Source organism: Ochrobactrum sp. P6BSIII (assembly GCF_014138065.1).
Classification (GTDB): domain Bacteria; phylum Pseudomonadota; class Alphaproteobacteria; order Rhizobiales; family Rhizobiaceae; genus Brucella.
The window spans coordinates 57,672-98,491 of the sequence record NZ_JACGXB010000018.1 but is presented as its reverse complement, the minus strand read 5'-3'; the positions used below and the strand labels follow the sequence as shown (position 1 = coordinate 98,491).

The following is a 40,820-nucleotide window of genomic DNA, read 5'->3' as shown; positions in this document are numbered from 1 at the left end:
TAGCGGCGACGTGACATCAAAGACCTCCAAATCCGAGGCCTTTCAATAACTAATCCATTCAAATAGCTAGCCTATTTATGAGTGCACGGCCTAGCCGAAAGCAGGACAGCGATCATAATGATCGTCGCTACGCCGACAAGCCTGCTCCCAATCCTTGCAATAGCCCATCCTGATACCGGCAGCGAGATCAACAAGCCTATCGTCAATGCGAAGAGCACGCTTCCAAGCATACTATCCGACATCGAAAGCGCGTCTCTGACCGATGCAATACGAGAACTCCAGCTGCCAAAGCATAGTCCCAGCATGAAGAACATACTGGATATCGCAATGTTTCTTTCTTTCATCTGTGTTTCCGGTTTCGGGTTTCGCGTCGGGGTGACTGTTTTGGGCGGCTAGAATGAAATGCAGGCACACGTGCGCTATCGAAGCTTGTTTGGCTTCTGGTTCAGGGATAGGTCTGGTGCCGATCCATCGCGCCGCTCTACCACGTGCCGCAATGATCTTATGTTTAGGGTTCTTGTTTGTGTTCAGCGCGTAAGCTGACACAAACTGCGCTAGCCCTTTGCAAAAGCGTCAACACCTGTGTGCTCGGCTGAGACTCTCCAAAGACGTTTCGCCTCGTCCGTGTCGGTCGCATAGGCTTTCACGCCTACCAAAGGTGGCGTCGTATCATTGGCGCGAATGGCCACGTCACAATCTTCACAATAAAGGCCACCAAGACCGTCAAGTTGCGGTGTTGTTGCTGCCCAGACAGCCGTCGCGGCACCTTGTTCGGGTGACTTGAGTGGAATAAGTGGATTTCCATCGGCATCGATCCAGCCAGCTGCGAGCATTTCTTCCATCGTCAGATGTCGTTGCAGTGGGGTAACAATATTTCCGGGATGCAGCGAAAAGGCTCGAACGCCTTCTTCGCGTCCAAGATTATCTAGCTCCAAAGCAAAAAGTGCATTGGCCGTCTTGGACTGACCATACGCAATCCATTTATCATAACCATCTGTGAAATTAAGGTCATACCATCGGATCGGCGAGAAGTGATGCCCGGCTGAAGAGACCGAATGACGCGTGCACCGCCGGATAAGACCGGCCACAGGTGGTTTGCCAGCGCAAAATGGCCAAGGTGGTTGGTTGCGAACTGCATTTCCCAGTTCTGTCCAACCCGTGTCTCGGGCGCAGCCATGACGCCAGCATTGTTGATGAGAATATCGATATGCTCGCTGTCCTTGAGGACTTTTTCAGCAAAGGCCTGGACGCTCTGCAAGTCCGACAGATCGAGTTGTTCAACCGTGACTTTCGGAATGTTACTGGTCGCAGTGCGTGCTTCCTTGACGTTGCGGGATGCAACGGTCACAGCCGCGCCAGCTTTCGATAGGGCTATGGTTGTTTCGAGGCCAAGACCCGAGTGTCCTCCGGTCACGATTGCACGCTTGCCCGAGAGGTCAACGCCAGAAATGACATCCATTGTTGAACTGTCTGCGTTGAAGCCGGAATGAAGCGGTTTTTGGTGATCCGTCATGTTTGCTCTCCAATAGATGTTGCTTGCCCTGAATGGCTGGTACAAAAATAAGAGGTGCGGTATGAACAATCCATGTTAAGAAGTACTGGTTTGTTACTAGATCGTTCGGATTTCAGGTATGGACCCTCTCTCCAATGCGCTTTCTTTACTGAAGCCCAAAGGCACGCTGAGCGTGGGCCTTGAGGCGGGTGGAGACTGGGCAATCAGTTTTCCCGCCCATGAAGGCATAAAATTTAACGCGGCAATGAAAGGCTGCTGCTGGCTTACTGTCGAGGGTGAGGTGGAGCCACGTTGGATTGAGGCCGGAGATTGTGTGCTGCTTACACGCGGCTATCCCGTTGTTGCGACAAACAAGCTCGGACTGCCAGCGATTGAGGCGGCGTCGATTTATGACGGTGCTGAAAATGGGGTGGCCACATATAATGGTGGCGGTGATTTTTCTCTGATCGGCGGACGCTTCACTTTTGAGAAAGAGCGCTTTGATCAGCTATTTGCATCTTTGCCGGCGGTAATCCACATTCGCGGGTCGTCCAGACCGGCCGATGTACTTAGATGGTCACTTGAACAGCTCGTGTTGGAATTGGCCCAGAACTCGCCTGGCAGTGCGCTGATGACCGAGCACCTGGCCCATATCATGCTCTTGCAAGTATTGCGGCTCTGGCTGGATTCTTCAGATGAACATAACGGTTGGCTGGGAGCGCTCGCCGATAAACGGCTCTACCGTGCGATTGCTGCCATGCATGCCGAGCCTGCAAGCCGTTGGACGGTTGCAGAGCTTGCCGGGATTGCCAACATGTCCAGAACGACTTTTGCCGTACGCTTTCGCGAAGTGGTCGGTCAAACTCCGCTTGATTATCTTACGAGCTGGCGAATGCAGCTTGCTGCGGATTTACTCCAATCCACGGAGACCAATGTAAGAAACATTGGGTTCTCCGTCGGGTATTTGTCAGAGGCGGCTTTCTGTACAGTCTTCCGACGCGTGCTTGGTTGCACGCCCGCACAGTATAGACGTCGCATAGCCACCCGATTTGCCGATAGCTTGCTGGCACACTAAAACTTTGATGGACGATGGTGCTGAAACAAAATGATTGTTAGCAACCAGTGTGTTTGCTGAACAGTTGACACTGGGCATAGAGGTGGAATGCTTGCTCCCGGAACTGGGACGGATGCTGGTCTAATCTTCTCCGCCTTTATTGTCCGACATAGCGCGCGCGGGGCCTGATGAGTTTGTCGTCCAGCTTCTGTTCCAGGGCATGAGCTATCCAGCCAACAGTGCGAGCAATGGCAAAAATTGCCAATGCGGAGCCGCGAGGCAAATTGAGACTTCGCCGTAGGCTCACCAGTGCCACATCACAGGTGGGCAATTGCCCGGCGGTGTCATTCATTACTTGCAGAAGTTCGTCACGCCGTGCATTCGGCGGAAGATGGGGGAGCAGGCCTGTTGCGCGTGGATCACCATCCGGATAGAGCGGATGATGAAAGCCGGGAATGGTTTCACCCCGACGCAAACGTTCTTCGATTACCCGTTCTATGTCGCTATTCTGATCCAATTCATCGAATAGCAGCTCAACAAGGCTGGTCATACCACCATGCAAGGGACCACTCAGCGCAGAAAGCCCTGCATTCAGGCATGCCCCCAGAGAAGCGCCCGTTGAAGCAACAACCCGCACGGCAAATGCCGATGCATTAAGCTCGTGATCTGCTTGTAGAACCAGTGCGCGACGGATCAGATCAGCACCCAGAGCATCCGTTTGCCAGGCATTGGCGAGAAACAGGTGAGCCGGCTGGGTATTCGGCTGGCTTGAGGTGCAGGCTCCGGCGACAGCCCGCAATATGACCGCAGCGCCAGACCATAGACGCCGGTTGTCGCGCCGCCATGCGGTAAGGCGACCGGCTTCCACAAGGGGAAGAAGTGTCTGACATCGTTCTGTCAGCGGCAGATTTCTGGCGAGGTCTAAAACCGACTGTGGCCATGACGGAGGAGAAGCCTTCGGATCGGTAAATGGATCCGCTTCGCTGCAATTCCATAGCAAACACGCCACCTCTTCCAAGGTCGCTTTTTGGGACAGATCAAGAGCGCTATGACCGCGATAGCGCAAGGCGCCTTCCGCGATTTCGGTAATGGCCGACTCCAGAACAGGCAGTCCCCAATCAAGCGCGTTGGCAGCTACCCGTCCCGGACGCCGTCCAACGGCCTTCCTTTTCTTCAGCAGCTCAATGTCATGTGCGCTGTAGAGTTTGCGGCGAGGGTCATCCGAAGCACTGCTTGTGCGGATCAGCCCGCGGCTCACATAGGCATAAAGTGTTGCTCGGCTGATACCAAGCTCGGCTGAAGCACGATCAGCAGTCATGAACTTGTCGGGATACTGCATTCTGATCTCGTATTGATTATATGAATCAAGATTGACCATATATATACACGGCGGCATCCTCAACTGTATTCGCGTTGAAACGAGGAGAATGACATGTCCGCAACCCCTGCTATTGTTCGCCAGACTTCGGCTCCAGGCCTTGATGATGTTGTCGCGGCGGAAACCATGCTGAGCCATGTGGACGGACAGGCAGGCGAACTGGTCATCCGAGGCCATCACCTGGCGGAACTGGCTGACTGGTCCTTCGAGCAGGTGTTGGAATTGCTTTGGAAGGAGCAAACCTCGCCAATCGTCACTGCACGGGACATTCGCGACCAACTGGGAATAGCGCGGCAACGCGTCTTTGAACTGATGCAGCCTTTGCTTCCAGCTCTTTCGCACCTCTCTGCCGTGGAGGCACTTCGCCTTCTCCTATCGTCACTGCCGGATGATGAAAAAAGACCACATCACATTATTGCTGTTGCAGCCGTCCCGGTCTTTGCCACAGCAATCATTCGCAACAAACAGGGACTTGCGCCGATTGCGCCTGATGGCTCACTCGCCCATTCGGCAGATTTCCTGCGGATGCTCTCCGGTGTGCGGCCTTCGCCGGAGAAGGTACGGGCGCTCGATACTTACATGACTACGGTTGCCGATCACGGGCTCAATGCCTCCACTTTCACTGCCCGTGTGGTTGCCTCGACGGAAGCCGGGCTATTTTCGTCAGTTGTCGGTGCGCTCTGCGCTTTGAAGGGACCGCTCCATGGCGGAGCACCGGGCCCGGTGCTTGATATGCTGGATGCGATTGGAACCGATGCAAATATCGAGCCGTGGTTGCAGGATGCGCTGGCTCGCGGGGAGCGCCTGATGGGCTTCGGCCACCACATTTACCGGGTTCGTGACCCGCGAGCCGACGTCTTGAAGGGGGCTCTGTCTATCCTGAACGATGGCTCCGCGCGCATTTCTTTCGCGAGCAAAGTGGAGGAGGCCGCATTGGCTCTTCTGAAGGAGAAAAAGCCGCTTCGTCCTTTGCAAACCAATGTGGAGTTTTATACTGCACTGGTGCTCGAAACGGTTGGTTTCCCGCGCGACAGTTTTACCAATGTGTTCGCTGCCGGTCGTATGGCGGGATGGACTGCGCATGTACTGGAGCAGGAACGCACAGGAAGGCTTATCAGACCGCAATCCCGCTATACGGGTCCGCGGCCAAGCTGAAATTTGCCCGATGACTGAATATCAGTTCAGCGTGGGCGCTGAATCACGAAGAATTGAGGCCGTATATCGTCCTTGTCGGGGGCGGGGGCGCTCCTGTTTTTGCATTCAGTTCGCAAGATAGCCTGGGTAAAGTGCGTCGAATACCTTCGCCGCTTTTCGATCAATAATCTCTACAAGCTGGTCGTAACCGGAACGTGGAATCTCCGACGGGGGCCGAACAGTTGTACCTGCTTGTTCCATGACTTGCTGAAACGCTTGGACGCATCGCTTCGACTTGGCGTTAAAGGAACCGATTTCCTCCAGCAAGTCCTCCTCAACCGATGTCAAAAGGGCGCTGTCGGTCGTCTGGTGTCGGCTATATTGGTCTGGAAGCATTCTGAATAGGTCGAACAACAAAAAGAGACCGTTGTGCAGCCGATCATATTTCAGCATGTCGGCCAAGTTACTTTCTGCTTCCGTCGACGTCGAGCCGGAAGATTGCCAGTATCTAAAAGCGGATACAATAAATGCTTCGTCACTGGTCAGATCAGAAAAGCCAAGTGGGGTGAATTCTTCGGTTTCCATGAATCCAGTCCAATAGAGAACGTCTGATCTCGTTTTAGTCGATAAAACTTGACTAATAAACACTAGTTTTATTGAAATTCAGTATCTTGTCATGCGGCCCGTGTTGGCGTACTCAAACCCCGGTCGATTAGAAATATCGTTCAGTAGCGGTGCATTTCGGCACCTCAAGCCTCATGATGTTGGAATTGCGATGAATCTTTATCTGGATTACTTGGCTGAAATCGAAAGCAGAAAAAATCAAGGGCTTGCTCCCAAGCCGATTGACGATGGCAGGCTAACCAGTGAAATCATCGCGCTGATTGAGGACGCTGGCAGCGAATATCGGAAAGATGCCCTGCATTTCTTCATCTACAACACGCTGCCGGGCACGACGAGCGCTGCTGGCGCCAAGGCTGCGTTTCTGAAGAAAATCGTGCTCGGTGAAACCGCCGTTCCTGAAATCACACCCGAATTTGCCCTCGAGCTTCTGTCGCACATGAAGGGCGGGCCTTCGGTCGAAGTGCTGCTCGACATCACGCTTGGCGACAATGCCGCGATTGCCGTGAAGGCCGGCGAGATTTTGAAGACCCAGGTCTTCCTGTACGATGCTGACATGTTCCGCCTGCGCGATGCCTATAAGGCTGGCAATGCCGTCGCCAAGGACGTTCTCGAAAGCTATGCCAAGGCAGAGTTTTTCACGAAGCTTCCGGACGTTGAAGACGAAATCAAGGTCGTGACTTTCATCGCCGCAGAAGGCGATATCTCGACCGACCTTCTTTCTCCGGGCAACCAGGCACATTCGCGCTCCGACCGTCAGCTTCATGGTCAGTGCATGATCACGCCTGAAGCGCAGCAGGAAATTGTAGCGCTTCAGAAGCAGCATCCTGACAAGCGTGTGATGATGATCGCCGAAAAAGGCACGATGGGCGTCGGCTCGTCGCGCATGTCCGGTGTGAACAACGTGGCACTGTGGACCGGCAAACAGGCCAGCCCCTATGTGCCTTTCGTCAACTTCGCTCCTGTTGTCGCGGGCACCAACGGCATTTCGCCGATCTTCGCGACCACCGTCGACGTCACCGGCGGCATCGGCATCAATCTTAAGAACTGGGTCAAGAAGCTCGACGAAAACGGCAAGCCGATCCTCAATAATGACGGCAACCCGATCCTGGAACAGAAGTTCTCGGTTGAAACCGGTACCGTTCTGAAGATCGACGCCAAGAACAAGAAGCTGCGCGACGAAGCTGGAAACGAGCTGGTCGATGTCGCTTCCTCGTTCACGCCGCAGAAGATGGAATTCATGAAGGCGGGCAGCTCCTATGCTATCGTCTTCGGCAAGAAGCTGCAGACATTTGCGGCCCAGACGCTTGGTGTCGAGGCAACGCCGGTTTTTGCTCCGAACAAGGAACTCTCGGTTGAAGGTCAGGGACTGACGGCTGTCGAGAAGATCTTCAATCGCAACGCCGTTGGCGTAACGCCTGGCAAGGTATTGCACGCCGGTTCCGACGTGCGCGTGACGGTCAACATCGTTGGTTCGCAAGACACGACCGGTCTGATGACCGCGCAAGAGCTTGAGGCGATGGCGGCTACGACCATCTCGCCACTTGTGGACGGCGCTTATCAGTCGGGCTGTCATACGGCGTCTGTCTGGGACAAGAAGGCTCAGGTCAACATCCCTAAGCTGATGTCTTTCATGAACAATTTCGGCGTTATCACCGCGCGTGACCCGAAGGGCGTCTATCATTCGATGACGGACGTCATCCACAAGGTGCTGAATGACATCACCGTGGATGACTGGGCGATTATTATCGGCGGTGACAGCCATACCCGCATGTCGAAGGGCGTCGCCTTTGGCGCAGACTCGGGCACCGTAGCGCTGGCGCTTGCCACCGGCGAAGCGACCATGCCGATTCCTCAGTCGGTCAAGGTCACCTTCAAGGGCACGATGCAGCCCTATATGGATTTCCGCGATGTGGTTCATGCCACGCAGGCGCAGATGCTCAAGCAGCATGGAGACAACGTCTTCCAGGGCCGCATTATCGAAGTGCATATCGGCACACTGCTTGCCGATCAGGCCTTCACCTTCACCGACTGGACGGCCGAAATGAAGGCCAAGGCGTCGATCTGTATCTCCGAGGATGAGACGTTGATCGAGTCGTTGGAAATCGCCAAGTCGCGTATCCAGATCATGATCGACAAGGGTATGGATAATGCTGCCCGCACATTGCAGGGCCTGATCGATAAGGCGGATACCCGCATTGCGGAAATCCGTTCGGGCGAAAAGCCAGCCTTGAAGCCTGACGATAATGCGAAGTATTTTGCAGAGGTCGTCGTCGATCTGGACCTGATTAATGAACCGATGATCGCTGACCCGGACGTCAATAATGCCGACGTTTCGCGCCGCTATACCCACGATACGATCCGTCCGGTTTCCTACTACGGCGGCACCAAGAAGGTGGACCTCGGCTTCGTTGGTTCGTGCATGGTCCATAAGGGCGACATCAAGATCGTTGCCCAGATGCTCAAGAATCTCGAAAAGGAACAGGGCAAGGTCGAATTCAAGGCACCGCTTGTTGTTGCTGCTCCGACCTACAACATCATCGACGAGCTGAAGGCCGAAGGTGATTGGGAAATCCTGCAGAAGTATTCGGGCTTTGAATTCGATGATCTGAAGCCGAAAACGGCAAACCGCACCGAATACGAGAACATTCTCTATCTCGAGCGTCCGGGCTGCAACCTCTGCATGGGCAACCAGGAAAAGGCCGAAAAGGGCGATACGGTTCTCGCGACCTCTACGCGCCTCTTCCAGGGCCGCGTCGTTGAAGATACGGCTGAAAAGAAGGGTGAATCGCTTCTCGCTTCCACCCCTCTGGTAGTGTTGTCGGCGATCCTTGGCCGTACGCCTAGCGTGGAAGAATATCGTTCCGCCGTTGAGGGAATAAATCTGACAAAGTTCGCCCCACCCAAGGCTACACTGATCGACTCACTGTCGGTCCATTACTAAGGGCTAACTCCAGACTGGACATACATACAAGCAAATGCGAGCGAGTATGGAGTCCAAGCTGGAGTGTCCGCATTCGTACAGCAACGATTGTAGCGAATGCGCTCGGAACGAAGACATGGCTGGTTTGAACTCAAACGCAGCCATGTCTCTGAACAAACGCAAGGGTGGGGTTGCGACCGTTTAATCGTCACCCCGATATGCTGCGAGCGATTTGACGCCTCAAGGCAGACGGGCTGACGCCGTAAAAATTGCGAAACACTCTGCTGAAATAGGCTGGGTCGTCAAATCCTGAACCATATGCAATCTTCGCTATGGCGGATACATCCCCATGCAGTATCGCAGACCGTGCCATATCAAGCCTGCGCTCAAGCAGATAACGCGAGAATGTCGTGTTCTCTCTTTTAAATAGCTTTTGGATAGCACGGGGAGTTATCCCCTCGGACTGGGCTAGCTCCATTATCGAGAAGCCAGCATCTACGACCCGGGCGTCAATCCGGTCTTTTATAGCTCCCATTCGTCCGGTCAGGGTCTGCTTTGTATTCCGTGCCTGCAAATTTGCTACCAATATGGGTAGCAATTCATAAAAGTGATTGACCATAATCTCGGCATCACTTTCCGTCTGATAGTCTTGCTGCAAAAGATAACCTGCATAGGTTACCAGCAATTGAAAAGGTAAATAGGTGATAGGAAGTGGTTGCCAAAACAAATTTGAAACTTCTGCTTTCATCTTGGAGATCGCTGCCGATGGCAGATAAGCGCAGTCCAGACGCCCACCATCGGGAAGGATTAGCGAGAGCGGCACATCCGATGGCATGAAAATGGCTTCGCCTTTTGCGAGATCGAGCCGGGTCTGTCCTTGCTCCACGTGTACCGGGCCACTCATTGCGCGCAAAATTACGATGCCCGCATCCCGAGAACCGGGTGCCGACAGACGTGTGCGGACCAGCGGAAAATAAATCGTGGTCAGCACCAGTAACGCATGGTTCCAAAATAGTCCGCGTACCTGTGACAGATCACCCCGCGCCGGCAATACAGATGGCATGCCCATCATGTCTCGCAATATCTTGAGGCACGGCTTTAGCCCATCTGTCGCCCTTGAAGCCGTGCTGCCAAATTTTACCGGTTTAACGCTTCCCATCGTATTCAATGCAAAAGCCCTTCAAGGTTCGCTTCAATCCATTTCCGGTTCGCTCATCTCCAAGCTATCTGTCTTTTAATAAATTAAACATGACGAGAATAGTCCTGTTTATAAAATACTGGATAGTTGGCGGAAATCGTGTCGCTTATGTCCTTGGAGAAATTCATGCATAACAAATATCTCGGGATTTCGGTTGCCGCTCTGGTTGCGACCGGCAGCGTTGCCGCACAGGCATTGGCGCAGACCGCGACCGAAGTAGATGCCGAGACCAATAAAGGAACGGTACTGAACGCCATCACGATTACGGGTAGTCGCGGTGGGCAACAGATTTCAGAGACGGCTCGCACTGTCTATGTCGTTGACGCGCAGCAGATCCAGATGCGCGCACGTTCCGGCGAAACCATTCAGCAGATTCTGGCGCAGGAAATACCGAGTTTTGATCCGGCCAGCCAAGGGGCTCGTACTTCGTATGGGCAAAACCTGCGCGGACGCACCGCTTTGGTGCTCATCGACGGAATATCGATGAACTCCGCCCGTGGACTGAGCCGTCAGTTTGATTCTATCGACCCATTCAACATTGAGCGGATTGAAGTTCTTTCTGGTGCGACTTCACTCTATGGCGGCAATGCCACCGGCGGTATCATCAATATTATCACCAAGAAAGGTAAGAACGCGCCGGACGGTTTGCATGGCGAAGTTACGGCTGGCATAGAAAGCGGGTTCCGCGCTGGCAATGACTTGGATCGCAACGGCGCTGCTGCTGTCACGTATAATAGCGAGGCATGGGACGCCCGCTTGTCGCTCGCGGGCAATCGCAGCGGCGCGTTTTACGACGCTGACGGCACAATGGTCGTGCCAGATATTACCCAAACCTCGACCGCTTTTAACCGGCGCATCGATCTTATGGGCAGTGCGGGCTTCCAGTTTGACCCGGATAGACGGCTGGAGGTGAGCGGACAATATTTTAATTCGGAACAGAAATCCGATTATAGCGTCTACTTTGGGCAATTTCTCGCTGGGCTGCGCAATCCAAGCCTCATCGAAACACGGGACGGCTACAATTCGGATTTCAATCCACGCACGCGCCGATCCATGTTTAATGCGACTTATACGGACAATGACTTTTTCGGCCAGCAGTTGCTCTTGCAAGGCTTCTATCGCAGCGAAAAGATCAATTTCCATCCGTTCCCAAGCTCGACCTACTTTTATGGCAGCGCGCAGGATACGGATTATTACGGCATGAAGGCCGCACTCATCTCGGAGCCGCTTGACGGGTTGCGCATTACCTATGGTGTTGATGCTGACAGGGATTCGCTTTCTTCAAACCAACACATCTTCGATATGAGCAAGGCCTTGCAGAGCGGTGCGATGGATTTCCAGACTGCAGGCGTCACGGGCCTTTATCCCAAGATTGACGTTACCACCTTCGCTGGCTTCGCAGAGGCCTCCTATGAAGCAACGGATCGTCTTACCTTCAATGGCGGCGTGCGCTATCAGTACACCAAAACGGAAGTTGGCGACTTTGTTGGCGCGGCGCAACAGATCGCTATTCTTAATGGGACAGCGACTTCGGCCGATTCAATTCCCGGCGGCTCGGTCGATTACGACGCTTTCTTGTTCAATGCTGGCGCTACTTACAGTCTGACAGACACACAGCAGGTCTATGCGAATTTCAGCCAGGGCTTTGAGCTTCCCGATCCGGCAAAATATTACGGTTATGGTGCTTACTCGCTCTCAGGTGGCCATTACGCGTTGATGAGCGGCGTAAATGTTGCAAATTCCGCTCTTGAAGCGATCAAAACCGATTCATTCGAGATCGGCTACCGTCTTGATGACGGCACCTATAATCTGGAGGCCGCAGGCTTCTACTCCACCTCCGATCGTTCCATCGTGCTTAATCGCACGACGCTTGCAGTCGAGCTTGAGGATAATGAACGTCGGGTTTATGGCATCGAAGGTAAGGCGGGTATGAAACTCGATCATGGCTTCGATGTGGGCATTCTTGGCCAGTGGGTAAGCACTGAAGTCGATCAAGACGGTGACTGGGTCAAGGATACCATCGGCTCGGCCAGTGTTTCCAAGCTTGGCGGTCATGTAGGCTGGGGCAATGAAACACTCAATCTGCGCCTGCAGGGTCAGCATATCTTCGATCTGGAAGACAACTCCGGCTACAAGATCGAAGGTTACACGCTGTTTGACCTCATTGGCTCCTATCACGTTAAAAAGGCCGACATGACGGTGAATTTCGGCGTGCACAACCTGTTTAACGAGGAATACAACACCGTGTGGGGATCGCGGGCCAAGGCGCTTTATGGTGCCCTCGCGCCTGACGAAATCTTCGACTACAAGGGCCGTGGCAGGACTTTCGCCCTCGCTTTGAGCAAAACCTTCTGATGATTGCGCAACAAGACGAATTATCGACACAGAAGATAGGCGCCAATGCACGCCTTTATACCGTTCTCGGGGGGCTTTATCTCGCGCAGGGCATTCCGACCTATCTTCTATTGGTCGCGTTGCCTCCCTTGATGCGCGAAAGCGGTGCCTCGCGCACGGCTATCGGGCTTTTCTATCTTCTGATGATCCCATTGATCGCAAAATTCGCGATTGCGCCGTTGGTGGATCGTTATCCCCTCATCGCAAGCTGGGGACATCGGCGAAGCTGGGTGATTGTCACTCAGCTTCTGGTTTCTTTCGGCATTGCCTGTATGGCTTTCGTAGAGCCTCAACAGGCGGGTGCACTGTTTGCGATCTGTCTTTGTATAACGCTTCTGTCTTCTTTGCAGGACATTGCCACCGATGGCTATGCCGTCCGTCATCTCAATGACAAGACGCGGGCCACAGGCAATGCAATCCAGGCCGGTGCAGTTGCACTTGGTGTGATCGTGGGTGGCACGTTGGCCCTTGTGCTCTTCCACAAGATCGGCTGGCGTCCGACGATTTTTATTGTTGCCGGCCTTTCGCTGCTGCCGCTTCTGGCAGGGTTATGGATGGATGAAACAGGTGAGCAGAAACAGCGCCGGGACAAGCCGCACGCCAGCCTAAAACGTTTCTTTCAACAGCCGAACGCCTGGCTCATCCTTTGCTTTGCTCTGACCTATCGGGCGAGCGAAGGTATGGTAAGGGGGATGGAAGGCAGTTACCTCGTCGATATCGGGCTGCCGTTGTCATGGATAGGCTATCTTTCCGGGGCTGCCGCTGCGAGTGCTGGCTTGATTGGAGCCGTTTTGGCCGCGCTGCTTATCCGCTGGACAGGGCTTTTCTCTGCGCTCGTTCTGCTTGGATTATTTCGCAGTCTTTGCTTCCTCGCGTTCAGTTTCAATGCTGCAGAAATCTGGCCGGGGGTCACGGTTGCTATGACTGTGTCGGCGATCCAAACCTTTTTGCGCTATATGGAACTGGTCGCGATCTACTCACTGTTCATGAAGGCATCGTCCTCCGATCAGCCGGGCACAGATTTCACGATCCTCGCTTGTGCCGAACTGCTGATTTATCTCGTTGGCTCTTCAGTCGCTGGCTTCCTTGCCGATAAGTTTGGCTACGCCCATCTTTTCACGCTCGCAACAGTGCTCTCGTTACTGGGGATCGCATTGACATTCTATATTTTGCGAAGATTACGGGGCAATGGACTTTCCCTATAATCAACAATGCCGGTGTCTGTAGTGAATGCCATGTGAAAAATGATTGGATGCGGGAGAATGCATATCCCGCATCCACAGTTGTGGGTTAATGGTGTGTGGGCGGGATATGCTTGCGCAGGATCAGAAAAGCAAATCCTGATATCGCCATCGCAATAAACAGCAATCCAAAATAGCTTTGCGCACCACCACTCGCAATGACCGCTGCTCCGGCAAATCCGCTCGATATCGCGCCCAGGCGTCCAATCACCAGAGCTGCTGCAGTTCCGCTCGCGCGGACCTCAGTCGGATAAAGATTGGCAGCGACAGCAAATGCTGTCGATTGCACAGCGTTAACAAACAGACCATGTAGCCCGATCCCGATGATCAATATGGTTGTTGCTTCCATCTCATTGAGCTGGCTCAAGTAAAGCGCTGTAGCCGCCGCCGCGAATGAACAGGCTACAAGCGGACCGCGAGAACCAAACCGGTTTATTGCGACCGCACAAGCTAGTGCGCCAATCACGCCTCCAAGATTGTAGGCCGTTAAACCTGAACCTGCCAAAGAGAGGCTCAATCCCTCCGATGTCAATAATGTCGGAAGCCAGCTGAAGGTCAGGTACACCGACAACAGCGTGGTGAAGAACGCAGTCCATAGAGCGACTGTACTCAAGGCTCTGCCGTCAGTGAACAAAGTTCCAATCCCGCTTTTACCGCTGATCCGCTCCGTGGGGTCGACAAGTCGCGCGCCGACGGGGACAGGGCGCTCAATCCGGGCAAGCAGATCTGCGAGAATTTTCGCTTTGGTCGGCTGACGCGATAACCAGCGTGGGGATTCTGGAAAATAGGCGATCAACAAAGCAGAAAAGAGAACTGAAATTCCACCACCTGCGACGAACAATGTTCGCCATCCAAATGTTGGTAATATCCAGGACGCGAAAATCCCCGCAAGCATGCCTCCAAGCGGAACGCACACGATGGTCGCGGTGACTGCAACGGTTCGGTATTTGCGTGGCGTATACTCAGCGGTCATGGTGGTCGATGTTGGAAGCGCCCCACCAATGCCAAGTCCGGCGATGAACCGGAACAGGGCAATAGTCCAAATTCCCTGCGATAGACCGATGGCCATCGTTCCCAGTCCAAAGGTGATGACAGACAAAATCACGGCCAGTCTTCTTCCGAAGCGATCCGCAATAAGGCCTGCAAAAGCGCTGCCGAAAGCCATCCCAAATAGGCCAGAAGCAACCACCGGAGCAAAATCAGCACGCGAAACGTCCCATTCTTGAATGAGCACGGGGATTGCGTATCCGATAAGCTGACCGTCAAAGCCATCAAGAACGATTGATAGTGCTGCGATCAACACCACAATACGTTGTACGGTTGTCCAAGGGCCTTCATCGAGCAACTCGCCGATGTCGACTTCTCCACTTCCCACTGTGTGATGGATGTTGTTCATGACACCACCTCCACAGGCATGCTGCTTCCTCTTCCCATAGTTTCCTCCCGATTGTGACCTGGTGATATTCCTTTACAATTAGTTTGGACTCCAACTATATGGAATTTATGCCCTATGATGCTCATTCACACAAGGGCTGAGTGGAGGTCGCGTGATCCAAAGCGACTTACCCAAAATATGCACTGGGCCAACCGCACATTTGGGTCGTCTTCTGGAAAGCTCCTGGTCTTGAAATAAGTCCGCATTCTGCAACGAAGATTGGCAAAATTTCGCGCGCGGCTGGGCGGCACACAGTTAAGATCAGGGCAAAGGCTTTTAAGGTTTCCCCATCCCTGGAATTTGTGTTTTGCTCAACTTGATGGAAAGCCACTTATCTGAATCCCGTGACCAGCCAACGACCAGACAAAGAGGTACTTTTCGTCAAGATTGAGAATATCAGGAATGAAACGGAACCAGCCTATGCCCCATAATTCGTCTGACGAGGATTTCGCCGATAACATCGCGTTCATATTGCGTCGGGCGCAAGAAGCCTCGTTTGCCGCCTATGCCTCGATTGTTGACCAACGAGGTCTTCGCCCGGGCCACTATGCCGTGCTCCGGATCATCCATGATCAACCGAGCATATCGCAGACAGAACTGAGCCGTCAGGTGGGCCGTGACAAGACCACCATTACGCCAATCCTGCAGGAGTTTGAAAAGAAGGAAATGATCCGTCGCGATATCGATCCCGTCGATCGGCGGGGAAGATTGCTCAGCCTGTTGCCGGCCGGTGAGAAGTATCTGTCGGAATTACGCGCATGCGCATCAGCACACAATGCGTCACTTAATCAGATTGTTGGACCAGACAGGCAGGCGCTGCTGGACACTCTGATGCGCATCATCATCGGGCTTGACCGACATGCCAAACTACCGCCCAAAAAATGAGAACAAGAGGGCCTGAATGTTTCAGGCACCGTATGCATTGTCCCTGCAAACTGGCACAGGCTTGCGGTCTCAGTTGATTACGGTGAACCAAGAGAGACCAGCTCTCCTTGCTGCCAGACCGCATGAATTTTGCGCGTGTTGGTGATGTCATCAAGAGGGTTGGCATCAAGGACGACGAGATCGGCGCGCATTCCATTGGCGATCTTGCCCCTGTCGGTCAATTTCAGCAATGCTGCGGCCTGTTCGGTCGCGATGCCGATTGCCTGAGCGGGTGAGAGGCCAGCATTGACCAGATGTTCCAGTTCGCGGTGTTCGGCAAAGCCGGGAATACGTTCCGGGAACGCACCTGCATCCGCACCAAAACCGAATTTGACGCCGCCAGCCTCTATCAACTTTGCCAGATTGCGAAGATTCATTTCGACATCGCGCCGCGCTTTTTGTGCCCGTTCATCGGTCGTCGTCTTCTCTCGCCATTCTGCGTCGGCAAACTGGTTTTTCAGTTCCGGGCTTAACGCCGATTGCAGGAAGGGATCTTCCAGCATCGCTGGCTGGTCGGCGAAAATATAAGTCGCCTCATCCATGTGCACTGTTGGAATATACCACGTGCCCCTCTCACGAACGGCATCGATAAATTCCTGATCAATCTCAACGTCGCGAACGCCATGAGCAAGAATATCTGCACCCGCAGCCACTAGTCTTTTTGCGTGGTCGAGCGTGTAGACATGTGCGGCGACGGCAAACCCCAATTGATGTGCCTCATCAATAGCTGCGCGAAAACAATCTTCGCTCATGGGTTCAATGGCCCCGAATGTATCGATCCATAGCTTAATAATATCGATGGGTTGCTGCGCCATTTGGCGAACGACCTGCCGCGCTTCCTCCGGTATCTGCGGGCGCGGTGACAGCCCATCGGGCGCATATATTCCCGCACCTGCCGTCATGAAGGACGCGCCATATTGCGGGTTGTTGCGCATGTTATCACGTGTTGTGGGCTCAGGCGTTGGTGTCATGCCGAGCGATACCACAGTGCCGATACCGTAAGCCTGAAATTGGCGCAGCGCCGCATAGGCGTTCTCGGGCGTGAAATTATGTCGTCCGCCCGTCGTACCCTTGATAAGGCCGACATGGGCATGGTTGCAGGTGAAGGCGGGGATAAGGTATCGCCCCTGATAATCGACAACCTGAGCATTTTCCAGAACCGATGCTGTATTATCCGTTTCGGTCAGGACTGCTGAAATAGCACCATTCTCGATCAGAATAGTGCCGGGCGGCGAGATCTCCTGGCCAATGAGCATGCGTATATTGGTCATTGCCAGTTTTGTACCGCCACTACCGTAATTGCGGGCATAGGCTCCTTTCGGTGCCATGCCACCGGCGATAAGCGTGCCAATAAGAGTATTCACATTGCGTCGGGTCAATTTGGTCATCGGAATACCACTCCTGGGCTTGATTGAGGGGTAGGACGCCTTTGGCGAACAATGTTGCTGGCTGTGATGTGGGTAGGTGCTGTGCCTTTGTTCCGACTGGGGGTGGAGCCGGAGCCATATCACCTCTGGTATGGCTCCGGTTTAGTACAGAGAGGTTAGAATGGATAATGCTGCTTTGGGTCTTCAATCGTGATCCATCGCAGATTGGTGAAACTGTCTATGCCCGCAGAACCACCAAATCTTCCATAGCCACTGTCTTTGACGCCGCCGAACGGCATTTGTGGTTCATCTCCCACCGTTGGTCCATTGATATGGCAAATGCCTGCATCGATTTTACGCGCAACCTTGAGCGCGCGGTCTATGTTCTGGCTGAACACCGCTGAAGACAGGCCGTATTCCGTGTCGTTGGCCAGTTCGATGGCATGCTTGTCGTCACGGGCGCGTATCACGCACACGACGGGTCCAAATGACTCCTCGCGGAACAGACGCATTGCCGGTGTAACTTTATCGACGATGGTTGCCGGCATGATCGTCCCATTTGCCGTCCCACCGGTTGTGACGGCAGCCCCTGATTTCTGGGCATCCGCAACGAGTTCCAGCACCCGGTCAACCGTGCCTTGCGCGACAACGGCACCCAGAGCCACCTTTTCGCGTGGGTTGCCGCTCGGCAAAGCCGAAGCTCGTGTCGTAAATCTGGCCACGAACTGATCGGCTATTTTCTCATCGACGATAATGCGTTCAGTGGACATGCAAATTTGTCCCTGATTCATAAAAGCGCCGAAAATCGCCGCGTTGACGGCGCCGTCCAGATCAGCGTCATCCAATACGACCAATGGCGCCTTGCCTCCCAGTTCAAGAAGCACGGGCTTGAGGTGCTTGGCAGCTTCAAGAGCGATGATTTTCCCAACCCGTGTGGAACCGGTGAAGTTAATGCGCTTAACGAGGGGATGCGATACAAGCGCGTTGACAACTTCGGGCGCGTCTTCAGCGCTGTGGCTGACAATATTGAGAACACCCTTTGGCAGGCCCGCTTCGATCATTACGTCGCCCAGCATTCGATGCAGGCGAGGGCACATTTCGGACGATTTGAGCACGACCGTATTGCCACAGGCGATGGGCATCGCAAAGGCGCGCACGGCCAGAATGACCGGGGCATTCCACGGCGCCATTCCAACCATGACGCCAACGGGTTCGCGTACGGCCATGGAAAGGGTTCCAGGCTTATCCGACGGAATAATCTCACCCTTGATTTGGGTTGTTGCAGCAGCGACTTCGCGCAGGATTTTCGCGGCGAGCCCGACGTTGAAGCCAATCCACGGGGCTGTCGCCCCGGTTTCGGTGATGCCGCAGGCGATGAAGTCACCGATCTTCGCTTCGAGAATATCTGCCGCCTTAAGCAAGATGGTTCGACGCTCGCTCGGACCGACTTCGGACCATTGTATGAAGGCCGTTGCCGAAGACTGGACGGCCTTGTCGACATCGGGCTGCCGGGCCGCGGGCGCTGTAGTGGCTTCATCGCCAGTGACAGGATCAATACGGGTAAAAGTCGCATTGCCTAGCGCCGCGACATCCTGGCCATCTATCAGCAGTCCAATATTCATTTAATCCTCCCGTTTAATGGAATTGAGGTGTGTTCAACTAGCTTGAGCTGCCGTGCCGTAGAAGGCGATCTGCACTCTCTGTGCTGCAGCACGGAGCCTGGCGGCAAGGTCATTGGCGATCAGCGGTTCCATCCGGCTTTTTGAACTGAAGACAGAAAGGCCGCAGATCATTTTACCGGACGGATTGAGGACTGGCACAGCCAGCGCATAGACATCAGGTTCGCGTTCACCACGATTATAGGCGAGGCCTGTTTTCCTAATTTCATGGAGTTCGGCGACAAGGCCTGACCGGCTTGGCACAAAGCCGTCGTTGAGTGTTTTCAGTTCAACTCGGTCAAGATAGGCATCAAGTGCGGCGTCGCTTAAATGCGCCAGCCACAATTTGCCATGCGCGCTGGCATAGGCTTCGAGATGGCTGCCAAGCTGAATGGATACGAACATCGGTCGATCAGGCAGAGCGCGAGCGATACAGATCGCACTTTCCCCGTCAAAAGTGGAAGCAAGTGTCCCTTCGCCAACTTCCTTTGTCAACTGATCAAGAACAGGTTGCAAGGCGCTGCGCAGATTGTCCGCACCAGCCGCGCGTTTGCCCAATTCGGCGAGTTTGTATCCCAGTCGATACTGACCACGCGACACAGCAACGAGTGCGCCGGCGGCTTCAAGGGTTTTTAGAAAACGGTGCGCGGTAATGGTATTCAACCTCAGGCGCGAGACGACATCGCTCGTTCCAATCTGAAGCAGTTGATCGTCGAATAAGTCCAATATCTGGAAGGCTTTAATAACCGATCCATTGGCCTGGCTCATGTCGCATCTTTCTCCCGACCGGACGCGCTGATCATAAAATATCAAAGCATGTTGACATGAGAAGTATAACGGAACTAGCATTAATAGCAATAAGTATTTCACATATAGAAATATATGCTGAGAGCAGAACTGGATGCGAAATTCTCAGGAGGAGCAAGACGCATGGATGTTCGATACCAGACTGGCCATTCCATGACTGCAGGAGGCGCGCTTCTGGCGCGGCTGAAAGCTGTTGGCGTGGACTATATTTTTGCCAATTCCGGTACCGACTTTCCTCCTATTATCGAGGGGCTGGCTGAAGCCAAGGCTAACGGCATTGCATTGCCGGAAGCGCTTGTCATTCCTCACGAGTCCGCCGCTGTCGCGATGGCGCACGGATACTATCTCGCATCAGGTCGCCCACAGGCGGTGATGGCGCACACCAATGTCGGTCTTGCAAATTGCGCCATGGGCGCCATCAATGCCGCAGCTGAACAAATCCCCATGCTGTTGTTGTCGGGGCGAACGCCAACGCTTGAAAAGGGGCGTTTTGGTGCGCGCACAGTGCCGATCGGCTGGGGACAGGAAATGCGCGATCAGCATGCGCTGGTCCGCGAAGCTTCCAAATGGGACTATGAACTCCGCTTTCCAGAGCAGATACCAGACGTCATTGACCGGGCATTTGCCATTGCGAGTTCCACACCACGAGGCCCAGTCTATGTGAGTGTTCCACGCGAAGTGCTGTGTGAGGTCGTTGAGTATGAAGGCTTGACCGCACCCAGCCGGGTGGCGGCTTCCGTTTCTGCGCTTGACCTTGATGGCGTGAGCGAACTAGCGAAGGCCATCCATGCTGCGCAGCGCCCCTTGTTCGTAGCACAGAGAGGTGCTGGGACACAGCAGGGTTTTGCTGCTCTGGATCGGATTGCCTGCAACTGGGCTATCCCTGTCAGCCAGTATTGGGCGGTACAGCTTGCGCTTGCGACCGATCATCCCTTTTCAACTGGCGACGAAATTGCGCCGTGGATTGAAGAGGCGGATCTCATCGTCGTGCTGGATTGTCTGGCGCCTTGGTCCCCCGCCATTCACGAACCGAAAGCAGATTGCCGGATTTTTCAGGTGGGTGCGGATCCGCTTTACGAGCGGTTCCCCTATCGGAATTTTCCGTCGGACCGGACCATTACCAGCGAGCTCGGCCCGTTTCTTGTTGCATTGGAAAAGGCGCTGGAGGAATTCGGCGTCGAAGGCAACCGTAACGTCGATGATCGTCGCGAAGATGTACAGGAACGCTGTCGCACGCGACGGAAAAAAGTCCTTTCCAGGGCTGAGACCGGGCAGAACTCCGGCATAACGAAAGATCACGTTAGTCTCTGTCTTTCGCGGGCTGTTCAGGGTCACGAGGTATCAATTCTGTCGGAGCTTGGCTGTCTGATGGAGACAGTGACATTGAACGGGCATGGAAGCTGGTTTCAGGAACCGCATTCGGGTGGTCTTGGCTGGTCTTTCCCCGCTGCTCTCGGCATAAAACTGGCAAAACCTGACAGGCTTGTCGTCGCGACGATGGGTGATGGCTCCTATATGTTTGCTAATCCAGTCGCCTGTCATCAGATCGCGGAAGCTCTGGGCCTTTCGATCGTGGTTGTGGTGGTCAACAATTCCGAATGGGGCGCGGTGCGCCAGTCGGTCGCCAATCTCTATCCGGAAGGTTATGCAGCGCAGGCCAATATCATGCCATTGACTTCGCTGGGGCCTACACCCGACTTCACGATGATCGCGCAGGCCAGCCGCGCCTTTGCACAGCGCGTCGATCGAGCGGACGATCTGCCCGCGGCATTGGAGGCTGCTGTCACGCACGTATCAGCAAACAAGGGCCTGGCGTTGGTCGAGGTCAGTGTCATTCCGTGAATAGCTGTGATGTATTGACGGCGGCAAAAGGGAGCTGACGACATGGATAGGCTGGTAAACGCGATTGAGCGCGCAATACAATTGCACAGCCAAAAGGCTACCCGGCCACTTGGTTGTGCACACTGAAAGTCGGCGGATCAATCGCGTTACCAATGAAGTTGATCAATGCTGCAGGCCCCGCCATTGCTTGCGGGGCTTGTTGATCTGCTTAAGAGGCGGTGTGAAAACGTGATGCGACACCTATACGTCGCGGGTCGCTCCGGTGTTCAATAATTCAAAACTTGATTGTCAGCCCGGCGCGATATGTACGGCCGGGAGCTGGCATAAAACTTTGTGCCAATGCATCTAGATAGTACCGGTTTGTGATGTTCTGGACCGATGCGTTGAAGATGGCATCGTCTCTAAGCTTGTAACTCATAAAGGCATCGAAAATCGCTACCGGGTGATAAACGAGCTGCGGCGTCGTCGCACCGGTTTGCCAAGGCTCGCTTACTTTCTCGGTGGGGCCGGATGTATAGGTCATTCGCCCTCCCAGGATTAGCTTTTCCTCGAAGAAGCGGCTGCCCAAGGTCAGATTCACCGCATATTTGGGCGGGTTCTGTGTATTGGTATAGGAACCCATGAAGCTGCCCGGCGTGCAATCGGGTGTATTCTCGGTATGTTGATAAATCCCCGCGGTTTCGCGCAAGTATGACGCAAATGCGGGATCGCATGTCTCGGTTTTGAAATAATAGGTGGCCGACAGATCGGCAAATAGTTTACCATTGTCAAACTTGGACTGAAACTCAAGGCCGCTTGTCTTGTAACTTTCTGCGTTTGAGAAAGTCATCACGCCGTTCGTATTTGGATCATAGTAGCGGGTGATGTAGTCTTTGACATTGGAGTTAAAGTAGGCAAGCTTTAACGAAGTCGTGTCGCCCTCGCTTAGCAGATTATCAAGTGTGGTGCTGGCTCCAATCTCCCAGTTGCGTGAACGTTCCGGCTTCAGCCCACCTGTCGGCTCTACCTGAAGTGTTCCCAAGGTCGTCTCAAAAAGCGAAGGCATGCGCATGCCTTCTGCATAGCTCACATAAAGGAAGGTCTCCGGCGCAATCTCGTAATTTGCACCAAAAGCAGGGGTGAACCCGCTGTCTTTGGCCGACATTGGAGACCCTCGGTCAAAGCCGACAACGGTTTCCGACCAACGGGGATCAAATGCGTGCGTATAGGTGGCACCAAAATCATTGAAAGGCACTCCATCGAATGGATTGTTGCTGTCACCAAAGAGCAGTCCATTGTTCAGGCGAGGGTCTGTGGCATCGCCAAACACACCATTTGCATCCGGTCGCCAGAACATATAGCCAGAATCTTTGGAGTTGGATGCATATATCCAGCGGCCAAAAACCTCCTCCCAACGCGCTTTCGACATAGCATTGCGGTCTTTAGAGCGAAACATACTGTAACGACCGCCACCCCGGAATTCGAGTGTATCAATTGGCCGATATTGAAGTTGACCTGAAAGGCTCATCTCCGTTCTCGAACCATCACGCAGAAACCGGTTGGTGTTAAGATCGTGCTCGGTAATAACAACACTGTCTTGTGGCCGGATATCCTCGTGCTGGAACGAACCACCGAGCGTGAGGTTGAAATCGCCAAACCGGGTTGCAAAATCCGATTTGTTGGAGACATCACCGCCAATACGACGATTGGACATTCTGACCCAACTACGATCACTTGCGAAATACTGTGACTTGGGACCTGTAACGCCGTTTATCTGACTGCTTTGTGCATCTGTCCACCACAGATTGGCCTTGAGATTAATCCAGTCATTGTCGGCGGGATCAAACGCGTAACGTGTGGAAGCGGAATTGATCAGCATCTCACCTTGCGGATACTGATAGACGCCAGCTGTTCCGGAGCGGAAAATATCGGATGGCATGATTTCGCCGAAGCGACCGTCGAAGCGACGGTAGCTAAGTTCCAGTTCCTGTTCATCCGTTGGTCGGATTGTTGTCTTCAATAGAATGGATTCTGTCTTGGCAGATGTATTGAGAACTTCTTCGCCCAGCGCATAGGATGTCGCCGCAGAATTTTGCTCATAGCCGGAGCTACCAAATATACGGTATTTATCGTGGCCATGACGCCCGGCGATGTAGTTGCCCTGATTGCGGCGGGCATAGGCTGCGATGAAATCGAAATTGTCCTGCTGGAAGGCAAAAGCTGCACTGCCTGACCTGGCATCGGAGTCAAACAGATTGTCTTTGCCTTGCTGAGGCTTGGCAAACAACTCACTGCTGCTTTCTATCTGGGAATTGCGATGCGGTGGCTTAATACCGTTGTCCCACAATTCGCCCTTCAATCGCACACCGATATTCTTGCCAGGACTGAGAATGTCTTCGGGACGCAAGGTTGTGATCGCGACAGTGCCGCCAATTGCGCCGGCTGCACCGGCAGCCAGTCCCGGCCCCTTGCTTATGATCATGTCGCTGACGAGATCAGGGTCAAAATAGCTCCGCTGTTGCGTGCCCGCGTAGCCGCGGTAAACATTCAGAGCCTGCTGCGATCCATCCACGGTGACCGCCACGCGGCTTTGTCCCTGCATCCCGCGAATATTGACGTCCACGCCACCGCCGTTCCTGCTATCAGCGACTTGAATACCAGGTAGACCCTTGAGAGTGTCCGCTGGGGAGAGGGGGCCATAGCGGCCCAGTTCCTCGCCGGAGACATAAACGCTGGAGCGAGGCGCAGTATAAACCGAAGCGGCTTCCGTTATCCTTGAGTTGCTGACTACGATTGTCTCCAGCAAGGTCGTTCCATCATTGGGCGCAATAGTGGTTGAGTTTTCAGGGGTGGTTGCCCTGCGATCAAAGATGCTCACCGTATGCGCATCGATGAAACGATGGTCTAACCCTGATTTCGATAGCAGTTGGGTCAGTGCAGCATTGGCAGACTGGCGACCTGTGATAGCAATGGATGGCCCCTGGATAGGATTGCCGTCCTGTCTCACTATCTGGATACCGGTTACCTGCGTGAAATCAGCAAGAGCCGACAGAAGCGGCTTCGACGGAATATTGAAAGCGAACATGGAGGGTTCGTTTTGCAAACCCATATCCTGCGCCAAGACTCCTGGCGTTCTTGCGACTACCAGCGCGATTAACGAAATGCTGCCCACGGCGAGCGCTGTTCTGAGTGTCTTTTCCATGAACCGTCCCTGTTCAATTGCATGGGCATCAAGCCCTTCATGCAAAGAACGGACGAGACCGGGAAAACCCGTAAAAATAATCCGTAATTTCTACAGAAAGCAGTTTAGCGGTAGATAAACGTCAGCAAACCCGGGATTTTTCTGACTTTTAGGCCTAGCACTGATTGCAGTGCTGCGAATATTGCATCAGTATCATCTGTACGGAATACACCCGAAAGCTGTAGGTTCTTGATGTTTTGGCCCGAGACTACAATCCGACCCGTCGTATAACGCGAAACTTCTGACAAGACGGTTTCGAGTGGTGTCTGGTTCATAATGATGAGCCCCCGACGCCAGGAACTCATCCTGTCGATCTCGGCATTTTCCAGCTTGTGAAGACCGCCGGGCGAAGCTGTTGCAACATTGCCTGCTTCAAGCTCGATTTGGCTGTCTGCGGAGTGAACTGAAACCTCGCCGCTTTCCACGCTGACTGTCGTTTTATCGCTTTTCTCGATATCGACGGTGAAAATTGTTCCGAGAACGCGGACGGTTGCGTTTTGTGTTTCGACATAGAACGGCCGGTTTTCATCGCGCGCTACGTTAAACCATGCGCGACCACGGATGAGTTTAATATGACGTTCGTCGGCCAAAAACGTCGTATCCATGGCACTGTTGCCATCCAGATAAATCTTGGTTCCATCCGAAAGTGCAACTTCACGGTGGGTTCCAGGCGATGTGGCATAGTCCGCAAATCCTCGGGCTATCAAACCTTCATCGCGCCAGATTGCGCCCAAGCCAATGAACAGGACGGCCGAGGTTGCAACGGCCGTCCATTTCAAGACCGGGTAAGAGACAAAATATTCAACCCGCCCAAATTTGGGTCCGCTTGATCTGGCGACAATCTGAGCCGGTGCTTTCAAGTCACCCCACAGCTTGCAAATGCTGTCATAGGCGTCCGAATTAGCGGGACTGTCTTGCAACCACAATTGAAATGAGCGCTTTGTATCCTCCGTCACCGGATGACTGCTCATACGGACAAACCACGTCGCGGCTTCATCAATCGCTACGTCTTTCGACTTTTCGTGGTTGCCAGATTCCAACATACTTTTGCTATTTAAAGTTAGGACACATGAAACGCAATCAGCCATGGGACTGCTGCCACTTATGGCAAAAAGCTATGGCGGCGGCCATTTCTTTCTCGACGGTGCTGATCGAAACGTCGAGCGTTTGTGCGATTTGTCCATAAGCCATGCCATCGACGCGCGCGAGCAGGAAGATTTTCGCACGGCGGCGCGGCAGGTGATTGATCGCTTCGAGCAGAACAGCGAGGTCACGTTTCGACGAAACGATACGTTCGGGCTGGATGTGCTCCACAAAAATCTCGTCACTCGCTGGCTCGCCGCCAGCGTCATGAACCTTCCGCCTGCGAATGTGATCGAAGGCCAATGTTGTCAAAGTACGAACCACCAGTCCTCTGTCACCGTCTGAAAGTTCGCGCGAAGAGAGCTTGATGTAGGTCTCCTGAAGGATGTCGTCGGCGTCGTGCGCATTACCGAGAAGTTTTACGGCAAACCGTTTCAGACGCGAACGCTCTCGTACAAAGAAACGTTCAAAAACGGCATTCATCGAAGACATACACTTGATCCAAAGACACATTCAGAAATATGAGTTATTTAGTCATGTTTTCGACGAAGGGCAACTCCGAATAGAGAACTTTCGGAATAGACTAACTAGCCATTCATCAACAGCAGATGCGGCGCGAGACGCTCAGACGCCAAGTTTCAGCCGTCGTAGCCGGTATTGGTAATCATTTTTTTGCACGCATTGGCATTCCAATGGATCATTCAATGGGAGAGAATAATATTCTAGGCATTGGGGAATAATCAGAAATGACGATAATTCAAATCAAGTTCTTTATATAAAATTATTTTTTGATTCAAATTTCCGTTGTAATCAAAAATGTATTTATTTGATTAATACTGATCAGTAAAATCTACCATTTATATTGAATTGCATTGTTTAATATATCAGTGCCTTTTGCACTGGTGGTAATGTCTATTTCTGTCGTATAAGCGAAGAAATTTATCCAGGAAATAGACTTCCGCCACCAGGTGATTTCAATTCGATGCCGTCGAGACGTTCACGAGTTCTACTTTTGGGAACTCTATTCACACTGATTGTCGGTTTGATACCATTGGGCTTAAGCGTCTTTTGGTCTTACCGCTCTGCTCTGCAAATTGAAGAACAGAAAATCGATCTTCTTGCGCAGCAGGCTGTTGAGCATTCGACGTCGATTTTCGATGAGGTTCGACAGGTTCTAGTGGACTTAAGCAAGTTGTCTTTGCCTGTCTGCTCGCCTGAAATGATGGCTCGTATGCGCAGCCTGACTGTTGTCTCTGATGTGATTGAAGACATCGCCTACTTTGAGGGCACTCGGCAAAAATGTACATCTTGGCGCCTGGGGCCGAGGGCCATTAAACGCCCGGATAGCAGTTACAAGACCGCTGAGGGGGATATCATTACCCTCAACTATAGGCCGACCCCTAGTTTTCAAAAAGACATGATTGGAATCTGGACCGGCCCTTTTGAAGCGTTGATGCTGCCCACACGCCTTTTGAATTCTACGGTCATCGAGGGCGTTGCCGTGGTGCTTCTGAATAATCAGGGGACCGTGATCAGTGAACGTAACGCTACTCAGGATCAGCTTTCAATCGCAAAACACAGGTTGGCGCATGATGGGGTGGGCAAGGGCTGGCTCTCCGGTATTGCGCGTAAAGATGATTTGGTAGCCGTTGCGCTCGAAAATCCCTCTGTGATTTGGCCGCAATTCAGGGAGAACCTTGAACAGTCTTTGCCCATTGGTTGTATGCTCTCTCTGCTCGTCATCGGTCTGTCGGTCAAATACTGGCGAAATCGGCTTTCAAAAAGAATGGAGCTTGAACTTGCCATTCGTAACCACGAGTTCATCGTCTTTTATCAACCGATTATTCGATTGCACGATGGCATTTGTGTTGGCGCCGAAGCTCTGGTGCGTTGGAAACGGCCAAACGGTGAGATCATTGCGCCCGATTCATTTATCCCCCTTGCGGAGGAAACTGGTCTCATTGAAAAGATCACAGACCAGGTGATCGATCACGTCATTCAAGATCTGAACCATATACTTGTTAATGACCGTTCGTTGCATGTTACGATCAATCTTACGCCGGAGGACATTGAAACCGGTCGTGCTTTGAATACGCTCGATGCGCTTCTACTTTATAGTGGTATCGAAAAGCGCCAGATCTGGCTGGAGGTGACAGAACGCAGCTTCATCAATGCGGAGATTGCACGCGAAACACTGATGGTTGCGCGAAACGCGGGGTACGTTATTGCCCTTGATGACTTTGGGACAGGCTATTCCAGCTTGCAGCATTTGCAGGGATTGCCGTTGGATGCATTGAAAATTGATCGATCCTTCGTGAGCGCGGTCAAAGAGCCTTCTACAAGTGGGTCACTCACCCAGCACATCGTCAATATTGCCAGAGATCACCGGCTGTTCAGTGTGGCTGAAGGCATCGAAACAGGGCAACAGCTCGAAGCATTGCGTCTTATGGGCGTTGAATTCGGGCAAGGCTGGTTGTTTGCGAAGCCATTGCCAATAGAGCAATTTCTAATGTTTCTCGCCACCTGCAAAGCCAGTCGTACGTCCTGACTTCACTAGAACTGGGCAATCGATGCAAGGGAAATGCACCAAATGGTAGACCGCCGCGATGGAAGCTAGTTTTGTGTGGGGTCGCGCACAGCTTCCAGGCTGGTGCCAGCCTGGTTACTTTTCGTAGAAGCGATAAGCATTGCGTCCGGCTGCCTTGGCCGCATACAGCGCCGTATCAGCCATAGTGAAAATCTCCGTGTCAGTTTCGTCGATAAGCAGAGCTAACCCTATCGAGCCGGTGATGGAAATACGATCTCCGTTGAGTTCTACCGGCATTCTGAATTCGGATAACAATCTTTCAGAAAGGCTGATAACTTCGTCACGACTGGTGATCCCGGGTGCCAAAATTGCGAATTCATCCCCTCCGATACGCGCTACGATATCTGATTCACGACAGGCATTCTTGATGCGACTGGCTGTTTGTACGATGCACGCGTCTCCTGCCAAATGCCCCAGCCGATCATTAATATCCTTGAACCCATCAAGATCAATCAGAAGCAGGCACCCTCTGATGCCGTCATGATTTGGCATCAGGCAGAAATCTTCCAAGCACTTGTTGAATCTATACTTGTTCACCAAACCCGTCAGTTTGTCATGCTCTGCATCGTGGAGGGCCCGATCAAACATGAGCTTTTGTGCGGTAATGTCCTGCTTCATGCCGTACAGTCTGACCGGAACATCGTTCTCGCATTCCACCGAAGCGGTCAGGCGCACCCATTTGTGTTCTCCGGTTGACAGCACAATTTCTGCATCCAGTGTGAAGCCGCTTCGATCGTTGATGGCCTGTGTTCTTCTAAGTTCCAGTTCTTTGCGCGATGCTTCGGTGTAGAGAGCCAGCGTATTTTCTCTTGTTAGCGGGCTACCGCGCTGCAAGCCAAAAATATCATACACAAAGTCGGTCCAATGCAATCTCTCATTCGGGAGAGTGCATTGCCATATCCCGACCTTGGCAACTTTGGCAGATTGCTCGAAAATCAGGCGCATGTCCTGTAGAGCAAGGGCCTGTTCGACAAGCATCTTCTCCTGCGCTTCGAGGCGCTCGCTTAACCGCGATATCTCATCCAACAAATCTGTATTTTTCCTTCCGGGGCGAGCTCATCGCAAGCGCTGCTGATATTGTCCATTTATCCTCGCGATGGAAATGTCTTGATATTGCTTCATGCGATTTTGTCTTCGAGCATAGACAATATCTAAATCTGAGTTTGCTAATATGCAATTTCGTAAATCATATAATTGCAAAATATTTCAGCGCGTATGATTTTATTTCAAATATGAAGGAAAGCGTTATAATTATTATAATATATAATTTGATGAGAAGAGTTATCCCGTAATTTATGTATAATAATGATTAGTTTATTATAATTAATAAAATATTTATCTATATATTGGCTGCCTGCATGCGCGGCAATCGATATTTGCGATGCTATGAGCGCGCGCCAAAACTGTTGGTGATCTTTTGGCTGTTGTTTGCCCTCGGCCGACTATTGCCGGGGAGAGGCATGGCGCCTGTTCGAATGCTGGCCATGGGCTACATCGACCTGTTTCGCGGACCTCCTGCGGTGGTCGTCATCTATCTGATTTGCTTCGGCCTACAACGCCGAAATATTTCGCACCGGGATTGAATCCGTTCATCCCAGCCAGTACTCGCCGGCTCTTTCACTGGGGTTGCCGCCGCGGAGCGCGCTGTTACATGTGATCCTTCCTCACGGAATCGGGCGGGTTGTCCAACCACTGCTTGGCGGCTTTGTTGCACTGCAAAAGGACACGGCTCTCGTCAACATCGTTGGGATCATCAACGCGCTCGCGCAGCCCAAAATCTATGCGACCAACCACTACAACCTATCCGCTGTCACGACCGTCTGTATCTTCTTTATCCTCATCACAATTCCGCAGACGCGCTTCGTCGATTACCTTCTCGCACGGCGTGCCAGGAGCGCAAATGTTGGCTCATCATGAGCGCGTTCATCGAGATATCAAACGTGTAAAATCTTACGGAACATTTGCGGTACTCAATGGCATCAATTTCTCCGTCGATGCCCACGAGGTCTTCTGTCTGGTTGGTGCGCGAACTTGCCAGAATGGAATGACTATTCTGATGGCCACGCATGAGATGGCGTTTGCGCGAGAGGTTTCGACCCGCATCTGCATTCTTTCAAAAGGTGTGCTGGTTGAGCAAGGAACGCCCGATCAAATATTCGACAATCCACGCGAATTTGAGACGCGCAATTTCGTTCGTTCACAAATCAGCTCTGTAGCATGGTAAGGCAACACCGTTATGGAAAACTCATTTGGAGCAGTTGTCCCGCTGTCTTGTACGTACCCGTCCGTGTCAATGGCCGGAGAGTACAAGTGTGCGTACCGGCAACATGACCGCTTGAATTCGCAAAATCATGGCGTGAACCAGTGCCGTCGCGTCGACAGCATGTAGGAAGATCGATCTCATCGTCCCGGCCTTGCCCGATTGAAGCTCCTCGTGATTGCTGGTGTAAGCATTGGCAATGCAGCTACTCCCAGGGGGGATATCTGCGAGCTGACCTTCGTAAAGTGGTTCAAGTGTGACCGTGATTGTCCCGGGCGTTGAGAGCTGCTTTACATCAACAAGTTGGTCACTTGCGCGGACTTGTCCACCTGCAATTACATCCTGCACTTCGGTCACAACCATTGGGATGATTGTGAAGGGTTTCCCTATGCACGTCGCTTCCGCGATCATGCCTGGCTTCATGACTTGAGCTTCGATCTGCCCAAAACCAGCGACAAGTCCGAGCCTGCCCGCCGTTTCAGGAACCAACACCCCGGCAGGTCGAAGTAACGGATTGACGACTTCACCGACCCTCAGTGTAAATTGTTGCACAGTGCCGGTAACGCCCGCCTTAACGATGGTTTTATTGAGTTCCACTTTGGCTTGCTCGGCGGAGGCCTCGACGCTGGCCTTTTGGGCCGGAAGCAATGTGGCAAGTTTGGTTTCGAGCGTTTGTTTTGTGGCTGCGGCTGCTGCAAGCTCACTTGCTTTACCATCAGCAATGGATTGGAGCCTTTCGACCTCGTTGCGGGCAGCCACATTGCGACGTTGCAGTTCGGTCTGGGTGTTTACATCATTCTTCGCTTGTAGGAAGGCGGCCTCGGCCTGCTTGATGCGCGCGTCGGCTGCAACGAGATCACTTTTGGCAACGAGCATCTCAGCATCTATTTCAGCAATGCGCTTTTGTGCTGTTTCCAGTGCTGCCTTCTGCTGACTGCTATCCAGTTTGAATAATGGTTCTCCGGCATTCACTTTTTGATTTCGGGTCACGTAAACCTGGTCCACGCGGCCACTGATTTCAGGGAGGATTGTTACCGTTCGAAATGCTGCAGTGGCGTTGGATGTTGATGGATGGAAGTAGAAGATCATGGTGATCAAAGAGACGGTAAGGATGATGCAGGCAGTAATCCCCCATCTGAGTTCGAACCAGACGGAGTAGATCGTAATTTCTCTCCCTATCCGTTTTCCTTGACGGAATCTCCGGAACAAATAGTCCGGGAATATCGTGATCAACGAGCAAAGCAAAAACTCCAGCATTATTGTTACTCCTGCTTTTTCTCGTTGATTTTGTCAGGTGCAGAATTGACAACTGGTGCGGCTCCGGCGGTATTCGCAATGGATGCCGCAGGGATGGTTGTGTGCGCCGTGTCGTAATTGGAAGGTGTGCTCATCTGGCTCATCGGTGTAGGCGCAAGCCCATGTCGGACTATGATGCGTAAAGATCTGGCCATAGAAGTTATTGGAGAAAGGAAATCCGGTAGCTCTGCCATCGCAATCAATAAGGCTGCAATCCAGAAGAGCTGATTGTGGGTGAAGAGCGAGATCAGTCCCAGAACCGCAACTAACTGAATTTGGACCTTATGCGTCCGATGCGCGATATGTTCCGGTAAGGCGTGGAGCCTTAAGTAGAGAACGCCGGTTAAAAACACAACGAACACCAGAAAGACAATCACGATGTTCAGAAGTACATCGGTTTGCCCCGGTGGTGTGATAAACGGAGGTAAATGCTCAACCCCCGCTTTATGCACGGCATCCGCTACTTGATCCATGCTGATCCAGCTCCTCATTGTCGGCACATGCCAAGCGCTTCATCAAAGATGATGACAATAAGGAGCGCCACGATCCGCCAACTCTTCTGCTCGAGAATGCCAACGTAACCAAGTTATTAAGTAGAGCTGATAATATAGTCTAAAATTATGGTTCCGTATAGCGGGAGTTTTTTATTGCACCGCGTAACGGTTGGGGCAGGGAAGAATGGAATGGTCGAGCAGCTTAATCATCCCAAGGGTAATCGTCGGCCAGGTTTACGTGTGCCCATGAGCGCGGTGTACGCGGATAGGAGAGAGCATTCGGCTCGGCCATCTATCTAAATATAAGCTATTAAAAATTCAGAAATACATTATTCTGTGGTCAACACGCGAACGAAATGCCATTCTTGGAATAATCGCTATTTTACTTTCTTTGATGTTACTTGTCGCCTTATGAGCGGTTCAGGCTTCTTCTTTCGACGGCTTTGAACACGCAAAGAGAGGAAGATCGGGGTGGCGCACCATGGTTTCTCGTGCAGCGCAGTCGTCGGGTTAGCCGACGTATCGGGTAAGGCTTACGCTTCGTTTATTCGGTCAGAGGTCAATGCTGCAGCAGGCGCGGAGAATTGACGATGGAAATGTTGGTGGCTTTGCGAACTGGCGCGATAATGTTGGTCACATTGATCGCGTTGTCCATTTTGCAAATCCCCGGTTGGGCGCAGACAGCTCATTCCGAGGTGCCACCCGAGAAAGTCAGACAGCTTCTTGATGTGCTCAATGAGCCGGACGTTAAGGCCTGGCTGGAAAGCAAAGCTGCCCCGCCCCCGGTTGCTGAGCCCGCGCTTTCCGATACGTTTGCAAGCTGGGAAACTGCGGTTCGCAACCGTATAGTACGACTTGTAGATGCGGTGCCTCGTATCCCTCAAGAACTGGCGAACGGGGCCGACAGGATCGCCCGTGACGTCAACGACGGTCGGCCGGGCCTTGTGATCTTCATTCTCGCCGTGCTGATGGCCGTGGGGTTCGGTGCTGAATGGCTGGTTCGGAAATTGTTACCGAAGGAACCACCATCAGCCTCGGGGCGGGATTTTGTTCCGCGGGCAATTCTGACCAATCTGGCTGCGTTGCTCACCTTTTCATTAGCGAGTGTCGGGTCATTTCTGGCGTTGGAATGGCCGCCATTGTTGCGGAGGATCGTATTGACCCTCCTGGTAGCCATTATTGCGTTTCGCGTGGTGCGGGCTATCTGTACGCCTGCCACTATCCTCCTGGCCACCCAGCCTTCGGCTTCATCAGATCAGTTGTCCGACGACGTGATGAAAGAGACAGTTCCCGTACAATATATGGCTGCAGATAGTGTTGAGACGGCGCGCTTCTGGCGCCGACGTATCAGCATTTTGGCCGGAATTTTCTTGTTCGGCTGGGCAATCGTCAGCGTCATGCGCGCCATCGGCTTTTCGCCAGAAGTTGCACAGATCGGGTCATATTTGCTGGGGCTTGGATTGCTGGCAGTCGCAATCGAAGTGGTTTGGCGCCATCCTGATCGCCACCCATCGGCTTTGAAAGGAATGTTGCTGACCCTCTTTCTGATCGCTCTTTGGCTGGTCTGGGTCGGCGGGATGCTGGGGCTGTTGTGGATCGGTATTTATGCGCTGGCGTTGCCGCCCGTCCTGCGTGGTACAGGCCGCGTTGCGCAGGTACTTGTCGGTAATGACAAACGAGCTGGCGCGGTCGGCGTTATATTCGATGTCATCGTCGCCAGAGGAGCGAGAGCGCTGGTCATCGCGGCGGCGGTCTTCTGGCTGGCTTATCTATGGAAATTCAGCGCCGCAGCCCTTTCGGGGAATGGGCTCGGTGAGCGCTTGGTCAACGGCGCATTCAACGCCATTATAATTCTTGTTGTAGCGGATTTGCTCTGGCAGTTGGCGAAGGCATTGATTGACTATCAGTTGAGGCCCATCGATCCAGCCGACAGCAGCGGCGCGGCGATGGCGCGTTCGGGCCGGCTGCGTACCCTGTTGCCGATATTCCGCAACGCGCTTGCCGCATTCATTGCCGTTGTGGCTGTGCTGACAATCCTGTCGGGCATGGGTGTACAAATCTTGCCGCTGATCGCCGGTGCCGGCATCTTTGGCGTTGCCGTCGGCTTTGGCGCACAAACGCTTGTGAAAGATATTCTGAGCGGGGTTTTCTATATGCTCGACGATGCGTTCCGCGTCGGAGAGTATATCCAAAGCGGATCATACAAGGGAACGGTGGAATCTTTCAGTCTGCGTTCGATCAGACTACGGCACCATCGCGGGCCGGTTTTCACCGTTCCGTTCGGCCAGCTGGGTGCCATCCAGAACATGAGCCGTGATTGGGTGATTGAGAAGATGACAATTGGCGTCACGCACGATTCGGACGTGGAACTGGCCCGCAAGCTTGTCAAGAAGATCGGTCAGGAACTGGCGGTGGACCCGGAATTTGCGGCAGACACGATCGAGCCCTTGAAGATGCAGGGTATCGATAGTTTCGGCGAGTATTCGATCGTGCTTCGGATGAAGTTGATGACCAAGCCTGGCACACAGTTCGGCATAAAGAGGCGGGCCTTCATGATGATCAAGAAAGCTTTCGAAGAAAACGGTATCAAGATTGCCTATCCTACAGTTCATGTCGAAGGCGGCAGCGAGACGGCTGCTGCCAGCCACGAGATCATGCGCAAGATGCAGGCGGAAGCCGCGGCAACAGAGGAGGCAAAAGCATGATTGCCAGAGATCGCACGAACGCAGATCTGACAAAGTGGAGTTGCCGCACCCTTGCATCAGTCGTTGACTGGGCGTTGTTGGACGTTCAGGACTTATGATTGACTGAGTATCGAGCCTCAAACAAGAATGATTGCAAATGACGAGTAAGAAGCTTGTCTTGCGGCTTTGCTCGGGGCAGAATGAAAAAGCGCTTCAATTTCAAGTGGATTTCAGCATTCAGGGCATTGATTGACATGGCAGCTACGACCGAATTGATGATGCCATGAAAATCGCTTTCTATTCTCCGTTAAAATCACCGCACCATCCGGTTCCTTCTGGAGATCGGCTGATGGGGAGGCTGTTGATTGCAGCATTGCGGCGTGCCGGTCATGAGGTGGAAGTCGTATCGGAATTCCGTAGTTTCGTGAAAGTGCCATCAGTCGAAGCTTTCGCCGCACTCGAAGTGCATGCCGAACGGGAGATCACGCGGATTTCGATGCTTTGGCGGGGCAATACCGTCCCCGATTTGTGGCTGACATATCATCCCTATTACAAGGCTCCTGATTTGCTTGGACCGGTGCTTTCGGCCTCATTCGCCATGCCTTACGTGACAGTCGAAGCATCGTATTCTGCAAGACGCAACACGGGGATTTGGACACAAACTCAGCAAAACTTGCTAAAAACTGTCGAACTGGCAGCCGTCAACATCTGCCTGACTGAGCGCGATCGCAGCGGATTGAAACAGGCGCTGCCCGAGGCCCGCGTTGCGATGCTGGCACCGTTTATCGATTGCGCCGGGTTTGCCGAGGTGGTGCCTCATCCCGAGCGTGATCGGCTGATAACGGTGGCGATGATGCGCAGCGGCGACAAAATGGACAGTTACCGGATGCTGGCGGGATCGCTGGCGCTGCTCAGTGATGTTCCATGGACACTTTCCATCGTGGGTGATGGTGCTTGTCGAGCAGAAGTCGAGACGTTGTTTGCCGGTTTTTCGCCGGAACGAATTCGATGGCACGGGGAGCTGGAACCATCGGAAATCGCCGAGTTGTTCGCGCAAAGTGCTCTTTATGTCTGGCCCGGATGCGGGGAGGCTTATGGGCTGGCCTATCTGGAAGCACAGGCCGCTGGCCTGCCAGTCGTGGCTCAGGCCATTGCCGGGGTGCCGGAAGTCGTGGTCAACGACCGTACCGGTATTCTCACACCGCCGGGCGACGTTGTTGCATATGCTCAAGCGATACGCTCGGCGCTGGCGAATGCCAAAATCCGCGACGACATGGCCTTTGCGGCTCGACAGTTCGTGCGAGACGAGCGGTCACTGGAAGTGGCGTCTGAGCGTCTTGACGAAATCCTCAAAAATCATGTGGGCAGCGCGTAATGGGAACTGACATTTGGCAACCGTTGAAAAGCGAACTGGACCGATGGCATAAGGCTGGCAAAGTCGCGGACTTCTGGTTGCGTGATGACGATGCGGTTTTCCCGACGCCAGCGCTGGCGCGGCTGCTTGAGCTAAGCGCGCGCCATGCTGTTCCCGTGGCGCTGGCTGTGATCCCCGAACATACGGGCCAGTCTCTTGCAGAGTACCTCGACGACTGGCCGCTAGCGACGGTGGTTGTCCACGGCTGGTCGCATACCAATTTTGCCGGTGAGCACGAGAAGAAACAGGAGCTTGGTGAACACCGGCCGATTGGCGTCGTCGCTGCGGAATTGAAATCTGGTTTGGAGCGTCTTGAGGCGCTCCATGCTGGCCGTTTCGCTCCAGTTCTGGTGCCACCATGGAACCGTATTGCACCGTCTTTGGTGGGCGCGCTTGCTGGTCTTGGGTTCCATTCCCTTTCAGTGTTTGGACCGGAGAAGCTCGGTCCATTGCCGATGATCAACACCCATGTCGATCTGATGGACTGGCATGGAACGCGAGGTGCCCGCGATCATGTGGCGCTGATTGATGATGTCGTCCATCGTCTGCGGGTGATGTTCGATGGCGGCGGTAGCATGGGGTTCTTGACCCATCATCTGGTGCACGACGAGTCCGCTTGGCAATTTCTCGATGCGCTCTTTGAGCAGACAGTGTCTCATCCTGCTAGCCGATGGGTGGCGCTGCCGGATATGCTTGCTCAGACTTAGAGCATTTCCCGCAAAAGTGCGTAGCGGTTTTGCGTAGGATAATGCGTAAAAACAAATAGATAGAGCGGTTCCACGATTCCGCTTTAACAGGAACCGCTCTAGACGTTGAAGGTCTGGCCTTCCCGGGCTGAGAAGGCGCCAGCAAACTGGCTCGCGGCTTGGCGATCGATTGCTTCGATTTCTGCGTCTGTGCGCAGCGGCGAATGATGGATGAAAGCAACATTCTTTGCGTTGGCCGCCTTGGCAAGCCGGATAGCGTGCTGCCACGATGAGTGACCATAGCCCACATGCTTGGGCATTTCCTCATCGGTATAGGTGGTATCGTAGAGGAAAAGGTCTACGCCTTCGATCAGACTCAACACCGCAGGATCAAGGATACCAGGTTCATGCTCGGTATCGGTGATAAGCGCTACGGAACGCCCGCCCCATTGCACGCGATAGCCGATTGCGCCGCCGGGATGAGTGAGACTACCGGTTATAATCTCAATACCGGGGTGGGGTTTCAGAACATCGCCGGATTTAAAATCCTTACAGATCATTTTTGCGGGGCAGACATCTATTTCAATGGGAAACCACGGGGGCCGTATAAACTCCGCGACAATCTCGCTCGTGCTCATCTTCCCGTACATATGCCCGGACCAGAGTTCTACCGTCGAGCGGGCATCAAAGAGTGGAGCGAAATAGGGCAGACCGATAATGTGGTCGTAATGGCAGTGTGTAAAGAACAGGTTGAAGTTGGAAATACCTTCGGTAAGCAATGATTTTCCGGCGGGCAACAAGCCGGATCCGGCATCGAACAACAATCTGTGCTCACCGCATTGCATCTCGATGCAGACAGTATTGCCGCCATATTGCCGGAAATCCGGTCCTGAAACCGGCAGACTGCCCCGAACTCCCCAAAAACGCACCCGAAACACTGTGTCGCTCTCACTTTCTGCCGTCGCGCAATTTCGAAGACCGCCGCTCCATGAGAGTGCTGGCTCTTCGGCAAGAAAATCAACGTTGTCCGACCGTTTCCGGTTTTGTCGCAATCATGGCATGTTAGCCAGACGGTGAAACATATGCGAGCGTAGATTCTAGCTTACTACTAAATATGTAGCATTCTTGTCGGTGGTATGAAGCGTGAGAAGTTGTAAAGGAAATCTCTAAGGGATGACATCAGAGTTCCCGTCCATTGCCGTGATTGCCGACGCGCACTTCCACGATATTTTCGGCGACTATGGCACTGCCGGGGTCACGGTGAACAAGCGGACCATGGCATTGCGTCCATTTGCCAACACGGTGCGTTCGACACGCGTGTTCAACGAGAGTTCCTCCGCGTTGCGATACACGCTGGATGACGTAGCCGTGCAAGGAATTCACCACGTTGTCCTTCTGGGAGACTACTCGGATGACGGCCAGACGGCGACTATGACAGGCTTGCGGACCCTTCTGGACGATTACGCCAGACGCCATGGAATGCAGTTCTATGCGGTGCCGGGCAATCACGATATTTTTGGTCCCGGCGGGCGCCATCGGTCGAAACGTTTTCTGAATGCTCGCGGTGGCCACGATCTGATAACCAGCAATCCGGCGCGCGAGGCTTCGCCAGACGACGATGCCTTGATCATCAATGAAAATCTGCGTTGTGCTGGTTATCCGCTCGGCCTTCAGTCGCCGGGCGACGTCGGCTTTTTCAGAAAGCCGCAATATCTGCATTGGGAAACCCCGTTTGGCACTGAGGATCATCCATCAGCGAGGGAGTTCGAAATTCGTTCGACTGATGGCTTGACGGTTCGCACGCTCATGGATGCGACCTATCTCGTCGAACCTTTCGAAAATCTATGGATGTTGATGATCGACGCTAACGTGTTCGTGCCAGTGGGAGGAGAAACCGGCGATGCGGAGGAGGCTTTCGCCGACAGTACCGATGCCGGCTGGAACGCTATGCTGATCCACAAACGCTTCATTCTGGATTGGGTGAAATCGGTCACTGATCGGGCGCGAAAACTTGGCAAGACGGTCATCGCTTTTTCCCATTATCCGGCGCTTGATCCGCTGGATGGCACGCGTGAAGACGAATTTGCAGTGCTTGGGCAAACAAGCCTCATGGACCGAATCCCGGAACCGGATGTTGGCGATGCCTTGATTGATGCCGGTATTCGAGTGCATTTCAGTGGTCATCTTCATATCAACGATACCGCTCGCCATCGCAATGCCAATGGCTTTCTATTCAATGTATCCGTACCCTCGCTGGTCGCTTTTCCAGGTGCTTACAAGATTATACGCATCCAGCCCAATCGGCTGGATATAAAGACGATCAGCATTGACGACACGGCACTGGATGCTGACATCCTCTTTCAATATGCCGCCGAAGCCCGGATAAACAAGATCAATCCCGGTGAGTTGCTCAGCGCCGCAAACTATGGGGAATTCCTGTCGAGCCACCTCGCGCATCTTATCGGTAGACGTTTTCTGCGTCGGGAGTGGCCGGAAGCACTTGCAGAAGCAGTGAGAAACCTTGGAATTCTGGATTTGGCCGCTCTCGCACTGGTCGAGTGTCCCGTCACTTCCGGCACGCTTGCTGATCTTAAAGCGGCAATTGGCGATAGTGACATCCAGCGTCAGCTAGCCATCTCTGCCGTGGAATACGGACTTGATCGCGCCTTGCTGTCGCGGATAAGCGCAATGACGTTTCTGTGTGACTGGTATCGCGTCAGGATGGGCAGCGATCTGGGGTTTGATGCTGTATCTAAGCCGCACCTCGCTGCGTACAAATGGGTGTCGCACCTCTATGCTCGTCGTACTGAAACGATTGCGGTGGGATCGATGCAGGAAGCCTTCGGCAGGCTTTCCCGGATGTTTGACCGCTTCATTTCCGGTTTGCCATCACGAGACTTTGCCATTGATCTGATAACCGGCGAGATACATCCAGGATGACCAGCGCATTTCTGTATGCAAATCGGCCATAGGAATTGACCAGCAATAAATGTCTGGCCTACAACTTACCCATGATGGACACATTCGACGCAAACGCGACTACCATTGATTGGCATGAAAGCGCATTTGATATTTTGCGCGGTGTGGCGGCATACACATCGAGCCCGCTGATCAAGGGTTTGTCGCGGGTCGTCGCCCGCCACCCCGAGGCGGACCTTGGCAATGCCTTCAACCACAAGCAAGTGGCCTGCAAGATTTGGGCGCGGCAATCGCTGTTTGAAGCCGTTGGCGGAAAATTCGGCCGCATCGTCATACTTGGTGGCTGGTATGGCGTTCTGGCCGCGATGTTTTTCGAAGATCCGCGCTTTGAGATCGAAGCGATCGACAGTTTTGATATCGATCCCGATGTTGGCGTTGTCGCTGATACCTTGAACAGCGCGTGGATAGATCGATTTCGGGCAGTGACTGCCGATATGTATGATCTTGCCTATGCGAAACTCGGCGCTGATCTGGTGATCAATACGAGTTGCGAACATATTGCTGATCTGCCTGCTTGGCTCTCGCTGCTGCCAAAGGGAACCCGTGTTCTCCTGCAATCGAACGATTATTTTAGCGAACCGACCCATGTGAATTGTGTCGCGTCGCTGGATGAATTCATAGATCAGGCGTCATTGGGAACGATTGCATT

General features: G+C 53.1%; 29 protein-coding genes and 2 pseudogenes (1 of these 31 only partly in view). 16 read left to right on the top strand and 15 right to left on the bottom strand.

Translation table 11 applies throughout. From position 1 onward, the window contains the following. Positions 1 to 117: 117 nt before the first annotated feature. Complete coding sequence (locus FHW00_RS20925) at positions 118 to 396, top strand: hypothetical protein (RefSeq protein WP_078340071.1); 279 nt, start codon at positions 118 to 120, stop codon at positions 394 to 396. 158 nt (positions 397 to 554) lie between these two features. Here the strand turns inward: FHW00_RS20925 and FHW00_RS20920 are convergent. Next, positions 555 to 1,513, bottom strand: a pseudogene (locus FHW00_RS20920) (oxidoreductase). A gap of 118 nt (positions 1,514 to 1,631) precedes the next feature. Here FHW00_RS20920 and FHW00_RS20915 point away from each other — a divergent pair. Next, complete coding sequence (locus FHW00_RS20915; protein WP_078340072.1) at positions 1,632 to 2,567, top strand: AraC family transcriptional regulator; 936 nt, start codon at positions 1,632 to 1,634, stop codon at positions 2,565 to 2,567. 136 nt (positions 2,568 to 2,703) lie between these two features. Here the strand turns inward: FHW00_RS20915 and FHW00_RS20910 are convergent, their stop codons facing one another. After that, complete coding sequence (locus FHW00_RS20910) at positions 2,704 to 3,885, bottom strand: citrate/2-methylcitrate synthase (protein ID WP_445557968.1); 1,182 nt, start codon at positions 3,883 to 3,885, stop codon at positions 2,704 to 2,706. Positions 3,886 to 3,978: 93 nt separating this feature from the next. Between FHW00_RS20910 and FHW00_RS20905 the strand changes: the two genes are divergently transcribed. Beyond that, entirely contained in the window at positions 3,979 to 5,079 is a 1,101-nt protein-coding gene (locus tag FHW00_RS20905) for a citrate synthase/methylcitrate synthase (RefSeq protein WP_182514693.1), read from the top strand. 105 nt (positions 5,080 to 5,184) lie between these two features. Here FHW00_RS20905 and FHW00_RS20900 read toward each other — a convergent pair whose 3' ends face one another. After that, positions 5,185 to 5,643, bottom strand: coding sequence for a hypothetical protein (locus FHW00_RS20900; RefSeq protein ID WP_078340074.1), 459 nt, complete (start codon positions 5,641 to 5,643; stop codon positions 5,185 to 5,187). A 190-nt stretch (positions 5,644 to 5,833) separates the two neighbouring features. Here FHW00_RS20900 and FHW00_RS20895 point away from each other — a divergent pair, with 190 nt between their 5' ends. Next, the gene (locus FHW00_RS20895) at positions 5,834 to 8,623 is read left to right on the top strand and encodes a bifunctional aconitate hydratase 2/2-methylisocitrate dehydratase (protein WP_078340075.1); all 2,790 of its coding nucleotides are present in this window, start codon (positions 5,834 to 5,836) and stop codon (positions 8,621 to 8,623) included. Positions 8,624 to 8,810: 187 nt separating this feature from the next. On the opposite strand, the gene FHW00_RS20890 is transcribed toward FHW00_RS20895, so the two are convergent. Continuing rightward, positions 8,811 to 9,674 (bottom strand): helix-turn-helix transcriptional regulator, encoded by an 864-nt coding sequence (locus tag FHW00_RS20890; protein ID WP_445557969.1) that lies wholly within the window; start codon positions 9,672 to 9,674, stop codon positions 8,811 to 8,813. Positions 9,675 to 9,926: 252 nt separating this feature from the next. On the opposite strand from FHW00_RS20890, the gene FHW00_RS20885 reads away from it, so the two are divergent. Both FHW00_RS20885 and FHW00_RS20880 read left to right on the top strand, forming a co-directional pair. Further along, on the top strand, positions 9,927 to 12,155 hold the full coding sequence (locus FHW00_RS20885) for a TonB-dependent receptor (RefSeq protein WP_078340077.1): 2,229 nt from the start codon (positions 9,927 to 9,929) through the stop codon (positions 12,153 to 12,155). Further along, positions 12,155 to 13,399 (top strand): RhtX/FptX family siderophore transporter, encoded by a 1,245-nt coding sequence (locus FHW00_RS20880; protein WP_078340078.1) that lies wholly within the window; start codon positions 12,155 to 12,157, stop codon positions 13,397 to 13,399. Before FHW00_RS20885 ends, FHW00_RS20880 begins: the two co-directional genes overlap by 1 nt. Positions 13,400 to 13,484: 85 nt before the next feature. Here the strand turns inward: FHW00_RS20880 and FHW00_RS20875 are convergent, their stop codons facing one another. Next, a complete protein-coding gene (locus tag FHW00_RS20875) occupies positions 13,485 to 14,831 on the bottom strand; it encodes an MFS transporter (RefSeq protein WP_078340079.1) in 1,347 nt (448 codons plus the stop codon). A gap of 459 nt (positions 14,832 to 15,290) precedes the next feature. Between FHW00_RS20875 and FHW00_RS20870 the strand changes: the two genes are divergently transcribed. Continuing rightward, a complete protein-coding gene (locus tag FHW00_RS20870) occupies positions 15,291 to 15,755 on the top strand; it encodes a MarR family winged helix-turn-helix transcriptional regulator (protein WP_078340080.1) in 465 nt (154 codons plus the stop codon). A 77-nt stretch (positions 15,756 to 15,832) separates the two neighbouring features. Here FHW00_RS20870 and FHW00_RS20865 read toward each other — a convergent pair whose 3' ends face one another. From FHW00_RS20865 to FHW00_RS20855, 3 genes are all read right to left on the bottom strand, one after another. Next, positions 15,833 to 17,182 carry an amidohydrolase family protein gene (locus FHW00_RS20865; RefSeq protein WP_078340081.1) on the bottom strand — a complete coding sequence of 450 codons (1,350 nt, stop codon included), beginning with the start codon at positions 17,180 to 17,182 and terminating at the stop codon, positions 15,833 to 15,835. Positions 17,183 to 17,337: 155 nt separating this feature from the next. Further along, positions 17,338 to 18,783, bottom strand: coding sequence for an aldehyde dehydrogenase (locus FHW00_RS20860; RefSeq protein ID WP_078340082.1), 1,446 nt, complete (start codon positions 18,781 to 18,783; stop codon positions 17,338 to 17,340). Between the two features lie 33 nt (positions 18,784 to 18,816). Continuing rightward, on the bottom strand, positions 18,817 to 19,587 hold the full coding sequence (locus tag FHW00_RS20855) for an IclR family transcriptional regulator (protein WP_176168353.1): 771 nt from the start codon (positions 19,585 to 19,587) through the stop codon (positions 18,817 to 18,819). A gap of 162 nt (positions 19,588 to 19,749) precedes the next feature. Here FHW00_RS20855 and FHW00_RS20850 point away from each other — a divergent pair, with 162 nt between their 5' ends. Continuing rightward, the gene (locus FHW00_RS20850; RefSeq protein WP_078340084.1) at positions 19,750 to 21,468 is read left to right on the top strand and encodes a thiamine pyrophosphate-requiring protein; all 1,719 of its coding nucleotides are present in this window, start codon (positions 19,750 to 19,752) and stop codon (positions 21,466 to 21,468) included. Between the two features lie 274 nt (positions 21,469 to 21,742). Here FHW00_RS20850 and FHW00_RS20845 read toward each other — a convergent pair whose 3' ends face one another. The 3 genes from FHW00_RS20845 to FHW00_RS20835 form a co-directional block, all read right to left on the bottom strand. Then, positions 21,743 to 24,649, bottom strand: coding sequence for a TonB-dependent receptor domain-containing protein (locus tag FHW00_RS20845; RefSeq protein WP_078340085.1), 2,907 nt, complete (start codon positions 24,647 to 24,649; stop codon positions 21,743 to 21,745). Between the two features lie 104 nt (positions 24,650 to 24,753). Continuing rightward, positions 24,754 to 25,776, bottom strand: a complete 1,023-nt coding sequence (locus FHW00_RS20840) for a FecR domain-containing protein (RefSeq protein WP_078340086.1) — start codon at positions 25,774 to 25,776, stop codon at positions 24,754 to 24,756. Beyond that, positions 25,769 to 26,263, bottom strand: coding sequence for an RNA polymerase sigma factor (locus FHW00_RS20835; RefSeq protein WP_162762677.1), 495 nt, complete (start codon positions 26,261 to 26,263; stop codon positions 25,769 to 25,771). Before FHW00_RS20835 ends, FHW00_RS20840 begins: the two co-directional genes overlap by 8 nt. Positions 26,264 to 26,783: 520 nt before the next feature. On the opposite strand from FHW00_RS20835, the gene FHW00_RS20830 reads away from it, so the two are divergent. Continuing rightward, on the top strand, positions 26,784 to 28,319 hold the full coding sequence (locus FHW00_RS20830; protein ID WP_176168354.1) for an EAL domain-containing protein: 1,536 nt from the start codon (positions 26,784 to 26,786) through the stop codon (positions 28,317 to 28,319). A gap of 114 nt (positions 28,320 to 28,433) precedes the next feature. Here the strand turns inward: FHW00_RS20830 and FHW00_RS20825 are convergent, their stop codons facing one another. After that, the gene (locus tag FHW00_RS20825; protein WP_078340089.1) at positions 28,434 to 29,387 is read right to left on the bottom strand and encodes a GGDEF domain-containing protein; all 954 of its coding nucleotides are present in this window, start codon (positions 29,385 to 29,387) and stop codon (positions 28,434 to 28,436) included. Positions 29,388 to 29,912: 525 nt separating this feature from the next. Here FHW00_RS20825 and FHW00_RS20820 point away from each other — a divergent pair. Then, positions 29,913 to 30,275 (top strand): annotated as a pseudogene (locus FHW00_RS20820) (ABC transporter permease subunit); the annotation flags it as partial. Then, positions 30,259 to 30,582: a hypothetical protein gene (locus FHW00_RS20815; protein WP_078340091.1), complete on the top strand. Its 324-nt coding sequence runs from the start codon at positions 30,259 to 30,261 to the stop codon at positions 30,580 to 30,582. The pseudogene FHW00_RS20820 and the gene FHW00_RS20815, both read left to right, overlap by 17 nt. A 66-nt stretch (positions 30,583 to 30,648) precedes the next feature. Here the strand turns inward: FHW00_RS20815 and FHW00_RS20810 are convergent, their stop codons facing one another. Both FHW00_RS20810 and FHW00_RS20805 read right to left on the bottom strand, forming a co-directional pair. Continuing rightward, positions 30,649 to 31,875 carry an HlyD family secretion protein gene (locus FHW00_RS20810; protein WP_078340092.1) on the bottom strand — a complete coding sequence of 409 codons (1,227 nt, stop codon included), beginning with the start codon at positions 31,873 to 31,875 and terminating at the stop codon, positions 30,649 to 30,651. 5 nt (positions 31,876 to 31,880) lie between these two features. Next, a complete protein-coding gene (locus FHW00_RS20805) occupies positions 31,881 to 32,387 on the bottom strand; it encodes a hypothetical protein (RefSeq protein ID WP_176168355.1) in 507 nt (168 codons plus the stop codon). Positions 32,388 to 32,998: 611 nt separating this feature from the next. Here FHW00_RS20805 and FHW00_RS20800 point away from each other — a divergent pair. The 3 genes from FHW00_RS20800 to FHW00_RS20790 all read left to right on the top strand — a co-directional run bounded on the left by FHW00_RS20800 (position 32,999) and on the right by FHW00_RS20790 (position 37,213). Then, entirely contained in the window at positions 32,999 to 35,113 is a 2,115-nt protein-coding gene (locus FHW00_RS20800; protein ID WP_078340093.1) for a mechanosensitive ion channel family protein, read from the top strand. 262 nt (positions 35,114 to 35,375) lie between these two features. Next, a complete protein-coding gene (locus FHW00_RS20795) occupies positions 35,376 to 36,467 on the top strand; it encodes a glycosyltransferase family 4 protein (RefSeq protein WP_078340094.1) in 1,092 nt (363 codons plus the stop codon). After that, positions 36,467 to 37,213: a polysaccharide deacetylase family protein gene (locus tag FHW00_RS20790; RefSeq protein WP_078340095.1), complete on the top strand. Its 747-nt coding sequence runs from the start codon at positions 36,467 to 36,469 to the stop codon at positions 37,211 to 37,213. Before FHW00_RS20795 ends, FHW00_RS20790 begins: the two co-directional genes overlap by 1 nt. Before the next feature lie 98 nt (positions 37,214 to 37,311). Here the strand turns inward: FHW00_RS20790 and FHW00_RS20785 are convergent, their stop codons facing one another. Next, the gene (locus FHW00_RS20785) at positions 37,312 to 38,121 is read right to left on the bottom strand and encodes an MBL fold metallo-hydrolase (RefSeq protein ID WP_078340135.1); all 810 of its coding nucleotides are present in this window, start codon (positions 38,119 to 38,121) and stop codon (positions 37,312 to 37,314) included. A 244-nt stretch (positions 38,122 to 38,365) separates the two neighbouring features. On the opposite strand from FHW00_RS20785, the gene FHW00_RS20780 reads away from it, so the two are divergent. Both FHW00_RS20780 and FHW00_RS20775 read left to right on the top strand, forming a co-directional pair. Next, entirely contained in the window at positions 38,366 to 40,132 is a 1,767-nt protein-coding gene (locus tag FHW00_RS20780; protein ID WP_078340096.1) for a metallophosphoesterase family protein, read from the top strand. Positions 40,133 to 40,203: 71 nt separating this feature from the next. After that, positions 40,204 to 40,820 carry the 5' portion of an SAM-dependent methyltransferase gene (locus tag FHW00_RS20775; RefSeq protein WP_078340097.1) on the top strand. The gene runs 58 nt beyond the window's last position, so only the first 617 of its 675 coding nucleotides appear in the window; its start codon is at positions 40,204 to 40,206; its stop codon lies off the right edge, out of view.

Bases quoted from the DNA above. Each gene is read 5' to 3' on its own strand.
- FHW00_RS20925 (WP_078340071.1), top strand. From the start codon at position 118: ATGATCGTCGCTACGCCGACAAGCCTGCTCCCAATCCTTGCAATAGCC.
- FHW00_RS20915 (WP_078340072.1), top strand. From the start codon at position 1,632: ATGGACCCTCTCTCCAATGCGCTTTCTTTACTGAAGCCCAAAGGCACG.
- FHW00_RS20910 (WP_445557968.1), bottom strand. From the start codon at position 3,885: ATGCAGTATCCCGACAAGTTCATGACTGCTGATCGTGCTTCAGCCGAG.
- FHW00_RS20905 (WP_182514693.1), top strand. From the start codon at position 3,979: ATGTCCGCAACCCCTGCTATTGTTCGCCAGACTTCGGCTCCAGGCCTT.
- FHW00_RS20900 (WP_078340074.1), bottom strand. From the start codon at position 5,643: ATGGAAACCGAAGAATTCACCCCACTTGGCTTTTCTGATCTGACCAGT.
- FHW00_RS20895 (WP_078340075.1), top strand. From the start codon at position 5,834: ATGAATCTTTATCTGGATTACTTGGCTGAAATCGAAAGCAGAAAAAAT.
- FHW00_RS20890 (WP_445557969.1), bottom strand. From the start codon at position 9,674: ATGATGGGCATGCCATCTGTATTGCCGGCGCGGGGTGATCTGTCACAG.
- FHW00_RS20885 (WP_078340077.1), top strand. From the start codon at position 9,927: ATGCATAACAAATATCTCGGGATTTCGGTTGCCGCTCTGGTTGCGACC.
- FHW00_RS20880 (WP_078340078.1), top strand. From the start codon at position 12,155: ATGATTGCGCAACAAGACGAATTATCGACACAGAAGATAGGCGCCAAT.
- FHW00_RS20875 (WP_078340079.1), bottom strand. From the start codon at position 14,831: ATGAACAACATCCATCACACAGTGGGAAGTGGAGAAGTCGACATCGGC.
- FHW00_RS20870 (WP_078340080.1), top strand. From the start codon at position 15,291: ATGCCCCATAATTCGTCTGACGAGGATTTCGCCGATAACATCGCGTTC.
- FHW00_RS20865 (WP_078340081.1), bottom strand. From the start codon at position 17,182: ATGACCAAATTGACCCGACGCAATGTGAATACTCTTATTGGCACGCTT.
- FHW00_RS20860 (WP_078340082.1), bottom strand. From the start codon at position 18,783: ATGAATATTGGACTGCTGATAGATGGCCAGGATGTCGCGGCGCTAGGC.
- FHW00_RS20855 (WP_176168353.1), bottom strand. From the start codon at position 19,587: ATGAGCCAGGCCAATGGATCGGTTATTAAAGCCTTCCAGATATTGGAC.
- FHW00_RS20850 (WP_078340084.1), top strand. From the start codon at position 19,750: ATGGATGTTCGATACCAGACTGGCCATTCCATGACTGCAGGAGGCGCG.
- FHW00_RS20845 (WP_078340085.1), bottom strand. From the start codon at position 24,649: ATGGAAAAGACACTCAGAACAGCGCTCGCCGTGGGCAGCATTTCGTTA.
- FHW00_RS20840 (WP_078340086.1), bottom strand. From the start codon at position 25,776: ATGGCTGATTGCGTTTCATGTGTCCTAACTTTAAATAGCAAAAGTATG.
- FHW00_RS20835 (WP_162762677.1), bottom strand. From the start codon at position 26,263: ATGTCTTCGATGAATGCCGTTTTTGAACGTTTCTTTGTACGAGAGCGT.
- FHW00_RS20815 (WP_078340091.1), top strand. From the start codon at position 30,259: ATGTTGGCTCATCATGAGCGCGTTCATCGAGATATCAAACGTGTAAAA.
- FHW00_RS20810 (WP_078340092.1), bottom strand. From the start codon at position 31,875: ATGCTGGAGTTTTTGCTTTGCTCGTTGATCACGATATTCCCGGACTAT.
- FHW00_RS20805 (WP_176168355.1), bottom strand. From the start codon at position 32,387: ATGGATCAAGTAGCGGATGCCGTGCATAAAGCGGGGGTTGAGCATTTA.
- FHW00_RS20800 (WP_078340093.1), top strand. From the start codon at position 32,999: ATGGAAATGTTGGTGGCTTTGCGAACTGGCGCGATAATGTTGGTCACA.
- FHW00_RS20795 (WP_078340094.1), top strand. From the start codon at position 35,376: ATGAAAATCGCTTTCTATTCTCCGTTAAAATCACCGCACCATCCGGTT.
- FHW00_RS20790 (WP_078340095.1), top strand. From the start codon at position 36,467: ATGGGAACTGACATTTGGCAACCGTTGAAAAGCGAACTGGACCGATGG.
- FHW00_RS20780 (WP_078340096.1), top strand. From the start codon at position 38,366: ATGACATCAGAGTTCCCGTCCATTGCCGTGATTGCCGACGCGCACTTC.